This window comes from Lysinibacillus fusiformis, from assembly GCF_002845985.1.
GTDB classification, from domain to species: Bacteria; Bacillota; Bacilli; order Bacillales_A; family Planococcaceae; genus Lysinibacillus; species Lysinibacillus fusiformis_D.
Map to the genome: position 1 here is coordinate 57,464 of NZ_PDFK01000006.1, position 57,671 is coordinate 115,134.

The 57,671-nt window shown below is 37.9% G+C and carries 54 protein-coding genes, 1 pseudogene, 1 riboswitch and 1 other annotated feature (2 of these 57 running past the window's edge); of the genes and pseudogenes, 45 read left to right on the forward strand and 10 right to left on the reverse strand.

The features are described 5' to 3' along the window. Window positions 1-564 carry the 5' end (the start) of a 2-isopropylmalate synthase gene (locus CRI88_RS17430; RefSeq protein ID WP_101966891.1) on the reverse strand. It extends 1,008 nt beyond the left edge of the window, so only the first 564 of its 1,572 coding nucleotides appear in the window; its start codon is at window positions 562-564; the stop codon falls past the left edge of the window. 91 nt (window positions 565-655) lie between these two features. After that, window positions 656-894, reverse strand: a binding site (T-box leader). A 198-nt stretch (window positions 895-1,092) separates the two neighbouring features. On the opposite strand from CRI88_RS17430, the gene CRI88_RS17435 reads away from it, so the two are divergent. Then, window positions 1,093-1,845: an HAD-IIB family hydrolase gene (locus CRI88_RS17435; RefSeq protein ID WP_101966892.1), complete on the forward strand. Its 753-nt coding sequence runs from the start codon at window positions 1,093-1,095 to the stop codon at window positions 1,843-1,845. A gap of 68 nt (window positions 1,846-1,913) precedes the next feature. Here CRI88_RS17435 and CRI88_RS17440 read toward each other — a convergent pair whose 3' ends face one another. After that, window positions 1,914-3,608: a methyl-accepting chemotaxis protein gene (locus CRI88_RS17440; RefSeq protein WP_036128588.1), complete on the reverse strand. Its 1,695-nt coding sequence runs from the start codon at window positions 3,606-3,608 to the stop codon at window positions 1,914-1,916. A gap of 311 nt (window positions 3,609-3,919) precedes the next feature. Between CRI88_RS17440 and CRI88_RS17445 the strand changes: the two are divergent. From CRI88_RS17445 to CRI88_RS17460, 4 genes and pseudogenes are all read left to right on the forward strand, one after another. Continuing rightward, a pseudogene (locus tag CRI88_RS17445) lies at window positions 3,920-4,412 on the forward strand (DUF1648 domain-containing protein). 374 nt (window positions 4,413-4,786) lie between these two features. Continuing rightward, on the forward strand, window positions 4,787-5,221 hold the full coding sequence (locus CRI88_RS17450; protein WP_170829872.1) for a DUF1801 domain-containing protein: 435 nt from the start codon (window positions 4,787-4,789) through the stop codon (window positions 5,219-5,221). Then, window positions 5,222-5,599 carry a VOC family protein gene (locus CRI88_RS17455; RefSeq protein ID WP_089933750.1) on the forward strand — a complete coding sequence of 126 codons (378 nt, stop codon included), beginning with the start codon at window positions 5,222-5,224 and terminating at the stop codon, window positions 5,597-5,599. It abuts the gene before it with no gap. A gap of 61 nt (window positions 5,600-5,660) precedes the next feature. Next, entirely contained in the window at window positions 5,661-6,641 is a 981-nt protein-coding gene (locus CRI88_RS17460; protein WP_058843905.1) for a GNAT family N-acetyltransferase, read from the forward strand. A gap of 48 nt (window positions 6,642-6,689) precedes the next feature. On the opposite strand, the gene CRI88_RS17465 is transcribed toward CRI88_RS17460, so the two are convergent. Then, window positions 6,690-7,127 carry an Rrf2 family transcriptional regulator gene (locus CRI88_RS17465; protein WP_036128579.1) on the reverse strand — a complete coding sequence of 146 codons (438 nt, stop codon included), beginning with the start codon at window positions 7,125-7,127 and terminating at the stop codon, window positions 6,690-6,692. A gap of 190 nt (window positions 7,128-7,317) precedes the next feature. On the opposite strand from CRI88_RS17465, the gene hmpA reads away from it, so the two are divergent. From hmpA to CRI88_RS17520, 11 genes are all read left to right on the forward strand, one after another. Continuing rightward, window positions 7,318-8,484, forward strand: a complete 1,167-nt coding sequence (gene hmpA, locus CRI88_RS17470) for an NO-inducible flavohemoprotein (RefSeq protein WP_036128577.1) — start codon at window positions 7,318-7,320, stop codon at window positions 8,482-8,484. Window positions 8,485-8,712: 228 nt separating this feature from the next. Then, entirely contained in the window at window positions 8,713-8,973 is a 261-nt protein-coding gene (locus tag CRI88_RS17475) for a metal-sensitive transcriptional regulator (protein ID WP_101966893.1), read from the forward strand. Between the two features lie 42 nt (window positions 8,974-9,015). Next, entirely contained in the window at window positions 9,016-9,357 is a 342-nt protein-coding gene (locus CRI88_RS17480) for a rhodanese-like domain-containing protein (RefSeq protein WP_058843907.1), read from the forward strand. Window positions 9,358-9,368: 11 nt separating this feature from the next. Continuing rightward, complete coding sequence (locus CRI88_RS17485) at window positions 9,369-9,668, forward strand: rhodanese-like domain-containing protein (protein ID WP_036128571.1); 300 nt, start codon at window positions 9,369-9,371, stop codon at window positions 9,666-9,668. A gap of 63 nt (window positions 9,669-9,731) precedes the next feature. Next, complete coding sequence (locus CRI88_RS17490) at window positions 9,732-10,280, forward strand: sulfurtransferase TusA family protein (RefSeq protein WP_058843908.1); 549 nt, start codon at window positions 9,732-9,734, stop codon at window positions 10,278-10,280. Between the two features lie 16 nt (window positions 10,281-10,296). Next, window positions 10,297-10,692: a DsrE/DsrF/DrsH-like family protein gene (locus tag CRI88_RS17495; protein ID WP_036128567.1), complete on the forward strand. Its 396-nt coding sequence runs from the start codon at window positions 10,297-10,299 to the stop codon at window positions 10,690-10,692. Between the two features lie 81 nt (window positions 10,693-10,773). Then, window positions 10,774-11,901: an MBL fold metallo-hydrolase gene (locus CRI88_RS17500; RefSeq protein WP_036128565.1), complete on the forward strand. Its 1,128-nt coding sequence runs from the start codon at window positions 10,774-10,776 to the stop codon at window positions 11,899-11,901. A 141-nt stretch (window positions 11,902-12,042) separates the two neighbouring features. Beyond that, the gene (locus CRI88_RS17505) at window positions 12,043-12,270 is read left to right on the forward strand and encodes a sulfurtransferase TusA family protein (protein WP_036128590.1); all 228 of its coding nucleotides are present in this window, start codon (window positions 12,043-12,045) and stop codon (window positions 12,268-12,270) included. Window positions 12,271-12,355: 85 nt separating this feature from the next. Continuing rightward, window positions 12,356-13,141, forward strand: coding sequence for a sulfite exporter TauE/SafE family protein (locus CRI88_RS17510; protein WP_036128563.1), 786 nt, complete (start codon window positions 12,356-12,358; stop codon window positions 13,139-13,141). A gap of 2 nt (window positions 13,142-13,143) precedes the next feature. After that, a complete protein-coding gene (locus CRI88_RS17515; protein ID WP_058843909.1) occupies window positions 13,144-13,848 on the forward strand; it encodes a DsbA family oxidoreductase in 705 nt (234 codons plus the stop codon). A gap of 227 nt (window positions 13,849-14,075) precedes the next feature. Next, window positions 14,076-15,026: a c-type cytochrome gene (locus CRI88_RS17520; protein ID WP_101966894.1), complete on the forward strand. Its 951-nt coding sequence runs from the start codon at window positions 14,076-14,078 to the stop codon at window positions 15,024-15,026. Between the two features lie 552 nt (window positions 15,027-15,578). On the opposite strand, the gene CRI88_RS17525 is transcribed toward CRI88_RS17520, so the two are convergent. Next, window positions 15,579-17,273, reverse strand: a complete 1,695-nt coding sequence (locus CRI88_RS17525) for an FAD-dependent oxidoreductase (protein WP_101966895.1) — start codon at window positions 17,271-17,273, stop codon at window positions 15,579-15,581. A 245-nt stretch (window positions 17,274-17,518) separates the two neighbouring features. Between CRI88_RS17525 and CRI88_RS17530 the strand changes: the two genes are divergently transcribed. Beyond that, a complete protein-coding gene (locus CRI88_RS17530) occupies window positions 17,519-19,507 on the forward strand; it encodes an ABC1 kinase family protein (protein WP_101966896.1) in 1,989 nt (662 codons plus the stop codon). Window positions 19,508-19,851: 344 nt separating this feature from the next. Next, window positions 19,852-20,985 (forward strand): C40 family peptidase, encoded by a 1,134-nt coding sequence (locus tag CRI88_RS17535; RefSeq protein WP_036128519.1) that lies wholly within the window; start codon window positions 19,852-19,854, stop codon window positions 20,983-20,985. A gap of 194 nt (window positions 20,986-21,179) precedes the next feature. Here CRI88_RS17535 and ytvI read toward each other — a convergent pair whose 3' ends face one another. Next, complete coding sequence (gene ytvI / locus CRI88_RS17540; RefSeq protein WP_036128518.1) at window positions 21,180-22,238, reverse strand: sporulation integral membrane protein YtvI; 1,059 nt, start codon at window positions 22,236-22,238, stop codon at window positions 21,180-21,182. 90 nt (window positions 22,239-22,328) lie between these two features. On the opposite strand from ytvI, the gene CRI88_RS17545 reads away from it, so the two are divergent. The 20 genes from CRI88_RS17545 to CRI88_RS17645 all read left to right on the forward strand — a co-directional run bounded on the left by CRI88_RS17545 (window position 22,329) and on the right by CRI88_RS17645 (window position 42,395). After that, window positions 22,329-22,877 (forward strand): hypothetical protein, encoded by a 549-nt coding sequence (locus tag CRI88_RS17545; RefSeq protein ID WP_036128516.1) that lies wholly within the window; start codon window positions 22,329-22,331, stop codon window positions 22,875-22,877. Between the two features lie 84 nt (window positions 22,878-22,961). Continuing rightward, window positions 22,962-23,507, forward strand: a complete 546-nt coding sequence (locus tag CRI88_RS17550) for a glutathione peroxidase (protein ID WP_036128514.1) — start codon at window positions 22,962-22,964, stop codon at window positions 23,505-23,507. A gap of 99 nt (window positions 23,508-23,606) precedes the next feature. Continuing rightward, window positions 23,607-23,806, forward strand: a riboswitch (cobalamin riboswitch). Between the two features lie 153 nt (window positions 23,807-23,959). Beyond that, window positions 23,960-24,517 (forward strand): hypothetical protein, encoded by a 558-nt coding sequence (locus CRI88_RS17555; RefSeq protein WP_058843810.1) that lies wholly within the window; start codon window positions 23,960-23,962, stop codon window positions 24,515-24,517. After that, entirely contained in the window at window positions 24,501-25,451 is a 951-nt protein-coding gene (locus tag CRI88_RS17560; RefSeq protein ID WP_036128510.1) for an ABC transporter substrate-binding protein, read from the forward strand. Before CRI88_RS17555 ends, CRI88_RS17560 begins: the two co-directional genes overlap by 17 nt. A 142-nt stretch (window positions 25,452-25,593) precedes the next feature. Further along, the gene (locus CRI88_RS17565) at window positions 25,594-26,361 is read left to right on the forward strand and encodes a tyrosine-protein phosphatase (protein WP_036128509.1); all 768 of its coding nucleotides are present in this window, start codon (window positions 25,594-25,596) and stop codon (window positions 26,359-26,361) included. Window positions 26,362-26,511: 150 nt separating this feature from the next. Continuing rightward, window positions 26,512-27,867 (forward strand): MATE family efflux transporter, encoded by a 1,356-nt coding sequence (locus tag CRI88_RS17570; protein ID WP_101966905.1) that lies wholly within the window; start codon window positions 26,512-26,514, stop codon window positions 27,865-27,867. Between the two features lie 2 nt (window positions 27,868-27,869). Continuing rightward, entirely contained in the window at window positions 27,870-28,703 is an 834-nt protein-coding gene (locus CRI88_RS17575) for a putative RNA methyltransferase (protein ID WP_036128503.1), read from the forward strand. A 79-nt stretch (window positions 28,704-28,782) separates the two neighbouring features. Beyond that, the gene (locus CRI88_RS17580; RefSeq protein ID WP_036128502.1) at window positions 28,783-29,385 is read left to right on the forward strand and encodes a lysophospholipid acyltransferase family protein; all 603 of its coding nucleotides are present in this window, start codon (window positions 28,783-28,785) and stop codon (window positions 29,383-29,385) included. 58 nt (window positions 29,386-29,443) lie between these two features. Then, window positions 29,444-29,905 (forward strand): low molecular weight protein-tyrosine-phosphatase, encoded by a 462-nt coding sequence (locus CRI88_RS17585; RefSeq protein ID WP_036128500.1) that lies wholly within the window; start codon window positions 29,444-29,446, stop codon window positions 29,903-29,905. 200 nt (window positions 29,906-30,105) lie between these two features. After that, the gene (locus tag CRI88_RS17590) at window positions 30,106-30,825 is read left to right on the forward strand and encodes a YebC/PmpR family DNA-binding transcriptional regulator (RefSeq protein WP_036128496.1); all 720 of its coding nucleotides are present in this window, start codon (window positions 30,106-30,108) and stop codon (window positions 30,823-30,825) included. Window positions 30,826-30,891: 66 nt separating this feature from the next. Continuing rightward, entirely contained in the window at window positions 30,892-32,187 is a 1,296-nt protein-coding gene (locus CRI88_RS17595; RefSeq protein WP_058843811.1) for an arsenic transporter, read from the forward strand. A gap of 82 nt (window positions 32,188-32,269) precedes the next feature. Then, window positions 32,270-34,018: a methyl-accepting chemotaxis protein gene (locus CRI88_RS17600; RefSeq protein ID WP_036128492.1), complete on the forward strand. Its 1,749-nt coding sequence runs from the start codon at window positions 32,270-32,272 to the stop codon at window positions 34,016-34,018. A gap of 199 nt (window positions 34,019-34,217) precedes the next feature. Beyond that, window positions 34,218-35,960, forward strand: coding sequence for a methyl-accepting chemotaxis protein (locus CRI88_RS17605; protein ID WP_058843812.1), 1,743 nt, complete (start codon window positions 34,218-34,220; stop codon window positions 35,958-35,960). Between the two features lie 658 nt (window positions 35,961-36,618). Then, the gene (locus CRI88_RS17615; protein ID WP_051891773.1) at window positions 36,619-37,146 is read left to right on the forward strand and encodes a YdcF family protein; all 528 of its coding nucleotides are present in this window, start codon (window positions 36,619-36,621) and stop codon (window positions 37,144-37,146) included. A 142-nt stretch (window positions 37,147-37,288) separates the two neighbouring features. Further along, window positions 37,289-38,986 (forward strand): M3 family oligoendopeptidase, encoded by a 1,698-nt coding sequence (locus tag CRI88_RS17620; protein WP_036128477.1) that lies wholly within the window; start codon window positions 37,289-37,291, stop codon window positions 38,984-38,986. A gap of 242 nt (window positions 38,987-39,228) precedes the next feature. Continuing rightward, window positions 39,229-40,320 carry an AI-2E family transporter gene (locus CRI88_RS17625; RefSeq protein WP_036128475.1) on the forward strand — a complete coding sequence of 364 codons (1,092 nt, stop codon included), beginning with the start codon at window positions 39,229-39,231 and terminating at the stop codon, window positions 40,318-40,320. Between the two features lie 11 nt (window positions 40,321-40,331). Further along, complete coding sequence (locus CRI88_RS17630; protein WP_036128472.1) at window positions 40,332-40,955, forward strand: NUDIX hydrolase; 624 nt, start codon at window positions 40,332-40,334, stop codon at window positions 40,953-40,955. A 136-nt stretch (window positions 40,956-41,091) separates the two neighbouring features. Next, window positions 41,092-41,556, forward strand: a complete 465-nt coding sequence (locus tag CRI88_RS17635) for a hypothetical protein (RefSeq protein WP_036128470.1) — start codon at window positions 41,092-41,094, stop codon at window positions 41,554-41,556. 21 nt (window positions 41,557-41,577) lie between these two features. After that, a complete protein-coding gene (locus tag CRI88_RS17640) occupies window positions 41,578-41,769 on the forward strand; it encodes a hypothetical protein (RefSeq protein WP_036128468.1) in 192 nt (63 codons plus the stop codon). 17 nt (window positions 41,770-41,786) lie between these two features. Next, complete coding sequence (locus CRI88_RS17645) at window positions 41,787-42,395, forward strand: alpha/beta hydrolase (RefSeq protein WP_036128466.1); 609 nt, start codon at window positions 41,787-41,789, stop codon at window positions 42,393-42,395. Window positions 42,396-42,441: 46 nt separating this feature from the next. On the opposite strand, the gene CRI88_RS17650 is transcribed toward CRI88_RS17645, so the two are convergent. From CRI88_RS17650 to CRI88_RS17670, 4 genes are all read right to left on the reverse strand, one after another. Continuing rightward, window positions 42,442-44,553 carry an MMPL family transporter gene (locus CRI88_RS17650; RefSeq protein WP_036128463.1) on the reverse strand — a complete coding sequence of 704 codons (2,112 nt, stop codon included), beginning with the start codon at window positions 44,551-44,553 and terminating at the stop codon, window positions 42,442-42,444. A gap of 123 nt (window positions 44,554-44,676) precedes the next feature. Continuing rightward, window positions 44,677-44,826 (reverse strand): hypothetical protein, encoded by a 150-nt coding sequence (locus CRI88_RS22550; RefSeq protein ID WP_157492955.1) that lies wholly within the window; start codon window positions 44,824-44,826, stop codon window positions 44,677-44,679. Between the two features lie 351 nt (window positions 44,827-45,177). Next, on the reverse strand, window positions 45,178-46,194 hold the full coding sequence (locus tag CRI88_RS17665) for an inorganic phosphate transporter (protein WP_058844748.1): 1,017 nt from the start codon (window positions 46,192-46,194) through the stop codon (window positions 45,178-45,180). A gap of 21 nt (window positions 46,195-46,215) precedes the next feature. Next, window positions 46,216-46,836: a DUF47 domain-containing protein gene (locus CRI88_RS17670; RefSeq protein WP_036128422.1), complete on the reverse strand. Its 621-nt coding sequence runs from the start codon at window positions 46,834-46,836 to the stop codon at window positions 46,216-46,218. A gap of 423 nt (window positions 46,837-47,259) precedes the next feature. Here CRI88_RS17670 and CRI88_RS17675 point away from each other — a divergent pair, with 423 nt between their 5' ends. Then, window positions 47,260-47,946 carry an ABC transporter ATP-binding protein gene (locus tag CRI88_RS17675; RefSeq protein WP_036128420.1) on the forward strand — a complete coding sequence of 229 codons (687 nt, stop codon included), beginning with the start codon at window positions 47,260-47,262 and terminating at the stop codon, window positions 47,944-47,946. 1 nt (window position 47,947) lies between these two features. Then, a complete protein-coding gene (locus tag CRI88_RS17680) occupies window positions 47,948-49,267 on the forward strand; it encodes an ABC transporter permease (RefSeq protein WP_036128417.1) in 1,320 nt (439 codons plus the stop codon). A 61-nt stretch (window positions 49,268-49,328) separates the two neighbouring features. Here CRI88_RS17680 and CRI88_RS17685 read toward each other — a convergent pair whose 3' ends face one another. Next, window positions 49,329-50,489: a class I SAM-dependent methyltransferase gene (locus CRI88_RS17685; protein WP_058844747.1), complete on the reverse strand. Its 1,161-nt coding sequence runs from the start codon at window positions 50,487-50,489 to the stop codon at window positions 49,329-49,331. Between the two features lie 199 nt (window positions 50,490-50,688). Between CRI88_RS17685 and putP the strand changes: the two genes are divergently transcribed. The 5 genes from putP to CRI88_RS17710 form a co-directional block, all read left to right on the forward strand. Beyond that, a complete protein-coding gene (gene putP / locus CRI88_RS17690) occupies window positions 50,689-52,176 on the forward strand; it encodes a sodium/proline symporter PutP (RefSeq protein ID WP_058844746.1) in 1,488 nt (495 codons plus the stop codon). 135 nt (window positions 52,177-52,311) lie between these two features. Continuing rightward, window positions 52,312-53,598, forward strand: a complete 1,287-nt coding sequence (gene hflX, locus CRI88_RS17695; RefSeq protein WP_058844745.1) for a GTPase HflX — start codon at window positions 52,312-52,314, stop codon at window positions 53,596-53,598. 413 nt (window positions 53,599-54,011) lie between these two features. Beyond that, complete coding sequence (locus tag CRI88_RS17700; RefSeq protein WP_036128411.1) at window positions 54,012-55,499, forward strand: peptide MFS transporter; 1,488 nt, start codon at window positions 54,012-54,014, stop codon at window positions 55,497-55,499. 205 nt (window positions 55,500-55,704) lie between these two features. Beyond that, window positions 55,705-56,850: a M20 peptidase aminoacylase family protein gene (locus CRI88_RS17705; RefSeq protein WP_036128409.1), complete on the forward strand. Its 1,146-nt coding sequence runs from the start codon at window positions 55,705-55,707 to the stop codon at window positions 56,848-56,850. Continuing rightward, window positions 56,850-57,671 carry the 5' portion of a GNAT family N-acetyltransferase gene (locus CRI88_RS17710; protein WP_058844744.1) on the forward strand. Its footprint extends 3 nt past the window's final position, so the window shows 822 of its 825 coding nt (coding positions 1-822); its start codon is at window positions 56,850-56,852; its stop codon lies off the right edge, out of view. The genes CRI88_RS17705 and CRI88_RS17710 overlap by 1 nt, the downstream gene beginning before the upstream one ends.

The following is a 57,671-nucleotide window of genomic DNA, read 5'->3' on the forward strand; positions in this document are numbered from 1 at the left end:
AAAAATCATCTCTCCAAATTCTTCTGGTTCTGCAAAGCCAACCGTATCAGGAACATTAATCATAGTTGCGCCAGCTTTCATAACAGCTTCGATTGTTTTCCAAAGATATTCAAAATCTGAACGAGACGCATCCTCTGTGGAATATTGAACTTGCGGCAATAATGATTTAGCGTACTTCACAGCATCTACACCAATTTGTAGAATTTGATCCTTTGATTTGCTGAATTTTTTCTCCACATGAATGTCGGATGTTCCAAGTACCATGTGAATCATTGGATTTTCTGCATATTTTACAGCGTTATAGACGGCATCAATATCTGCCTTCACTGCACGTGCTAATGCTGTAATCATGATGTCGTTCGTGTTGCCGACCTTTTCAGCTACGGCCCTGACAGCATCAAAATCACCTTGTGATGAAGCGGGGAATCCAGCTTCGATAATATCGACCCCTAGTTTTTTCAGTTGCTGTGCAATCTCTACTTTTTCATATAGATTTAGCTTTGCACCAGGCACTTGCTCGCCATCACGTAAAGTTGTATCAAACACCCAAATTTTTCTTCCCATTCTCAAACACTCCTTTTGTCGTAATTAGTATCTAAAATCTACACGTAGGCCAAAGTCATTAAAAAAATAAAAAAACCCATCTCTATATAAAAATAGAGACGAGTTTATGCTCGCGGTACCACTCTAATTGACCTTCTCATTACAGAAAAAGTCCACTTATCGACAGCTATCACTGTCTATCCTGTTAACGGGGGAAACCGACATCCCTTACTACTATGTTCAGGGAGTAGCTCATGGACGAGTTCAAAATGTGTGTCTACCGATTTACACCAACCATCGGCTCTCTACAAGTACACAATCACTTTTACTATTTCCAATCTTGGCCTGCAATGTGTTGTTGAAAGCAATAATACTTGGATATTAACTTCCTGTCAATAATATTCTAAAAATTTTTTTAATTCTGTCTTAAACGATGTGTATCTTATTAATCATTTGATATTTAGTGAAATGTATAGGAAACCACTAAAAATAGTAATTTCTGTGAGATAATAATGGAGTAATTGAACACCATGAAAGGAAGGAAACACCATGAAATTTGTCTTTGATTTAGATGGGACTATTTGTTTTAAAGGGAAACCGTTAAGTGAAGGAATCATCAATGCTTTAGAAGCATGTAGACGGCATGGACATGAAGTGATGTTTGCCTCTGCAAGACCAATACGTGATCTATTACCGGTATTACCAGAATCAATGAGAGTATATCCAATGGTAGGTGGTAACGGGGCATTTGTTGCTCGTGATGGAGAAACAATTGAGGTGACAGCTTTTGCTTCAAAAATAGTGGAGGGTATTCGGCAGATTATTACCGCTTTTCAATTACCATATCTAGTAGATAGTCATTGGGATTATGCTTATACAGGAAGTGAGGATCATCCAATTTATCGAAATCTAGATCCTTTAAAAGCGGCAAAAAAAGTAGCATTGCAGGATATTCATGACATTGTAAAGGTAGTGTTATTTCCAGGGGAACAGCGAGAAGCTGTATTGTCTGAACTACAAAAGCTTCCGGTGAGTCTGTATGAGCATGCTTCAGAAAATATTGTGGATATAAGTCCTAATGGTATTGATAAATGGAACGGCTTATCTAAATTGGGTGTTGCTGCAGGAGAGTTTATTGCATTTGGAAATGATGCAAATGATGCTTCTATGTTTTTGAAGGCGAAGGAAAGTATCTGTGTAGGAGAGCACCAGGTACGTGAAATGGCTACATTACAAGTTCCTAGCGAGGAAGCTGCCGTCATTGAAATGCTTCTTATGCTAAGTGTAAAGTACAGTACATAGAAATATATAACTAAAAAACTGCTCATTTTCTAGAGGCAATAAACCTTCAGAAAATGAGCAGTTTTTATTTAATCTAATTTAAAACGAGAAACTTGCGTGTGAAGCTCTTCTGCCATATTTGAAAGGGTAGCTGCTGAAGCTGCCACTTCTTCAATAGTAGCCAATTGTTCTTCTGAGGCAGAAGCGACATTTTGTAAATTAGATGAGGACATTTGTGCAATCGTTGCTATTTCATCAAAGGAAGCATAAATTTGCTCTGCACTAGATGACATCTCCTCCGACACGGTTGTAGCTTCTTGGATTTGCATGGAAACTTGTTCAATAAGCTCGACAATTTTAGAGAAGCCTTCTTCTGCTACTTTTACAACTTTCATACCAATTTGAACCTCTTGCGTACCGGTATCCATCACGGTCACAGCACGATTTGTATCTTGCTGAATTTCAGAAATTAAAGTAGCAATTTGCTCCGCGGATTTTTTCGATTGCTCTGCTAACTTTTTCACTTCATCAGCAACAACGGCAAAACCACGCCCATGATCGCCTGCACGAGCCGCTTCAATTGCAGCATTAAGTGCTAATAAATTTGTTTGTTCAGCAATATCCGTAATAATCCCAATAATATTGCCAATTTCAATAGAATGTTCATCTAAATTTTTCACAACACTTGCCGACTCTAAGACGGCTGTATTAATTGTTGTCATCTGAGAAATGACACGATGTAATGAATCATTGCCTTTCTTAGCTTCTGAATTCGTTTCGATTGCCAGTTCAGAAACCGCAGCCGTCGTAGAAGCTAATTGCTGTATGCCCTTTGTCATATTTTTCATCGCTTCAGAGCTTTCTGAGGCATTTTTTCCTTGGGCTTCAGAGCCACTAGCAACCTCTTGAATAGAAGAAGTGATTTGTTCTGTAGCCTGTATAGTTTGGTCTGCACTTGCTGTTAACTCAGCAGCAGAGCCACTAACTTGCACTGTGTTTTGACGGACATTTGTAATTAAATCCTTTAAATTTGCAGCCATTTGATTAAAGGCAAGGGCTAAGTCACCCACCTCATCACGGTTTTTAATACGAATTTGTTCGGCTGTTAAGTCGCCTTCCGCTATTTTTTTAGCAGCTTTAGCCATGCCATTAATAGGGCGGGACATTAGGCTTCCTACAACCATTGCAATTATCAGACTTATGACAACAGCAAAGACCCCAAGTAGAAGCATTTGGAGTTTAATATCTTGAATTTGTTTTGATGTAGCAGCCATTTTTTTATCAATATAGTCACTTTGATAATTTGAAAGGTTTTCAACGCGTTCATCAAACTGTTTAATGATTAGGCGTCCTTGAGTACTATCAAGTTTTTCATACTTTTCAGTTTCTCCTTCAGCCTTTAACGCAAACATACGGTCAGCGAATTGTTGGACACTTTGCTCACTTTTGTTAATAGCCTCTAAGAATTTTATTGATTCATCAGAATCTAAAGTAGCCATCAACTCTTCAGATTTTTGCTTAAATTCCTCGCGAGAGTCCTGATTGCTTTGATAATTTTGCTTGTCTCCAAGCAGTAAATAGCCACGCATACTAACAATTTCTTGTTTTGCAATAACTCGTAATTCCTGAATACTGATTGATTTAGTTGTTTGTTCCTCCAGTAATGTACGATAGGTCTTATTTACAGAATCTAGCTGTTTTATATTTAAACCAATTGTCGTAACAAGCACTAAAATCACTATAAAAAAACCGAGTAATAATTTCTTGTAGATAGTAAATCGCATAGTTGAAATGTCCTTTCTCAGTAATTAGTAGAAATGTTACAAAATAATGAAATATGTATATATATCATTTATATCAGATTATACGGATTTTACAAAGTATTATGAGTATTTTTACTGTAATTAATAGTTTGAAGATAATATCAATTTATATGTGATGTGATAAAAAAAGGAGATTTTATAGATAAAATATTAATAATAATAGAGATGGTTAATGATATCTATTGAATATTAAGCCAATTTTCATAAATTTTGAAACTTTATTTATAGTAGTTACGTAGAAGGAGTAATGGAAATGAATAGGGGTGAAGGAAATGTATAGACCAATTTTAAAATTACCCAAAACAAAATCAGAGAAAATATGGAATTATTGGCGGAGGTATATTTGTTGTATCCATCATCTATATTATATTTGCATGGTTCGAATTACCTAATGAAATTCCTGCGCACTTTAATGGTGTAGGCGAGGTAGATCGATGGGGCTCAAAGGTAGAGTTATTTATTCTTCCATTCATTGGTTTATTTTTATGGATTGTCATGGGACTACTAGAAAGGGCCCCACATATGCATAACTATCCAGCACGCTTGAATGAAAACAATGTAGAAGCATTCTATTTAAATAGCAGAAAAATACTAAATGAAGTGAAAAACCTCTGTCTTATTTTCTTCGCATTTATATCATTCCAAATGGTTCGTATTGGTCTTGGTGAAACAAATTCGTTAGGTTGGTGGGTCTTACCTGTCATCCTATTAGGAACTGCTATTCCGATTATTAAAGGGATAATTGCGACTGCCAAAATAAAATAATAGGTAATAACGTAAACGCTTGAAATTTTTCAGGCGTTTATTTTTTATACCCAAGTTTTCAATAATTCAGTATACTAACAAAACTAAGATGAAAATGTATCAGTACATTATTAGCTGCCAAAAAGGAGATAAAGGTACAGTAAAATGGTGTTAAAGCTAGGCAAAAGGAATTTAAACTGAAGGCTGAATTAGCAGTTGTTATAATCAATAAACCTCGTGATTTGTTAGTTAGAAGTTCTGGTAAAGCACCATTTAATCGAATTATTTCATTTGTGTTCTCTAGTGATGAGATGGTAAATTATTTACAAAAAGTGTTAAAGAGGACTACGCTAGGAGTGAAGGTAGTAAACTACATGATAAAAGTGAGGCAAAATATGAAAAATGTATATATGGAGCAAGTCGAAGAAAAATGGCGTGATGCTTTTAGTGAGCTTGTTGCTGCCGTAGAAACGAATGTACCAGATGGATTTGAACAAACAATGCAATATGGAATGGTCAGTTATGTGGTACCATTAACATCCTATCCTGAGGGTTACCATGTGACACCGAATACGCCATTACCTTTTATTAGCCTAGCTGTACAGAAGCGTCATATTGCACTCTACCACATGGGTATTTATGCAGATCCAGCATTGCTTTCTTGGTTCCAAGAGGAGTATGCAAAGCGAGTGCCCACAAAATTAAATATGGGGAAAAGCTGTATTCGATTTACAAATGCCAAAAATATTCCATTTGATTTAATCGGTGAGCTTGTGTCAAAAATAACCCCTGCGCAATGGATTTCACATTATGAAGGAGTGAAAAAATAGATGAAAAGCGCGACTCCATTTTTAATGTTTCAAGGGCAGGCCAATGAGGCGATTGAACAATATAAGAAGTGGTTTCCAGATTTAGAAGTTGTTAGCTTAGCGTATATGGATAATTCACAACAGGTAGCAATGGCAGTCCTCCATTTAAAGGGATTAAAATTGCTGGTGAATGATAGTGCCATTCAACACGAGTTTACGTTTACTCCATCAACATCAGTCTTTATAGAGTGTGATTCGGAGGAGGAAATAAACCGTTTTGTTGCCCAAATGCTAGAAGGCGGCCAAGCATTAATGCCACTTAATCATTATGGTTTTTCTAAACAGTTTGCATGGATTCAAGATCGTTTTGGCATGTCCTGGCAATTATCGTATGATTGATGAATTAGGAATATAAATAATGAAAAGAAAACAAAAAATAGTAGTAAAAGGGGAATTGAGGATGGCGGTAACTTTAGTGAAGCATGATATTAAATATGCTGAGGCGATGCATGAGTTATCTTCTATGCCGCAGGTGCGAGATGCCCTCGGGTTACCTGCTGGTAAGGTAGAAGATACCATTAATTTTATCAAACGTGAATGTGTGGACGAGGAAGAGGGGAAGACGGTTCCTCGTGTAGTTTTGAATGAGGAAGGGCAACTGATTGGTGTAACATCCCTAATGTTTATAGATCATGATAAAAAGAGCTGTCATATTGGCTCTTGGCTAGGTCACCAATTTTGGGGGAAAGACTATAATCTTGAAGCCAAAACAGCTATCTTAGACATTGCATTTTTCGAGCTAGGACTAGCACGGGTTTTTGCTGGGGCTCGGAAGGTAAATATCCGATCACAAAAAGCACAAGAAAAACTGCCTTTTATTCGATTAGGTGTGGAAAGTAAATATCCAGAGGAGCATTCATGGTTGGAGGTGAAGGAAAAACAACCGTGTGTGTTAAATGTCTTTGAACGTGAAGATTTTGTCCGTTATCGAATATCCCTACAGAAGGTAGATGGCAATCGTGAAGATTTTTTACCACAATTAATGCTAGCTGATGAAAGTGAAATGGTAGTTCGAGAATACTTAGATAAAGGCACTTTATTTGAAATTAAGTGTGGGGAGCTGCTGGTGGGGGTGGCGTTAGTCATTGCGCAATCTGATACAACGATCGAGTTGAAGAATATTGCTATTGTGCCAAAGTACCAAGGGAAGGGAATGGGCAAAGAGGTATTACGACAACTCACTGAAATATGCCAGAAGGAAGGCTATCAAACAGTGCTTGTTGGAACAGCCAACTCAAGTATTGATAATATTGCCTTTTATCAAAAAGCAGGCTTTCGCATGGAGGCTATTGAAAAAGATTTCTTCCGCCATTATCCAGAGCCTATTTATGAAAACGGCATTCGCGCATTAGATATGATTTTCTTTTCAAAGGCATTATAAGTATCTTCATAAAGAAATACCCGTTCAACAAAGGTTGAGCGGGTATTTTTATTTCCCAAGCAGAAGAGCCATTAACTTTTCTTTGGAATGTAAGAAATCGTCTAATGTATAGCGATCTAATACGTTCAAATAGGCTTGTAAAGCTTCATACAGAACACCTTTCAGCTGACATTCTGGGGCTATTTTACATAGATTATTTTCTTTATCGAAACATTCTACAAGATGAAAATCTTCTTCTGTATGACGAACAATTTCACCGATAGTAATGGTTTTTGGATCGATGGCTAAGCGAATGCCACCACCACGTCCACGAATCGTTTCGATATACCCTAATAATCCAAGCTGATGTGTCACCTTCATTAAATGGTTTTTCGATATATTATAAGCATCTGAAATCTCTTGAATAGTTGATAATTGACCATCTTCCTTCGCACCTAGATAAATAAGAGTACGCAGAGAGTAGTCTGTGTATAAAGTTAAGCGCATCAGAACACCCTACTTTCTATAATTCAAAATAATTATAGCATTTTTACATTGAAGTATAATATTTTCAAACCATTTTTAAAGATGTATTTAAAATACATTAATTATGTCCATTTTGTTAAAGATGTATTTAAAATATTGCTTTAAGAAAATGAAAGGGTTATATTGTAATCACGAAAGGATGGTAAGCGATATGTTAAAACAAGAAACAATTCAAATTATTAAAGCAACAGTACCTGTATTAGAAGTTCACGGTGTTGAGATCACGAAGACGTTTTACAAAAATATGTTTCAAGCTCATCCAGAATTATTAAATATTTTTAATCACACGAACCAAGAACAAGGTCGTCAGCAAACAGCATTAGCTAACACTGTTTATGCTGCTGCAGTTCATATTGAAAATTTAGAAGCAATTTTACCAGCAGTAATGCTTATAGCACATAAACACCGTAGTTTAGGTATTTTACCTGAACATTACCCAATCGTTGGGGAAAACTTATTAAAAGCTATTAAGGAAGTACTTGGTGACGCAGCAACCGATGACATTATTAATGCATGGGCTGAGGCATATGGCGTTATAGCAGATATTTTCATTCAAGTAGAAGAAGAGTTATACCAGAAAACTGAGAATAACGGTGGATGGCGTTTATTTAAACCATTAAAAGTGGCGAAGAAAGTAGTTGAAAGTGACTTAGTTACATCCGTTTACTTTGTGAATGAAGATGGCTCACCACTGCCAGCTTATGAACCAGGTCAATATATTAGCATCCGTGTGAAAGTGCCAGGCGAAGAGTATTTGATGAACCGTCAATACACACTTTCACAAGCGAATGCAGAAGACGGCTATCGTATTTCTGTAAAACGAGAAAGCGATCATACGCCAAATGGTAAAGTTTCAAACTATATTCATGATGACTTACAAGTAGGAGATTTAGTTGATGTAAGTGCTCCAGCTGGGTTATTTGTTTTAGAAGAAACGGCTGCACCAATTACATTTGTAAGTGGTGGTATCGGTGTAACACCTTTAAACAGTATGTTGCAATCTTTACATGATGATGCAGTGAATGAAGTAAACTTTATCCAATGTGCTCGTAATGAGAAAGTTGTAGCGTTCAGCGATGACATTCAGGAGAAAGTAAAGGTACTACCGAATGCATCCTATACAGCTTTATTCTCTGAAGAAGATAAGCTTATTACAAAAGAGTTATTAGCAGAAAAAGTTGCTAATAATGCAGATGTTTATGTATGTGGGCCTGTAGGCTTTATGGAAGCTGTTATTAAAAACTTACAGGAAATTGGCGTGAAAGATGAAAAAATTCACTATGAATTCTTCGGACCAGCCATGCAATTAGCTAAATAATATAATGTGTAGGTCCCTGTTATGAGTTACAACTCGTAACAGGGATTTTTTGCGGACAATCCTGAGAGATGGATTAAATCTGAAACGAGATGAGTGAAGCGGTATGACGGAAAGAGCGAAACTATGAAAAAAAGTAGGGACTTTCCCGTTGACAATATACCTTATGGGGTATATTATAAATCACGTAAGCAAGTTCAATCAATCGTTATGGAGGGGGGCGCAAACAGCATGGCTTATGGTTCTAACACAGCAAATCGTGTGAAACGTATGGAAGGCCAATTACGGGGTATTTTACGTATGATGGAAGACGGTCAAAACTGTAAGGATGTGATAACGCAGCTATCTGCCGTACGTTCCGCGGTTGATAAGACGATAGGTGTTATTGTTAGTGAAAATTTATTGGAATGTGTATCAACAGCTAAAGGTGATACAGAAAAAATGAATTTCGCTATTCAAGAGGCAATGGATTTAGTTGTGAAAAGTCGATAGTTTTGATATACCCCAAAATGTATAAAGAAGGAGAGTGATCACATGGAAACATGGATTGTTATTGCGCTTATCGCAGCGTTTTTCATTTGGCGAATGAAGCCTACTAAAGGTGTTCATTCAATTTCTGCTGCACAATTAAAAAATATGCTTAATGATAAAGATAAGGTATTTATTGATGTGCGTACACCAGCTGAGTATAAGGGACGTAACATTCCGCAATTTAAAAATGTTCCGCTTGGATCAAGCTTTGACAAACTACCAAAGGACAAAGAAATTATTGTCATTTGTCAAAGTGGAATGCGAAGTAGCCAGGCTTGTAAGAAACTAAAAAAACAAGGCTTTAAGCATGTTACCAATGTTCGTGGCGGAATGAGTGCATACTAGGAGGAGGAAAAATGAAGGAAATTACAGCAAAAGAAGTTCAACAAGCTATGGAGCAGGGAAGCAAGTTGAATCTTATTGATGTACGAGAGGTAGATGAGGTAGAGACTGGTCATATTCCAGGTGTTATTCATATCCCGCTCGGATTATTAGAGTTTCGACTACATGAATTAAATAAGAATGAGCCGTATATTATGGTTTGTCGATCAGGTGGACGTAGTGGTCGTGCTACTCAAATACTAGAAAGTAATGGCTTTATTGTATCCAACATGGCTGGTGGTATGCTTGCTTGGGAGGGTGCAGTAAAAATATAGAGCATAGATATATTTTTTTAGTAAAAATAATACCCATGTAGGTATATGGAGGTTGTTAGGTGTATGAAGTCTGATTTTCAGCTAGATGCTAAAGGACTATCTTGTCCAATGCCGATAGTGAAAACGAAGAAGATGATGGCTGATTTACTGGATGGTCAAATTTTAGAAGTTTCTGCGACAGATAAAGGATCAAAAGCGGATATTGCTGCATGGGCTGAAACGGTCGGTCATCAATACATTGGTACGTTAGAGGCAGATGGTGTGCTAAAGCATTATATTCGCAAATGTACAAATGAACAAATAGTAGAGATGACATTTGGTCAAATAATTGATCTAGAGCAGATTACCAATCGTGAGGGATTGATTCTTGATGTACGTGAGGAGGCAGAATTCGCTTTTGGACATATTGAGGGAGCAAAATCTATTCCGATGGGTGAACTAATGGCACGACTTACGGAGCTTGATAAAGAGCAGGAGATTTATGTCATCTGTCGTACAGGAACACGCAGTGATATGGCTGCACAAAAGCTTGCTTCACATGGTTTTACAAAGGTATTTAATGTCTTGCCGGGGATGACATCCTGGACGGGCAATTTAACAAAAAGCATTTAATTAGGAGGAATTTAAGATGTCAAACAAGGTAGCAATCATTGCAAGTAATGGTGGTTTATTTGATGCATATAAAGTGTTTAATATCGCAACGGCTGCGGCAGCTTCTGAGAAGGAGGTAGCCATCTTCTTTACGTTTGAAGGGCTGAATCTCATTCATAAACAAGGGATGCATGTACTACCGATGCCTGCTGGCGCGGAGCATTATGCAAAAGGTTTTTCAAAAGCAAATGTACCAGCCATCCCACAACTGGTGGAAATGGCACAAGAACTAGGGGTGAAATTTATTGCTTGTCAAATGACTATGGATGTCATGGGTTTATCAACAGATGATTTTATTGACGGTATTGAAGTAGGTGGAGCTGTAACTTTCCTTGAGTTTGCCAAAGATGCAGCGCCATCACTAACTTTCTAGTAATTTGTTCTTGAGAGTGGGGAGTGACTATAGCTCTCCGCTATAAAAAACATTGAAATCATACCTATGGGGGTAAAATGTATGTCTATTCAAAAGTGGAGTGCATCACAAGTTGCTAAAAAGGTCATTAATAATGAAGCGCTGTTTATTTTAGATGTTCGTAATGCAGAGGCATTTGAAGATTGGAAAATGGAGGGACATCGATTTGAGTACCTAAATATCCCGTACTTTGAGTTGTTAGATGGGATTGAAGATATTTTACCTAAAATTCCGGCTGAACAAACAGTATTAGTTGTCTGTGCCAAAGAAGGCTCATCATTGATGGTCGCTGAAATGTTGTCTGAGGCAGGTCGTGATGTTGCCTATTTAGCAGGAGGCATGAAATCTTGGAGTGAATATTTAGAGCCGATTAAAGTTGGTGATTTAACAGGTGGTGGAGAGCTGTATCAATTCGTCCGTTTAGGAAAGGGCTGCCTTTCATATATGGTCATTTCTGAAGGTGAGGCAGCGATTATTGATGCTGTGAGATTTACAGATGTATTTACAAGCTTCGCTGAACAGAAGAACGTTACAATTAAATATGTTTTTGATACACATTTACATGCCGACCATATTTCAGGTGGACGCCATATAGCAGAAGAAACTGGTGCAGCTTACTACTTACCACCAAAAGATGCTGAAGAGGTTGTCTTTCCTTATACACCTCTAGTTGATGGAGCCACTGTTCAAATCGGTGCTTCTAAAATAGATGTAGGTGCTATCTATTCACCTGGTCATACAATTGGCTCTACATCTTTTGTCATCGACGGCAGCTATTTATTAACGGGTGATATTTTATTTATTGATTCAATTGGTCGACCTGATTTAGCTGGACTTGCTGAAGATTGGGTTGGAGATTTACGAGAAACACTTTATAAGCGTTATCGCAAATTGTCTGAAGAATTAATAGTGCTACCAGCACATTTCATGATTATTGATGAGCTTAATGCAGATGGAACGGTTGCGAAACGATTAGGAGAGTTATTGGCGCAGAACCATGGTTTAAATATTCAAAGTGACGAGGAATTTAGACGTGTTGTCACGGATCAATTACCTCCACAGCCAAATGCATATCAAGAGATTCGTCAGGTAAATATGGGGAAAATAACACCTGCACCAGATGAACAGACAGAAATGGAAATTGGACCAAATCGCTGTGCTGTCCGATAGCGTATGCTAAAGTGCAATGAGTACGCATGCATGCTTGTAGCGTGTAAATTCCGTGAATGGAAGGCACTCTTCCTTCCTGAAGTTAATAAAGTGGAACCGGCAAAATCGCTTACACCCTTTGTCGGATCAAAGGAGATTACTATGATGTCAAATTTACAACTAGATGCAAAAGGCTTGTCATGTCCCATGCCTATTGTGAAAACAAAGAAGGCAATGGATACATTAGTTACGGGGGAAATCTTAGAAGTTCAAGTAACAGATAAAGGAGCTTTAGCGGATATTCCTGCTTGGGCTAAAGCGGGAGGGCATGTGATTTTAGATCAATCCGAGGTTGCTGGTGTCATTACATTTTTAATTCAGAAAGCATAGAGCTTATTGAGGGTTGTCTATTAACGTAGCACAACCTTCTTTCTCTTTATCTTGATAGATGGGAGCTAGAAAGAAGGAAAAATAAATGGATATTGCATGGATTTTCACCATATTTTTGATTGGTTTTGTCGGTTCGTTTGTTTCGGGGATGCTCGGCATTGGTGGTGCTATTATTAATTTCCCGATGCTACTGTATGTTCCGTCATTATTAGGCTTTGTGGCTTTTTCAGCGCATGCAGTTTCAGGAATTAGCGCAATTCAAGTGCTTTTTGCTTCCTTTGCTGGTGTATGGGTATATCGGAAAGGTGGGTATTTAAATAAATCACTTATTATCTACATGGGTAGTGCTATTTTAATCGGTAGCTTTGTAGGGAGCTTCGGTTCAAAGTTCTTATCAGAATCAGGCATTAACATTGTCTATGGTATCCTGGCATTGATTGCAGCTGTCATGATGTTTATCCCGAAAAAGCAAATTGATGATAAGCCGATGGAGGAAGTGACATTTCGTAAACCACTGGCGATCATTTTGGCCTGGATTGTTGGTATTGGTTCAGGAATTGTGGGGGCAGCAGGTGGCTTTTTATTAGTACCGATTATGCTAGTTGTCTTAGGAATTCCAACACGTATGACCATAGCGACAAGCCTTGCCATTACTTTTCTCTCTTCAATAGGAGGCACCATTGGGAAATTAATAACGGGACAAGTTGAATATTATCCAGCTTTCATCTTAATTGTAGCTAGTCTGCTAGCGGCTCCTCTTGGTGCAAGAGCGGGGAAAAAATTGAATACAAAAGTGTTACAAGCCATTTTAGCGGTGCTGATCGTTGCAACGGCTATTAAAATTTGGGCGGATATAATAGGGGGAGTGTAGCGATGAAAATTGAAGTTTTTTCTGATTTCACATGTCCATTTTGTTATATTGGTAAGCGTGAATTGGAGCGAGCTATTGATGTTGCGGGCTATACAGAGCAAGTAGAAATAGAATATAAAGCATACCAAATAGGGCCAGATACGCCGAAAGTGAATGCCCCCTCTTTTTACGAGGGGATGGCTAAAAAATATGATATCTCGCTAGAAGCTGCGAAAGACATGACGAAGGGCATCGCCGTGAGAGCAGCAGAGATTGGATTGCATTATGATTTTGATAAGATGACAACAGCCCATACAGAAAAGGCTCATCGTTTAGCGAAGTGGACTCAGCAGTTTGGCAAGGCGGCGGCTTATACTGAAGCTCTCATGGCAGGGTATTTTACAGCTGGAGAAGATGTCAACGAAGATGCTTTTTTATTAAAAGTGATAGCACAATTAGATTTAGATATAGAAGAGGCAAAGGTTATTTTAGCAACGAATGATTTTAGCGAGGCCTTAGATCGAGATCGTTATGATGCACAGCAACTTGGTGTGCAAAGTGTCCCGTTCTTCGTGTTTGAAAACCGTTATGGCATTAAAGGGGCAGAGCCAAATGAAGTGTTTGTGCGAACTTTACATCAGGCGGCAGCATTAGCAGGAAATCAACCGACGATAAAGTTGGTGGGAAATGATGGAGCTGCCTGTAATGATGACGTATGTAAACTATAAAAAAGTGTCGAGTACTTGGGTGCTCGACATTTTTTTATTCAGAATGAGCAATATACTACAAGAGGTATTAAGTCTAGTTTTTTGTGTTATAGAACAAAAATAAATGTATAATATATCCATTTTTATCATCTTAACGGTGCTATTTTAAAGAGATGTGAGAAAAATCACATCCAATTAATTGCTATGTTGCTAAAATATAAGAGAGGATACAAAGGGGGGTATTATAGATGAAACCTATAGTAGCAGGAGTAGCAGGGACAGTACTGTTAGCAGGCGCAATTTTTGTTGGAACAATTGTCAGCGATAAAATATCAGTTGATTCGAATGTTGGCGAGCAAGAAGCGACAGTGCAGACGCAATTACCAACAACAGCAGCTGCTCAGTCAGTGGTCTATGCTCCGCCAAGTATTGAAGAAGTACCAGATGGACCTATGAAAGAGGCAATCTTATACGGTTATGAGCTTGTCAATAACACGCATGTAGCGGCAGATGAATATGTAGGAAACCAATTATCTTGCACAAGTTGCCACGCAGGTGCAGGCTATGATGAGCAAACATCGTCGTTAGTGGGAGTAATGGCAAATTATCCACAATATATCGGGCGCTCAGGTAGTATAGTTACGATTGAAGAACGTATTAATGGTTGTATGGTTCGTAGTATGAATGGTAAAAAATTTGAAATGAATAGTGATGAGCTAGAGGCTATGGTGGCGTATTTTGCTTATATTTCTGAAGGTGTACCTATCGGTGCAAAACGTGAATGGGCAGGCACTAGTGATATGAAGAATGTTCCGATTCCAAATGTTGCTGATGGCGAGGAGCTTTATGCACAGTCTTGTATTGCTTGTCATGCTGCTGACGGATCTGGTACTGATGCCAATACTGGTCCAGCGTTATGGGGGGGAAATTCCTTTAATGATGGAGCTGGCATGGCGCGTATGTCGAAGATGGCAGGTTATATTCAAAATAATATGCCGATAGGTGCGGCGGGTACTTTAACTGACCAGGAAGCTTCTGATTTAGCTGCCTTTATTTTGTCGCAAGATCGTCCAGAATGGGCAAACCATGATAAAGACTGGCCAAAAGGCGGACGTCCAAATGACATTATGGATAAAGAAAAACGTGAACAAATTAAAAACGGTACGATTGATTGGGAAAAAGTACTGTCAACAAATTAACAATAAGGGATGCTGTTAAACAGCATCCCTTATTGTGTTGTAAAACAAAACCATCCATAGAATTTTTGCGAAAGGTGAAAATGGATTTCCGTTGCAGGCTACTTGCTTTCCTGTGGGCGAGCGCCGAGCCGCTTCCTCTTTTAGAGGCTCGCCTGTCTCGCTATCCCACGGGAGTCAAGTAGCCTTCCACTCCAACCCATAAATTTAGTAAAGGTTTTCCAATAAAGTGAAGGGTATTCACTACTCTTTATGGAGAGGTGTTGTCACTCATCACTTCTCTATATTGAAAATAGGAGTCTTTCCTTTCTCTAATCAGACAAATAATGGGTTAATTTGTTCACTACGGCTCGTATGAAAGATAAGGAAAAGACACTTTTGCACATGGTTGATTGGAGTGGAGCCAGCGTCACAGATGAGACCTTGGAGCGAATGCAGTGAGTGAAGCGGCTCATCGGACGCCCCCCTTGGAAAGGACACTGACGGAACGGAAATCAACCCCTTACCTTTCAAAATAGCTGCTTCTCCCATTGACATCACCGCATCCCTTTTAGATTAGTTAAAGTTATAGGTAGTTACAATTTTTTCCCTGTTAGTTGTTATATCTGTAAAGTATTCATATAAGCAAATACCAAGGAATGATCCACTGACATTCATGACATTAGAATAGCCATTATTTTGTAGAGTCATAACCGCGTTATAACTTCGTTGACCAGATCGGCAATGTACATAAACAGGCTGATCCTTTGGTATCTCATTCATTCGTTCTCGAAGTTCGCTTAAAGGTATATGGTGGGCGCCAATGAGATGACCAGATTCGAATTCGTTCTTTTCACGTACATCTAAGAAAAAGGCTTGCTTTTCAATGAGTGGCCTAACTTCATCCACTTTTATTTGTTTGAAGTTCCCGTGTAATTGGTTTTGTGCTACAAGTGCTGCCAAATTTACAATATCACGTGCAGTGCTAAACATTGGAGAATAGGATAATTCTAGTTCCTTCAAATCTTCTAAAGTACCGCCCATTGTGATAAGAGTGGCTATAACGTCTATTCGTTTATCTGCATTCCCTTTACCAACCGCCTGTGCACCAAGAACCTTTCCAGTTGGTGTTTCGTAAATGAGTTTAAAGTGAAGCGGATTACTATTTGGCATTAATCCTACTTTGTCTGGTGCAATTAAATAAACACTTTTTGCTTGAAAGCCATTTGCTAGAGCTGTTTTTTCGTTCAAACCTGTTGCAGCACATACAAGGTCGAAGATTTGTACGCTCGAAGAACCAATAACCCCTTTGTTATGCTGTGGGATACTATACATATGGTTAGCTGCGGCGCGTGCTTGTCGTTGAGCAGGACCAGCTAAAGCTAGACGCGTTTGTTTATGAGTAAGCTGATGGAATACTTCAATAGCATCTCCTACAGCATAGATGGAAGGGTCAGATGTCACATAATTAGCGTCCACTCGGATACCCCCTAGTTCACCAATAGCTAGCCCAGCTTCTTTAGCTAATTTGGTTTCAGGGCGAACACCAATGGCTAATACAACTGCTTGTGCTTTTAATTGCTTGCCTGAATTTAATACCACATAATCGGGTGCAACTTGTGCGAGGCCGTCGTTCACAATGACTTGAACCCCTTTGTCAGCCATTTCCTTGTGTAATATTTGAGCCATGTCATAATCGAACGGTGCCATAATTTGTTGACCGAATTCGACTAGTGATACATTAAAGCCTGCAAGCTTTAGATTTTCTGCTACCTCTACACCAATGAAGCCTCCGCCAATTACAGCAATATCTTGCACATTATCCGTTTGTAGATAACGGTTTAAACGGTCAATATCCACCACATTTCGAATAGTAAAGACATGTTCAGAATGAATACCTTCTAAGTTTGGAACGATAGGACTTGCACCAGGCGACAGAACTAACGTATCGTAACTTTCCTCATAATCAGCACCAGTTTTCAAATCCGTAATCGTGACGGTTTTTTGCATGCGGTTAATACGTATAACTTCTTGTTGAACACGAGCTTCAATATTGTATTTTGTTTGAAAGGCTTGAGGTGTCATTAAGATTAATTTATCGCTATTGTCAACAATCCCGCTCAAATGGAACGGTAGGGAACAATTAGAGAAAGAAACATTCGGACCTTTCTCAAACATAATAATTTCTGCTTTTTCATCAAGACGACGTATACGTGCCGCTGTTGATGCACCACCTGCAACGCCACCAACTACTATAAATTTTTTACTCAAAGTAAACACTCCTTTTCAAAATACATATTAGGGTATTTGGATACTATTAAATAAGGGTTTAATTTCTAATGATTGATAATTTATATAGGATGAATACTATAAATCAATAATATACCTATAAGGGTATATTATCAAGCAGTACATATTATAAAATTTCAGAGATATTCCTTGTAAAAGAAAGTTAGGGCATAAATTTGCTATACTAGCGGTAGTAGGAATTGGAAATGACACAGGGGGTGACACTGTTGATTTTTTTGAAATTTTTAATTCAAATCCTCATTGTATCGGGTTTGATTTATATTGTGAGCGGACGATTAATTGGTTCAAATATTAATTTTGTTCGCAGAGTGCTATCGGTCGTCATTAGTGTGACACTAACCTCTTTTGTTTACTGGTATTCTTATTTACGCCATACAGATTTTTTGTCTGAAACGATGATGCAGACAGTGACAGAGGTTAGCACACTTATTTGGATTGGTAGTATGCTACTTATCTCGATGTTGCTTTATTTGGTTTTTGAGTTATTTGATCCAAGCGGTATTACGGCTGGAGATCGTCGTAACGGTCAAAAGTCCTTGCTATTGCGTCTGCGAAGCTATTGGCGACAGCAGAAACGTTTGCGACAGGTGTTAAAAATTGCTGTTACAAACGGTGTTGTGCAAACAATTAAATATGCAAGGCAGCGGGAAAATGAAAAAGAGCTTGCGATTGCACTACGAGCAACTTTAGAGCAGTGTGGTGGGATTTTTATTAAATTTGGACAGGTCCTCTCTACACGTAAAGAATTATTTTCACCTATTTTTATTGATGAGTTAGAAAGATTGCAACATAGTGTGAAGCCTTTACCAGCAGAGCAAGTTACACAAATTTTAGAGAGTTCACTTCCACAACCTATGGATGAAATCTTTAGTCATTTTCAAATGGAGCCCATTGCAGCAGCGTCAATTGGCCAAGTGCATAAGGCACGACTCAAAAATTATGAAGAGGTTGTCGTCAAGCTATTGCGCCCAGAAGTAAAAGGGATTATGCGTGATGATCTTGAAATTTTAGAGGAATTTGCTAATTGGCTTTCAACAAAATCGACTTGGGCAGAGTCATTAGGCTTTCGGGAGTTAGCGGGTGGGTTTGCCGATGGACTACGTGAGGAAATTCATTTAGATATTGAAGTGCGTAACACATTACAGGTAAAGAATGCGCTAGCCAAAAGTGATTATAAGGTGCGAATTCCTAAAATTTATACAGCGTATAGTAATGAGAATATCATTGTGATGGAATATATTCGTGGACAAAGTGTGGCGGATGGGGCATCAGAATTCAAACGTTTATCTATTGATCGTAGGCACTTTGCCAAAACGGTATTATATTCTTTCTTTGAGCAAATGCTATTCTCAGGTATTTTTCATGCAGACCCACATCCAGGTAATATTCATATCGATGAATCGGATGGCACACCCGTTTTGCTCGATTTTGGAGCCGTTGGACGATTAGGAGCTACACAGCAAGAAGGCTTAAAGCTATTTTTGATGGGCATTCAGCTTAATGATTCAAGCGTGTTATATGATGGCCTAACATTATTAGTGGAAAATGCTGATCATGCAGAACGCGCAAGAATGGAGCAGGCCATCGATCAAATTTTATTAAAAATCTCCTATGTTGATCGAATACCAACTGAAGAATTGATCCATGCGCTCTTTACAGTGGTAAGAGATTTTGGACTTGCATTTTATCCTGCTGTAGGATTGGCTCTCCGGTCCTTGGTGACGCTAGATGGCACATTACGGGTCATTGATCAACGTTTCGATATATTTACAGAGGCAAAGGATTTTTCTGCTACATATATGCGTGCGTCTTTCCTAAAGCCATTTAAAGAACCGATGGCAACAAAAGAGCGACTGCAGGAGGAACTATCCATGCTGATTCCCACTTTGCGAAAAATGCCAAGAAGGGTAGATCAACTCATTCAACGGGTTGAAAGTGGGAAAATCATTTTACATCATGATATATTCTCGGATGAACATAATGCACGTTTTATCACACATCTGTTTTCTCGATTTGTTCTGCTTCTAGTAGGGATAACATTTGGCATTATATCTGTCGCTCTTTTAGCCATCTCACAATTTATTCATGATTCGTATGCGGTATATTTAAACACAGCCGCTTATTTAGGTTTATTTTTATGTGCAATTTTGTTAGTGAGATTATCTATACAAGCACTGAGATCGATGAAGCAGTAGGTAGGGATTGATTCCCTACCTTTTTCATTGAAATATTTGAATAAAATATTACAAAAACATTACAAAGTGATGTGTAGGTCTAATGTCGAATCAGCTAATAGTAGCGATAGGCAGAATAAAGTGGCGTTTTGTAGAATAAAGTAGTTTTCTTGCAAATATTACAGAAATATTTCGAGTTTTACTAATGTATTAAATAGACATGAAATAGTATAAAAGTTATGCTGAAAATGCTAAACTTTAAAAGGCTAAAATAAATATAAGAACATTTGATTAAAATAGAATCGTTCAAGTGATTACATAGAATATCTAGAGCGAAATTGACAGATGAAGGGGAATGAAGATCAGTGGGTAAGCGCAATAAATGGCGTAAGTCGATGGTGCTAGCATTAGCACTAGCTGGCGGCTTATTATTTAATACAATTCAACCAACAGAAGTACATGCCGAAGAAACTTCTCAACAAATGATTGAGAAAAAGGCTGAAATTGATGCACAAGTTAAAAAATTACAAGAAGAATTAACAAAGTTACAACAAGAGATCGACGCAAAGGTGAAAATATTTAAACAGGTGCAAGCTGATATTAAAGAAGTGGATGCTAGTATTGTTGAAACACAAAAACGTATCGAGCAACGTTCTAAAATTTTAAGTGAGCGTATGGCTGCATACCAAGCACAAGATAATACTGTAGGCGTTTATTTAAATGTCGTTCTTGAAGCAAAAAGCTTTGCCGATTTAATGGATCGTGTCGTAGCGGTCAAAACATTAATGGATGCTGACCAAGAATTGGTAGATCAACAGGAAGCAGATAAAGCAAGCTTAGAGCAACAAAAAGCTATACTAGATGAAAAACAAAAAGAGCTTCAAAAGCAGTTCCAAGAGCTTCAACAAAAGGAAAGCGAAATGGAAGTGAAAAAGGCTGAAAATGAAGCGAAATCACTTGCATTAAAAGCTCAAATTGCAACGAAACAAGAAGAAGAACGTTTAGAGGCAGAGCGTAAAGCAGCTGAAGAAGAAGCAGCCCGTTTACGTGCACTACAAGCAGCAACTCCAGTTGTACAAGCAACTCAAAATAATGATGGCGGCGTGCCACAAAAAATTGTTATGGGCTCAGGAGCTGGTACGGCTTCTTCAGGAGATGCTATTTCAACAGCTAAACAATTCCTAGGACGTCCATATGTCTGGGGTGGTAGTAACCCATCGACAGGCTTTGACTGTTCAGGTCTTGTACAGTGGTCATACAAACAAGCAGGTGTTTCTTTACCACGTACAGCATCACAGCAGTATTTAGCAACTCAACGTATCTCAGCAAGTGAAGCGCGTGTTGGAGACTTAGTATTCTTCAGCTATGGTTCTGGTGTAGCTCACGTAGGTATTTACTTAGGGAACAACACAATGATCGATGCTCAAAACAATGGTATCGTAATTGAATCACTTGATTGGTGGAATCAATACTTAGTAGGCTTTGGTCGTATTCAATAAGCCTCTATATTTAATAGACGATTGACATGATGAAAAGGTCATCTTTGTAGAGAAAAAATATACAAAGATGACCTTTTTTATTTTGCTTTAGTGTTCATCTACCTCCTTTGTCGAGGAGAGATGAACACTTATTTTGCATTTCCAGTGGTTTAAGAGGAGCATTAGAGGTAAGCTCGAAGCGTAATGACTTTGCATTAAATTTTAAAATTTAGCTTAATGACACCTGTCTCTTTTAAGGCAATAAAGAAAATGATAACAAATGGGCCAACGAGTAAACCGATGATACCAAATAACTGTAGACCAATGAACATGGCAATTAATGTTGGCAAAGTGGATAAGCCAATGTGGTCGCCCATTAGTTTAGGCTCGACGACACGACGAATAATAAGTAAAATAGCAGCTAAGATGAATAATTTTACAGCGATAGCTGTGTTTCCCATTAATAGATGGTATAGTCCCCATGGGGCTAATATAATAATGGACCCTAGGAAAGGAACGATATCTATTAACCAAATAATAATGGTCATCGTAACTGCATATTTCGGTTGGATTAATAGTAATCCAATAAGTGTGACGCCACCTATGATAAAGCTTACAAATAAGTGTGCCTTCATATAACCGAATGTTGCATCTTTTAAACGATTTAAGATGATTTTTATTTTCTTTGCTGTGTTAGGCTTTAAATATTTATAAGTGATTTCCTTTAATTTGGGCAAATCAAGCATAAATAGGAATAAAGCAATCATATAAACGAGAAGACTGATAAATAGGCTTGGAATCTCTGAAAAGAATGCTGAAACTTTGTTATAATTAAAGAAGCTTAAAAAGGATTCTTCAACTTTCTTTATGAAATCCATAGTGGTTTTTTGAAGCGAAGCACTTACTTCAGGTGGAAAGTCCTCTGTGTATTTAGAAATATTTTCTTGCATATGAAGCCACATATCTGATAGCTTGGAAATATAATAGGGAGCTTGCTTTGATAATATAATTATTTGCGACATAATTTGTGTAATGGATATATAGCAAATAATAGAGATAACAATAACACTCACTATGTATATAAAAGCAACTACAATTTTCCTTGACATTTTCCATCGCCTTTTAAAGAACATAACAATGGGTTCTAAGAAAAATGCACTGACACCAGCAAGTATTATAGGCATGGATACAGGGATTACAAAATAGGCAGCTACAAGTAGAGAAAGAATCACAATCAATCGGAAAATCATTTTCCTAGCATTAAATTTATTCATAAACTCACCTTCTTTGAGAAAAAAATTAAGTTAAGTGTACCATAAATCAAATTTTATTACGTTCTGAAACAATAAAGGTAGGGATAAATTATGGAGAAAGAGATTTTGCAACTTTTTAATAATCTAACAGAGCATGACCGCGATATTGAATCTTACGAGGAACTAATAAAAATTCTGCAGGAACCCGTAGATTGGACATATGCAGTCTGGGAACAGCTTGTACAAGCACTTACATACAAAGATGGTCATGCACGTGCACGTGCTGCACAAATTTTATGCGCCTTAGCCGCAAAAAGTGACCCAGAAGAAAGGGTATTGGAGGATTTTTTAAAGATTTGGGCTGTGACTTATGATGAACGATCCGTTACAGCTCGAAATGCATTACAAGCTATTTGGAAAATTGGGCTAGCAGGTCAAGTACAAAGTGACTTAGTGGTGTCTTATTTAGCAAAGAGATTTCAAACTTGTTTAGATGAGAAGCATCCGACTCACATTCGCCATGATATTATTGTATCTTTTAAAAAGCTATATGACGAGACAAGTGACATAAAGTTATTAGACATTGCCCATCGTTTAATTAATGAAGAGCAGGACGTTAAATCTAAACAGAAGTATAAGTCAGCCATCCGTTCAACGTAACGAGATGGTGTTTTTTGTGCAAATTATTTGGTAAATTATTGAATAGTCAACTATAATAAATGAAAAAATAAAAGGGGTTAAGACATGAGCATTTATAATTATTTAGTACGAAAACCTAATGGTGAAATTTTATCGATGGAAACATATCGTGGAAAAACGATGCTAATTGTCAATACGGCGAATCAATGCCGATTTACATATCAATTTGATGACTTACAAAAAATGTATGATAAATATGGGAAAGATAATTTTGTCGTTCTAGGATTTCCTTGCGATCAATTTGGTCATCAAAATCCTGAAGATGGCGAGGAGACTACGCATCTTTGTAAAGTGAATTATGGCGTTACCTTCCCAATTTTTGAGCTTGTACAAGTAAATGGAGAGACTACCCACCCATTATTCAATTATTTAAAACATGAAGTGGATTTTCGAGAGTTTGGCAAGGCGAGCATGCAGGAAAAAATGCTTGCTGAGGCAATTGTTCAACTTGCCCCTAACTTTTTAGATGGTCGTAATATTCGCTGGAACTTTACAAAGTTTTTAGTAGATGCTAACGGCAAGACCGTTGCACGCTTTGAACCAACAGATTCACAACTTGATATTGAACAGGCAATTGAAACTATACTATAAAACAGTTTTGTTTATCTTATTCTTTAGAAATGGTGACGATCCATTCAAAGCACAGCTATTTTTTCCTATTAATATATGATAAACTGCTTTACAAGTGAATTATTCTTGCAGAATAAAGGTGCTAACAAGCATAATCGGGAATTCGGTGAAAAACCGAAGCTGTTTCCGCAACTGTAAGTACAGCTAGTATAAAGGTTTACCACTGTCTTAACAGAGATGGGAAGGTACTTTATCACACATTCGTTTTTTATGTAATGAACTGTACAAGCCAGGAGACCGACCTTTGTTTGAACGTATAAAAACTTCTCGGAAGCTAGGAGGATATACGGCAAATACATAGGCTATGTCATGTTAATTTGGCCATTATTATGTTATTTTCGTCGTTCCTTTGCGTAAAGGAGCGGCGTTTTTTTATGCAAGAATTTTCATAATGAAAAGTGGGGGGATCGCAAGTGAAAAAAGATGCACGTTATTCTTGTTATCCATTTATGCGTGAAAAAGCTTCGACGGTTGATTTTGAGATTCGAACAGACAGTCTGACTACGCATTTGGGAGTTGCTTTAGCTGCAGTTAAGAAAGAGGATGTACAAGCTGTTGTAGAAGATTTAATGATTATTTTACCTATGGCCTACCATGTCAATGGCTCGGTTCGTGGAAAACTAGCGGTAACAGAAGAGGATCTTGCTTGGCTAAGTGAGCGCTATGATTTTTATGTTCGTCATGTGAAGGAAGAGATACAAAACTTTGTCTTACCTCAAGGTACAGAGGCTGCCGCTGCTCTACATCTTTGCCGTAGTGAAGCAAAAAAATCATATCGTACATTACACAAAGTATCGGATGAACGAGAGGTTCCAGCTATTCTTTTTGATTATTTAGGCCTATTAGCCAATGTGTGCTTCGTTATGGCTGTCTTTATGAATCAACAAGCAGGGATAGCTGAAATACCATTTATTAGTAAATCATATCCGATGAAAAAGAAAAAGGAGAATAATAATGAAGAAATTATTTAATGTTCAATGGCTAACAGTACTCTTCCTTGCAATGATTTTAGCAGGTTGTGGTACTTCGGTAGATACTAAAAATAAAGACGCTTCACAGGATACACAACAAACAGAGCAAACAAACTACAAAGTGACAGATGATCGCGGTGTAGAAATAGAGTTTAAAGAAGTACCAAAAACAGTTGTATCATTGCAACCAAGTAATACAGAAATTTTATTTGCTCTAGGTGTTGGTGATAAAATCGTAGGAGCAACTGAGTATGATACTTACCCAGAGGAAGCACAGAAAATTGAACGGGTTTCTGATTCTGTGAATTTTAACAGTGAACGAATCATAGCGTTGAAGCCAGATGTTGTTATAGCTTATACGATTGGTGATAAGGAAGCAATGAAACCACTTGAAGATGCTGGGATCAAAGTGTTTGTTATTCAATCAGCAGCTACATTCGATGATGTTTATGGTGACATCGAACAGATCGCAGCTGTAATGGGTGTTGCAGATAAAGGAAATGAAGTAAACGAAGAGATTAAAGCGAAATTAGCTGACGTTAAAGCAAAGGTGAAGGAAGTAAAAGCACCGAAAAATGTTTATTTAGAAATTAGTCCTAAGCCCGATATTTATACAGCAGGCTCTGGTACTTTCCAGCAAGAAATACTAGATGCAGCCAATGTTAAGAATGTTTTTTCTGACTTGAGCAGCTGGGCACAAGTTTCTGAGGAAGATGTCATAGTGAAAAACCCAGATGTTATTTTAACGACAGTAAACTACACAGAGGATCCAATAGGTGAAATACTTGCACGTGATGGATGGAATACAGTGACAGCAGTTCAAAATAAAGCAGTACAGACTCTTGATACAGATATCTCTAATCGACCTGGCCCACGTATTGGGGAAGCCGTAGAACTAGTAGCAAAGGCTGTCTATCCAGAGTTATTTAAATAAGAAACCATTCAAGGCTAGCTGTATACTGACAGCTAGCCATTTTTATGTGGGTTGTTATTTCCTAGTGTGAAAATTGGAATTAATTGAGTTAGTTCTATAAAATAAAAGTAAGAGTGCTCGATAATTTTAGGAGGTGTAGTAATTGGAACAGTTAGAGACAAAGATAATTCCATTTGAGGCAGTTTATAATTTTCGAGATATGGGGGGATATAGGACAAGGGATGGGCGCATTGTCAAGAACGGTTTATTTTACCGCTCAGCGGCTCTTGGGAAAATGACGTTGGCGGATAAAGAGCTATTTGAAACATTAGGGATTAAAACCATTTTTGATTATCGTGATAATAATGAGGCACACCATAATCCTAACCCTATGTTCTCACACGCTCAATATATTCAAATACCAGCGAAGGGCAATCATACATTTGAAATGCCTACAAATGCTGGTGGTAGAGATTTTTATAAAGCAGTAAGCCCCGAAATGTTCCGAGATTTTTATGCACAGATGCCGTTTAATAATCCTTCTTTTAAAGAGTTAATGAAAACCATACAAAATCCTGACAATTTGGGTCTTGTCCACCATTGTGCAGTTGGTAAGGATCGCACAGGTATAGGGGGAGCTCTTATTTTGCTAGCCTTAGATGTACCAGAGGAGACGATTATGGAAGACTATTTAAACACGAATATCCATTTACGTCCAATGGTAGACAGAATGGCACAGGCTATTCAACATCAATATAATGAGCAAGAATTACAGCAATTCTATGCATTAATGTCTGCTCGAGAAGACTATTTACAAGCAGCATTGGATGCTATGGATTACCATTATGGCTCAAAGACTAAGTTTTTAGAGCAGGAGTTTGGCCTAACTATTGCTAGACGAGAGCAATTGCAAGCTTATTGCTTAACATAACAATGACCCCTTTCACATATCTGTGTGAGAGGGATTTTTTATGTGGAAGCGCTGTCTTCCTATAAACCTCTTTACAGTCTGAAAATTTATGATAAGATACAATAGATTTTTAAGAAAAATATAGGAGAAGTGAAAGTATTGGCAGAGACAATGAAAGAGACAAATAAGTTAAGTCTATTCCATTTAACATGGCCTATTTTCTTAGAAGTATTTCTATTTATGTTAATGGGATTAGCCGATACTTTTATGCTCAGTGCTTTATCAGATAATGCTGTATCCGGAGTAGGTGCAGCCAATCAATATATCCATATTGCGATCTTGATTCTTGAAGTGGTAGGGAATGGTGCATCCATTGTCGTTTCACAGTATTTAGGTTCAAGACGTTTTTTTGAAGCAGCGAAAATATCGGCTTTAGCTGTCACAATGAATTTGGTTGTTGGACTGTTAATGAGTATTCTATTTTTCTTCTTTGCAAAACATTTAATGACTATGATGAACTTGCAGGGAGAAGTACTTCACTATGCACAAAGTTATTTAGTTATCATCGGGAGTTTTATTTTTCTACAGGCTATTATTAATGCACTTGCTGCAATTATTCGTGTACATGGTTGGACGAAGCAAACGATGTATGTATCACTTGGCATGAATATCTTGCATGTTGTGCTAAACTATGGTCTGATTTTTGGGAATTTAGGTTTACCAGAGCTTGGTGTAAAAGGAGCGGCTATTTCTTCGGTCATTAGTCGAGGATTAGCTGTACTAGTGTTTTTCTGGTTGCTCTATCAAGTGATGGAAGTACGCGTGAAGCTACACTATTATTTTGATTATTCTAAGGAATATGTAAGGAAAATATTAAACATTGGTTTACCTTCTGCCTTTGAACAGGTACTTTATCAGTTTTGTCAGATTGTCTTTTTATATTATGCGACATATTTAGGAGCAGAAACACTGGCAGCACGACAATATGCTATGAATATTTCGATGTTTACGTATTTATTTGCGATTGCCATTGGTACAGGAACAGCTATTATTATCGGACGTCATGTGGGGGCAGGGAAGAAGGATGAGGCATACCATCAACTATGGATAAGTGTCCGTGCGGCATTTGTTTTTACGATTATTATGGTTGCAGTCGTTACGATTTTCCGCAAACCACTCATGCATGTTTTTACCGATAATCCAGATGTCATCACTATTGGAGCATCCGTGTTAGCCCTCAGTATTTTGCTAGAGACTGGCCGTACAATGAATATCGTTGTCATTAACTCTTTACGTGCTTCTGGAGATGCCAGATTTCCTGTGAAGATTGGTTTTCTATCGATGGTTTGTATGAGTCTTCCGCTTGGTTATTTATTTGTATTTATATTGGATTGGGGCTTGGTTGGAATATGGCTAGCTATTTCAGCAGATGAATGGGTACGTGCAATTATCGTATACTTTAGATGGAAAAGCCGTAAATGGGAGCGATTTGCCCTCGTTTCACCGAATGAACAGAAGGAGGCATAGAAATGGGAGCATTATCTAAACGTGCGATAGCGGCAGCATTAATGGAGCAATCTATCACACTTTTTGCTTGTCCTGTATGTCAGCAATCGATGCATGTCTATGAGCAGGGAAGATTGGTTTGTCCTGCTAACCATTCTTTTGATATAGCTAAGCAGGGCTATGTCAACATGCTGACACATAGCGCTGCTTCTAAATATAGCAAAAGTCTTTTTGAATCTCGTAAGGCAGTGATTGATAGTGGGATTTATGATGCTGTAGAAGAAAAAATTAGTAAGCTTATAGCCTCTGCAAAAACAGTGCTTGATACTGGCTGTGGAGAAGGATCACATTTAGCTCGTATTATGACAGACATAGACAATGGCATCGGTGTTGGTATCGATATAGCAAAAGAGGGCATATTGGCAGCAACACGTCATTATCCACAACAAATTTGGTGTGTAGGTGATTTAGCCAAAAGTCCATTTGCGCAAGAAAGCTTTGATGCAATATTAAATATTTTATCGCCCGCAAATTATGAGGAATTTAAGCGTCTTCTTGCCCCAGATGGCTGTCTTGTAAAGGTTGTACCACAAAGCGGCTATTTACAGGAACTGCGTGCCCAATTATATGCAGATTCGAGCAAGGAAACATACTCTAATGAACAAATTGTTGCCCGTTTTAAAGATAGCTTTAGTGAAGTTATAGTAGAACGTGTAACCTATACTTTACCGCTTGCAGAAGAGCTTGTGCCGGCGTTATTAGAGATGACACCGATGGGCTGGCATAAAAAAGAGGAAACGGCCATTGTATTAAATGAAATTACGATTGATGTAGATCTATTAGTAGGGAAAGTTTAAGAGGGCCACCTGCAATTGCAGTATACTGGTCTTTTCGATTACAATGGGAATAACTATTGAATAAGGTAGGAATGTAACAGTGTATAAATTAGCAGCTAATGTTGTCAAAGTAATATTAAAATTAATGGGTTCAAAGGCTCGTGTATATGGAGAAGAAAACTTGCCAAAAGATGGTGGGTATATTATAGCTTGTACACATACAGGCTACGTCGATATTTTAAACCTTGGTGTAGCCATGTACCCTCGTGAAATTCACTTTATGGCGAAGAAGCAATTATTTGAAATGAAAGGGCTTGGCTGGCTTATTGAGCGTTTAAATGCCTTTCCGGTGGATCGTGATAATCCTGGACCAAGCGTGATTAAAATTCCTTCACAGTTATTGAAAGAAGGTAAAATTGTAGGGATTTTTCCCTCTGGTACTCGTAGCTCAGAAGGAACGGATTTGAAGCAAGGAGCGATTACGATTGCACAGCTAGCAAAGGCGCAAATTGTTCCAGCTGCATATGTTGGCGCGCGTAATGCTGGCGATGTAATGAAGCGTGGCAAAGGCTACTTAATCTATGGTGAGCCATTTTATGTAACAGGGAAAGGGAAAGAAGGTCGTGAGCAATTTACACAACATCTTGAACATGAGCTAATTTCTTTAACGGAAGAATTACAAAAACGTATTGCAGTCAAATAAAGAGAAGCGGCACTCAGAGTCACATAGATTTTGAGTGCTTTGTTGTAGGAGGAGAAACATGATTCGAGTACTTTTCGTTTGCTTAGGTAATATTTGTCGCTCTCCCATGGCAGAAGCCGTCATGCGAGAGTTAGTAGAAAAAGAGCATTTAGGAGATAAAATTGAAGTGGATTCTGCTGCCACAAGTTCATGGCATATTGGTGAACCTCCACATCAAGGTACATTGGATAAGCTTAGAGAAAATGGTATTTCCACAACAGGCATGCAAGGTCGACAATTACAACGGGCTGATTTTGAAAAATTCGCTTATATTATCGGTATGGATGAAAGCAATATTCGCAATATCCGAACGATGCTAGGCGATCCGCGCTCACCAAAGATTTTTCGTTTTCTAGATTTAACGGAACATCGCAAAGACGTCCCTGATCCATATTATACGGGTGATTTTCAAGAAACCTATGATTTAGTGCAAGAAGGCTGTCAGGCATTACTAGCAAAAATAAAACAAGAGCTGTTGTAAAGTGACACTAAAAAACGAAAATTTTAACAGCTATTTCTTCAGAAAATATTAGCTTAAACATTGGTATATATAGCTTTGTAAGCATCATTGTGTTATTATTTGCAGAGTAAAGATACGATAAGTATTTAATTACCATTTACAGATGTGCAACTGCGTATCTATCATTTTTATAAACTTATATTTGAAAGAGAGTGGAAACAATGGGTCGTAAGTGGAACAACATTAAAGAAAAGAAAGCGTCTAAAGATCAAAGCACAAGCCGTATTAATGCAAAATTCGGGCGAGAAATTTATGTGGCAGCTAAATCAGGCGAACCAGATCCAGAGTCAAACCGTGCACTTAAAGTAGTGCTCGAACGCGCGAAAACATACAGTGTTCCAAAACATATTATAGAAAAAGCCATCGATAAAGCAAAAGGTGGCGGCGATGAAAACTTTGATGAATTACGTTATGAAGGCTTTGGACCAGCCGGCACAATGATTATTGTGGATGCTTTAACAAACAATGTGAATCGTACAGCATCAGATGTTCGTGCGGCATTTGGTAAAAATAACGGGAACATGGGTGTCAGTGGATCTGTCGCTTATATGTTCGATTCAACTGCAGTTATTGGCTTAGAAGGTAAAACGGCTGATGAAGTACTTGAAATTTTAATGGAAGCAGATCTTGATGCTCGCGATATTTTAGAAGAGGATGACGCGGTTATTATTTATGCGGAGCCAGATCAATTCTTTGCGACACAAGAAGCGTTAAAGGCTGCAGGGGTTGCAGAATTTACAGTAGCAGAGCTTTCTATGCTACCTCAAACAGAAGTTGCCTTAACTGGCGATGATGTAGCTAAGTTTGAAAAACTAATCGATGCATTAGAAGATTTAGAGGATGTACAAAATGTCTTCCACAATGCAGATTTGGGCGAATAAATCGATAAATGAAGTGAGTAAACCAGTAGCAAATTAGCTACTGGTTTTTAATTAGGGAGGAAAACGATGCAGAGTATTTTAGCCATTAGTTTATTTTTAGTCACATTATTTTTTGTCATAGTACAACCACGTAAACTATCTATCGGCTGGTCAGCCTGTATAGGGGCGGCGATTGCCTTACTAATGGGTGTAGTTACCTGGCATGATGTGTTAGCAGTAACTGGAATTGTTTGGAATGCGACGTTATCATTTATTGGCATTATTTTAATTTCGCTAATCTTAGATGAAATTGGTTTTTTCGAATGGGCAGCTCTGCACATGGCACGACTTGCGAAGGGAAGCGGAATTCGGTTATTTGTTTATATTGCTTGCCTAGGGGCAGTTGTGTCGGCCCTATTTGCTAATGATGGAGCGGCTTTAATACTCACTCCCATTGTGTTAGCAATGGTAAGAAAACTGAATTTAACTGAAAAAATGATTTTTCCGTTTATCATGGCAAGTGGTTTTATAGCAGATACAACTTCCTTACCATTTGTAATAAGTAATTTAACTAATATTGTATCAGCTGATTTTTTTGAAATCGGCTTTATAGAGTATGCAATTCATATGGTTGTACCGAATTTCTTTTCTTTAGTGGCCAGTATTGTTGTACTGTATATTGTTTTTCGACGGTCCATTCCACAGCATTATTCTCTTGAGGCGGTTGAGCATCCAAAGCAGGCAATTCGAGATCCTCGCTTATTTTCGATAGCTTGGTATGTGATTGCCATCCTATTAGTAGGGTTCGTGGTCGGTGAAGTTCTACACATTCCTGTATCCTTCGTTTTATGCGGTGTTACTTCTATTTTCTTATCGCTTGCACAGCGTAGTAAGGTTGTAGATACGAAGAGGGTCATAAAAGGAGCGCCGTGGAATATAGTGTTCTTTTCCATTGGTATGTATGTGGTGGTCTATGGATTAAAAAATGTAGGGATGACAGGATTGCTAGCCAGTTTACTAGAGCAAGCGGTACAGCATGGTTTTGTAGTGGCAACCATGACGATGGGATTTGTTGCGGCAATTTTGTCTGCAGTGATGAATAATTTACCTACTGTTATGATTGATGCCTTAGCCATTTCTGAAACAAGTGCAACTGGTATGATGAAGGAAGGGCTCATTTATGCAAATGTTATTGGCACAAATTTAGGTCCGAAAATGACACCGATTGGCTCACTTGCGACATTATTATGGCTTCATATATTGGCTCAAAAGGGCATTAAAATTAGCTGGGGACAGTATTTTAGAATCGGCATCATTCTTACAATTCCAACACTGCTCGCTACTTTACTAGCATTAGTTTTTTGGATAAGTATAATAGCATAGTTATATTGTCGAAATAGTGAAATAAATAGTACAATAAGTAATAGTAAGATATTAATATATCAGCGTATTAAAGGAGGAAAGTATGCGAGCGACAGGTAAATTAAGTAATAAAATTGTGCTAATGTCATTTGTTATGCTATTAGCTTTGTTAGCCTTTTTCATTGTAACAACGATATATACAGCGAAATCATCTGTTAATAAAACAATGGGAACACAGGCAGTTGCAGTTGCTGAGAATATTGCAAAACGTTTGAACGCAGATGAATATGAACAACTCTCACAGGACCCAAAGGAATCTGAATTATATTGGCAGCTAAGGCAAGAACTCAATGAATTGCGTGAAATAAATGGGGTTCTGTATGCCTATACTTTCGCAGTCCCAAAGGAAGATAAAAAGGTTCGATTTTTAGTGGATGGTATGCCAGTAGATGATCAAGAAAATGCTGGCGTTATAGGAGATGAATCTGCTTCCACCTATTATAAAGATTTAAAAAAGGTAATGGATACGGGGAACTACTACTCCGATATTTTACATAGCGATTTTGGCGATTATTTATCAGGTACTGTGCCATTGAAAGATGCCTCAGGAAATATTGTTGCCTTTGTAGGGGTAGATATAGAGGCAACAGAGGTAAGTGGTGTGACAAATGCTGTGCTAACAGCCATTTTACCTGCTTTAATTGTCGTTATATTAGCTTTAATAGGACTTGTTATGTTTATTATGTATCGTTATATCAATCGAGCGTTGAAGCCTTTAACAAATTTAGGTGTTGCCGCACAAAACTTTGCACAAGGAGATATTGCTAAGGCATCTATGGCAGTAGAGGAAATTCAATTGACAGGAGAAAATGAGATTACTATTTTTGCTCAATCCTTTAAGGAGTCTCTACAAAGATTAAAAGAAACATTCCACACGATTCAACAACGAACATTAGCTTTACAAAGTGTCGTTCAAAAGATTGATGAGACAACTCATCATGTGGAAACATCAAACGCTCAAATTGCGGATCGTATTATCGAAATTGCTGCGGGGAGTGAGCAGCAGCAGCAAAACAATCAAGAGGTTGTCTTAACGATGAACGAAATGTCGATTGGTATTCAACGTCTAGCTGATACTACGTCTGAAATTGCCGAGTCATCTTCAGCTATGACGGGTCTAGTTGAAACAAGTGTTGGTCATTCACAAGAAGTTGTATCACAAATTCAAAATGTAGAAGCCTCCGTTTTACGTACAGCTAATCATGTCGAGGAGATGGGCGAGAAGTTCCGTTCTATTGAAGAGATGGTGACGATCATTACGAGTATTGCCGATCAAACAAACTTACTTGCTTTGAATGCGGCGATTGAAGCAGCGAGGGCTGGGGAAGCAGGTAAAGGATTTGCGGTTGTGGCGGACGAAGTACGTAAACTTGCAGAGATGTCTAAATCATCAGCTGACGAAATACACATGCATTTAGAAAGCTTTAAGAAAATAACAGATCGAGCATTGCAAGAGATGTCGAGCAGTACAGTAGACGTACAAGCAGGCAATAAAGCGGTGCAATATATTGGTGTAAGCTTAGAGCAAATATTGCAATCAGTCATTGAGGTAAATAACAAAATTCAAGATGATTCAGCTGTGATCGAGGAAATGTCAGCTGGCTCTGAGGAAATATTAGCTACTATAGAGCAAATGAATGATATTGCGAAGCATAGTGTGCTAGGAACAAAGGAAGTTGCAACTTCCTCTGACTTACAAGTAGCAATGGTTTCGGAATTAAATGAAGTTGTAACCATTTTAGATCAGACATCTAAAGAAGTTATCGATACGATTAATACATTCAAATTATGATGACCTTGAAACTATTTTTCTATAAGCATAGGTCTTGTAGAAAAATAGTTTTTTAATAGGAGATAGTAGTGTGTAAATGTCTAAATAAACCATATTAAGGGAAATTAGAAAATAATTTGTGTTTTACCCATTGTGAAAACTTTCAAACCATAACATAATATAAAGTAATATTTGTTGAACGAAATAGGGGGGCTAAAGTATGAGGTTTTTACGTTCAATACAGGGGAAATTGATTATTATTTCATTAGCAATACTGATTATTCCAAGTTTAATAATTGGTATAGTTAGCTACGGTAAGGCTAAGAATGGCATGGAGGAAATTGGTGAGCAAGTACTTTACAATAGCGTAGAATCAGCTTTGCAAATAATTGAGCTTGCCAATGAGAGTGTTGAAAAAGGTGACATTCCTTTAGAAGTTGCACAGGAGCGAGTACGTGAGGCGTTTCTTGGACCTAAAGATAGCGAAGGGAAACGCCCTATTAATTATCCTGGTGATTTAGGAGAATATGGCTATATTTATGTATTGGATGATAAGGGGACATTAACAACACATCCAACGCGAGAAGGGGATAATCTTTGGAATGACCAGGATAGTAGCGGAAATTATTTTATTCGGGAAGTGACTGAAAAAGCTCTTGCTGGTGGTGGTTTTACAGTATATGAATTTGAGCTACCAGGTCAGGATGTCTTAGCAGATAAAATTATTTATTCGGAGAAAGATCCACATTGGGGATGGGTAATCGCATCAGGTACATATATGCAAGATTTTAACGAAGGGGCAAATTCTTTATTGTTAGTGATTGGTGTGACATTAGTGGGTGCGATTATTATCGGGACAATCGTAGTCATTTTAGTATCTAGACATCTGGCATTACCAGTTAAAAAATTATCGATGCGTGTGCGAGAAGTAGCGCAAGGGAATTTAACTGTAGAGATTGAGCATTTACAGCGTTCAGATGAAATTGGACAATTAAATGAGGGCTTTAATGAAATGGTAAATCAACTCAAAACGCTTATTTCAGATGTGGAGGAAGCGATTGTAGAAATACAATCGACATCAGCGAACCTAACAGCAGTGGCTGAAGAGACGGATGCCTATGGTGACGAAATCGTCAAAGCCATCAATGAAGTATCTAAAGGTGCAGTCAAGCAAGCATCAGATGCGGAGGATACAAATCGAACAGCTATTGAGTTTGCTCAGCAAATTGAAGGATTGCACGATAAAAATGATTTAATGTTGGATGCATCACAGCATATGAAAAAATCAAATGAAGAAGGTCTCGTTAATCTAGATAGTTTAAAAGAGACATCACAGGAATCTTTCTATATTATTCAGAACATTCAATCTGTTTTTGGCAGTTTAATAGTCAAAGTGCATGAAATTGAAGGTATTGTAGAGACAATTACGCAAATTTCCGACCAAACAAACCTACTGGCTCTTAATGCCTCTATTGAAGCCGCAAGAGCGGGAGAACATGGTAAAGGATTTGCAGTTGTTGCAGAAGAAGTACGTAAGCTTGCGGATCAAACATCAGTCGCGACAGAGCTCGTCCGCACCACTATAAAGGGGATTGAAAGTGAAACGAAGTTAGTCAATGATGAGATGCAGAAAACGCATGCTATTGTGCATCAGCAAAATGATTCGGTTCAGGTGACAGCGTTATCTTTTAAAGAAATTAAATTGGCTGTTGAAAAAATAATAGCCATTATAGGAGATATGGCAGAGGGTGTAGAATATTTAAATAGCTCCAAGAATGTTATTATGCAGTCGATTGAAAGCATTGCAATGATTAGTGAAAAGAATGCTGCTGCATCTGAAGAGGTAACAGCGTCTGTAGATGAGCAGCAACGAGCAATCCAGCTTGTTAGTGAGTCTTCCAATGATCTAACTGATGAAATATCAGCCTTACAGGAGTCTATTAAACGCTTTATATTGAGATAATTATGCAGGATGCTTGGTCAACAAGCATCCCATGTTGTTGAAAAAAGGTAATGTCAACGGCATAATAAGCAATTTTGTAAGGCGAGGGGGTGATTTCCGTTCCGCCAGCGTCCTTTCCAGGGGGCGTCTGATGAGCCGCTTCACTCACTGCGTTCGCTCCAGGGTCTCCTCTGTGACGCTAAATCCCCTAGGAGTGACGCTGGCTCCACTCCAATCAGCCATTCTGCAAAAGTGTCTTTTCCTGAACAAAATAGCCCATTATTTATATTATAAGAGAGGATAGCCTCTTACTTTCAATGTGGAGAAGTGATGTGTGACAACACCCCTCCATAAAAGAGTAGTGAATACCTTCACTTTTTTATGGATTGGAGTGGAAGGCTACTTGACTCCCGTGGGATAGCGAGACAGGCGAGCCTCTAAACGGAGTGGTAGCGGAGGAAGCGGCTCGGCGCTCGCCCACAGGAAAGCAAGTAGCCTGCAACGGAGATCCTTTTTCACCTTTCACATAAATTCTATGGATGGTTTTGTTTTTCAACACTATGGGATGCTTGGTCAACAAGCATCCTTTTTTCTTTAGCTGCGTTAATAAAAGGTAAAGGAGGGGTGATTTGTGAAAAAATGGGTAATTGGAGGAAGTGTACTTCTAGTAAGCATTGGAATGGTTCTTTATATTTGGTTGGGAAAACAAATAGAGCAGGGTGTTGAACCAAGTGCAAAAGGCTCTGCTGACTATATGATTATACTAGGGGCAAAAGTAAAGGCGGGTGGTGTACCATCACTTTCATTAAAGAGTAGATTAGAGGTGGCAGTTCCATACTTAACAAAATACCCTCATGTTAAGGTCATTGTGTCAGGGGGGCAAGGACCTGATGAAGATCAAACAGAGGCATCTGTTATGCAAGAATATTTAGAACAGAACGGTATCAAGGCTACAAGGATTATCGTCGAGGACAAGTCTACGTCCACTTATGAAAATTTAGTATTTTCCAAAGAACTATTACCGAAAGATACAAAGAAAATCACCATCGTTTCAAATGACTTTCATTTGAAACGCGCCAAGTATTTAGCAGAAACTTTAGATTTCGAAGTGGATGTCGTCGCAGCCGAAACACCAAAGTCAGTAGAAGCTAAACTAAGATTGAGAGAAAGAGCCGCTTTATTAAAAACGTATATTGTTGGCTATTAAAGTACTTTCATTGAGGCGTAATCATTTCTAGTGCTTTCTCGTAAAAAACACCACTACAAAAATAGATAATTGTTTCTTAATAGGTTCCATTTGGCATATAATAGAAATATCACGGGGTATAGGACAGAAAGAGGGGACTTCAATGACAACGTTTAAAGATTATCAGTATAGCCGTCCAAATGTGGCAGCGATGAAAGAACAGCAATTAGCACTTATCGAGCAATTTAAACATGCACAATCAATAGATGAGCAAAGTGGTGTAATTGAGAAGCTAAATGCCATCAGTAATGACTTTGCGACAATGGCTAACTTAGTATACATTCGCGCTTCAATCGATACGAATGATGAATTTTATCAAGCAGAACGCGATTATTTCGATGAAGTAGGCCCAGAGCTAGAAGAAGTAACGACTGAATATTATAAAGCATTAATTGATTCACCATTCCGTGAGCAATTAGAAGAGAAGTGGGGTCAACAATTATTTGACCTTGCAAGCTATCAAATTAAGGGTTTTTCACCAGCAGTTATTGATTTAATGCAAAAAGAAAACAAGCTTGTTTCTGAGTATAATAAGCTTGTAGCTTCTGCACAAATTGACTTTAATGGGGAGACATTAACACTTGCTCAGCTTGGTCCGTTTGCAGAATCAACTGATCGAGAAACACGTAAGGCAGCAACTGATGCCCGTTTCGGTTTCTTTGCGAAGCATGAAGATGATTTCGATCGTTTATATGATGAGCTTGTAAAAGTACGTCATGAAATTGCGATTAAACTAGGCTATAACAACTATGTTGAGCTAGGATATGTTCGTATGAATCGTATTGATTATAATGCGGAAATGGTTCAAAAATTCCGTGATCAGGTTCGTGATTTAATTGTACCTGTGGCAACGAAGCTATATGAGCGTCAGGCAAAGCGTATTGGAATTGAAGATTTTAAATTCTATGATGAAGCATTCAACTTCTTATCAGGTAATGCTGCTCCAAAAGGAGATCCAGAGTGGATCGTGGCGAATGGTAAGAAAATGTATGAGGAATTATCACCTGAAACAGGAGAATTCTTCAATTTCATGATTGACCATGACTTAATGGACCTAGTAGCGAAGAAAGGGAAAGAGAGTGGTGGTTATTGTACATTTATTGAAAACTATCATTCTCCATTTATTTTCTCGAATTTTAACGGTACGTCAGGTGATATCGATGTATTAACACATGAAGCAGGACATGCCTTCCAAGTTTATTCAAGCCGTAACATTGGCATTCCTGAGTATCTATGGCCGACCTATGAATCTTGTGAAATTCATTCGATGAGTATGGAATTCTTCACATGGCCTTGGATGGAGTTGTTCTTTAAAGAGGATACAGAGAAATATAAATTTACGCATTTAAGTAGTGGTCTTTTATTCTTACCATATGGTGTTGCAGTAGATGAGTTCCAACATGTTATTTATGAAAATCCAACAATGACGCCGGCTGAACGTAAAGCAGCATGGAAAAAAATTGAGGAAACATATTTACCACACCGCGACTATGATCATAACAGCTACCTAGAGGCTGGAGGCATATGGCAACGTCAGGGCCATATTTATGCAAGTCCATTTTATTATATTGATTACACGTTAGCCCAAATTTGTGCATTCCAGTTCTGGAAACGCTCACGTGAAGAATTTGAATCGGCTTGGAAAGACTATATTCATCTATGTGGCTTAGGTGGTTCTATGTCCTTTACAAAGCTGGTAAAAGAGGCAGGTTTAATTTCACCATTTGAAGATGGCTGTGTTGAATCGGTTATCGGGGAAATTGAGGAATACTTAAATTCAGTAGACGATTCTTCACTATAATTGATTACGTAAATTCGCTACACTTCCATGCTAAGCGTTGTGGAAGTGAGCGAATTTTTTAGTTTGTCAAAGTTGATTTTTCAAGCAAATTCGAAAAATCTGGACGCATTGCTTAGCTGTGCGCATGTAGCAATGTCGTCCAGTAGTATCATTGATTTTGTTTAAAAATACTAGGATACTTGCGAAATGGGTAATATATCAGTAGTATTTTCAGTAACTGTGAAAAAAGGAAGTGAATAAAAGTGACGAGGAAAGTTTGGTTTCAAGTAGGTGTAGGGATATTAATTACACTACTAATCATTAAATATTTTATAGAGATTCATTGGATTTTTTCACCATTAGTCATCATATTAAAAGCTATTTTTGTCCCTTTACTACTTGGCGGTGTCCTCTATTATGTGACAGAACCGATCCAGAGATTTTTAGAAAAACGTAGATTTCCTAGATGGGGAAGTATTTTGACGATTGTATTTGGGCTAATAGCCATTGTAGGGATTTTTGGTTGGATTATTGGTAATCCGATTGCTGAGCAGATCAATAAATTAGTGAAGAATGCCCCTATGATTAGTACAAGCATTAGCACAAGCATTCAGCAACTAACAGACTATGTAACGCAAAATAAAGATAACTTCCCACAGCAATTAAATGATGTTATTGAAAAAATGGCGAATTCAGTACAAGATGTTGCAGTAGTGGCGAGTAAAGGATTTATGTCTTTTTTACAATCCATAGTGTCCGTATCGTTATTAGCTATATTAATTCCGTTTTTCTTTATTTTTATGCTGAAGGATCATGAGAAATTTGCACCATCCATCTATAAGTATTTCAGTGGTGAACGTCAGCAATGGGTAAAGAAAACGTTAAGTGAAATTGATGATGTATTACGTACTTATATTCAGGGCCAACTGCAAATTAGTTTTTTATTAGCACTTATTATGTATGTCGGCTATTTAATTATTGGATTAGACTATTCGTTGCTGCTAGTAATCTTCGCGTTCTTTATGAACATGATTCCATTTATCGGACCTTGGATCGCCTTTGCGCCAGCGCTGATCGTAGCAGTTATTCAGGATCCTATTTTAGTTGTGTGGGTATCCGTTGTGACGCTTGTTGCTCAGCAAATTGATAGCAACTTTATCACACCTAATGTTATGGGGAAATCCCTTGATATCCATCCACTAACCGTGATTACAATTATTCTAGCAGCAGGTAATATAGCAGGTTTTATTGGAATTATTATCGCTGTACCATTTTATGCAGTATTAAAGGTTATCGTATCCAATATTTATGATCAACGTAATGCGATTAAGAAAAAAGCGACGAAGTCAGTATAGGAGTCGAAACAATGGAACAAGAAATTGTAAAGGTATTTAATGAGCAGCATGAGCAAATAGGGACAGCTACGAGAGCAGAAGTACATGAAAAAGGGCTTTGGCATGAGACTTTTCATTGCTGGCTTGTCAATGAAGACTATATTTATTTTCAAATACGTAGCTCACAGAAAAAGGATTATCCAGGCTTACTCGATATTACAGCAGCAGGACATCTTTTAGCGATTGAGACTGTGGAGTCAGGTATCAGAGAAGTAAAAGAAGAATTAGGCCTCCAGATAGATGTCCATGAAGTTGTCAAAATGGGCATGACCTCTTGTAGTATCGTTTCCGAAAATATGATTGACAATGAATTTTGCCATGTCTACATATACCCTTTCGAGCACGATTGGGATTCCTTTGATTTACAGTACGAGGAAGTATCAGGTGTAGTGAGAGCAAGGCTAAATGAGGCTGAGGCTTTCTTCTTGGGAGAAACAACAACACTTAATATTGAAGGGTACGAGTATTTCCCTGATGGTCAACGAGTGAAAATTGTCAGACCAGTTGGCACCACGCAATTTGTTCCTTATCGAGAATTGTATGTAGCACAAGTGATAAAATTTACACGCGAAAAGATATTTAATCAAACATCATAAGAGGGAAAGTAGGACAAGCTATCAATGTAAGCTTGTCCTACTTTTTGGGCAAAAATGATTTAGAAACTACACGATATAACAGTAAAAAATACGTTATACTGTAAGATAGATTGTAAAGAAAAGGAGCATTTTTAATATGCTAACATTTGAACAAAAACAAGCGATTATTGAATCGTTTTCTGGACTAACAAAAAAGGAGATTTCATTAAAACGCTTAAATTATCACTATATGGATAGTCTTTATGAAAAGACAATTGTAGTGGAAAAGCTTCACCCAAATGGCAATGGCTTTGTCTTTGTTGGGGATTTATTACGCTATGAGCAAGAGGCTACTGATAAAGGATTAGTGAATATCCGTGATTACGATGAGCAACAGCTACGTGAGATTATTGAGGATTCTATTCAGTATTTATCAGAAGAAGTAGAAGAGCAGGAGCCGATTGTAGAGATTTGGCATAGCCGAGATGGTGTGAAATTACAGCTAGCGTTTGAGCAACGTTCTTGGAATGTGTATCATGGAGAAAATCTTGAAGAGGCATTTGGTACGTATGACGCGGCAAAGGAATATTTACTAGAAGAAGGCTTTCGTACAAAGAAATAAACATACGGGGGATCATCATAAATGAACGGAAAAAAATTAGTGGGAATTGTAATTGTTGTTTTAATCGTGGCATGTTTATTTTCAGTTTTTACCATTACTAATTTTTATAAAAACCATGAGGAACAGCCGAATCGAGAAAATCGAGAAATTAATAAGTCAAAGAGCTTGAATTTAATTTTGCCACAGGCTACAATTATCTCGAATTCAAGATAATCGAGAGGTGATTGTTAGTGCAACACATTTTTTATAAAGGTACAGATGAAACAAAACCGACGTTGCTATTGTTACATGGCACGGGTGGTAATGAAGAAAGTTTAATTGGGTTGGCAAAAGAAATAGATGAAACAGCCAATATTTTAAGTGTACGTGGAAATGTTCTTGAGCATGGGATGCCGCGATTTTTCCGTCGATTAGCAGAAGGTGTCTTTGATATAGAGGATTTAATCTTTCGAACTAAAGAGCTTCATGACTTTTTACAGGAGGCGGCACAGCAATATGGCTTTGATCGCCAACGAATTGTAGCGATTGGCTATTCAAATGGCGCTAATATTGCAGCAAGCTTATTATTCCACTATGCTGATGCATTAGCAGGAGCTATTTTACATCATCCAATGGTACCAAGACGTGGAATAGAATTACCTCAACTTTCTTCTACGCCTGTTTTTATCGGTGCTGGAACGAATGATCCGATGTGTACAGCACAGGAGTCTGAGGATTTAGAAGCGCTTTTAACGTCTTCAGGTGCAATGGTCACGACAGCTTGGTTTAATTTTGGTCATCAGCTAACAATGCCGGAAGTACAAGCAGCAAAAGAATGGTATAACAGTATCTATGTTTAATTGAAAAATCCGCCTCTTTTCCTAAAGGAGGCGGATTTTAATGATTTTATTTACTTTTCTTTGAAAAAGGTAGCCACCAGTTCCAATCACCAAATAATTTCATGAGACTTGGCACAAGCATAAGACGAATAATCGTCGCATCAATAGCAACGGCAATGGCTATACCAACACCAATTTGTTTTACAGGCATCACGTCTGTGAAGGCAAATGCCCCTGTAATAACAATCATAATAAGCGCTGCCGATGTAATAATACGGCTAGTGGATGTTAACCCATCAATTGTTGCGTGTGTATTATCTGCCCCTTTTAAATATTCTTCTTGGATACGAGAGATTAAGAAGACTTCGTAGTCCATACTTAAGCCGAACACCAGACAGAAAACAATGACTGGAATAATTAGTACAATCGGACCTGCTTCAATACCAAAATGTCCATATTGGAAAATATAAACGAGTATACCGAACGCAGATGAAAGCCCAATAATGTTCATAATAATCGCTTTTAACGGTATTAAAATCGAACGGAATGCCAGCATTAAAATAAAGAATGTGGAAACGATGATAATGGCTATAGCCAAAACTATTTTATTCGCAATTTCATCAAAAATCTCTTGGTTGAATTTAGCGGGTCCTCCAAGCGCGAAATCTACACCTAAATCTTGATCCATCCAAGATCGGGCAAATTTTTGAGCAGTAGTGGAAGAGCCCGCTGCATCGATGGTAATAGGGATAAATAATTGAGTATCTTTTGAAAAAGTATTCATTACAGACTTTAACTGTTCCGCAATCTGTGGAATTGCTAAAGAAGTGGAAAGCTCCTCAGGTGTTTGAATGTTAGCAGCTGTATAGACTGTTGAAACATTTGTTACTAGGGAGTCCTTTAATAGCTTTTCTTGAATAGCATAAATGAGCTCTCTTCCTTCAGCATCCTCCCAGCCTTCTTTTCGTTCAGCTAATAAATATAACGTAGATGATTCACCCAGTCCAAACGTTTCATCTAATTTATCATATGCTGCACGTGCATCATATTTAGTTGGCAAGGAGTCAACCTGTGGAATCGTTAGTTGTATGTCCTTTAATGGGAGCATACCAATGCCAAGTAATAATAAAGCAGAGATTACAATGGCTATTGGATGTTTCATGACAAAGCCTGCAAAGCCACGCCAACGATTGGCACCACCTGGTTTAATGCGTATTAGACGCCATTTATTGAGTTTATCTCCTAATAGCATCATAGTGGCAGGGAGTAGTGTCAAGCCAGAAAGAACGGCTAACAGGACGACTATGGTACCTCCTAGAGCGATATTGTGAAAAATCTCTACATCAATAACGATCATAGCGCCTAAGCCTATCATGACACAAACAGCAGAGAAAATGATGGAACGCCCTGCTGTTTGTATAGCAGTTTGAATAGCTTGGACTATAGAGGTGTGCGCACGCTCTTCTCGGTAACGATTAATAAACAACAATGCAAAATCAATGCTTAAAGCAAGCCCGAGCATTGGGACAATATTTAAGACGAAAATGGATAGATTCACACTACCACTAAGGAGCGTCATTATACCGAACGCAGTAACAACTGTTACAACACCAATGATGATTGGCAAAATAGAAGCAATCACTGTACCAAAAGCCAATAAGAGAACAACGATGGCAATGGGTAACCCAATGGCTTCAGCGGAAGCTAAATCTTTTTGACTGGCTGTATTAATGTCAGCAGAAATAACGGGTCCTCCCGTAATGCTAACGCCGTCTTCTTCAATTAATGATCGAACATTTTCTACAATGTCAGAAAGATTCTCCACATCATTTTTTAAATGAACCATTGCATAGGCAATGTCATCTTTACGTAAAGAGGAGTCTTCTAAAGGTGATTGGATTGAATGTATGTCTTTTATGCTATCTAGTTTTTTTAAAGTGTCTTTCATTTGTTGATCTTCAGCTGGATCAAAGACAATTAAAATCGTATCAGATGGTAGATCAAAGTTTTCTGCTAGCTCATTTGTCACATAGGTATGGTCGGCTTCAACAAAAAAGCCATCACCCTGAAGTTTACCTGGAAGCTGTAGAGCAAAATAAGCCATTGCTAGAAAAATAATAAGCCATATCGCTACGATTGCTTTTGCATGTGCTGTAATAAATGCCGAAAAAGTTTTCATAGTTGTTAATGCATCCCCCTTCTCAAATAGTGTAAAGGATGTGTCACATTTTGTCGTGTGACAAAGTAAAGATATTGGACAGGAGTCTTTCATAGTGTTGAAAAACAAAACCATCCATAGAATTTATGTGAAAGGTGAAAAAGGATTTCCGTTGCAGGCTACTTGCTTTCCTGTGGGCGAGCGCCGAGCCGCTTCCTCTGCTACCGCTCCGTTTAGAGGCTCGCCTGTCTCGCTATTCCCACGGGAGTCAAGTAGCCTTCCACTCCAATCCATAAAAAAGTGAAGGTATTCACTACTCTTTTATGGAGGGGTGTTGTCACATCAAGCTATCCACAGAGTAAGAATATCTCTTATATTATAAATAAGCCATTTCTTTTGGCTGGGAGACCTTTTGCAGGAATGGTTGGTGGAGTGGGGCCGGGCATCCTCCTAGAGGATCTAAGCATCTGGGTAGGACCTGGGGCTGAGAGCCATGATGAGTGAAGCAGCTCATCGGACGCCCCCCTAGAGACCTTCTTGGAGGCGAAATCAGCCTGTATAAAAAAGGTACTTAAACCTTACGTGTATTACCTTTTTTCAACAACATGAAAGACTCCTGTCCATCTATTGGACAGGAGCCTTTTATTAAAAGAATAATGATAAGAGGAAATAAATAACAGATGCCATAACGGCTGAAATTGGCATTGTAATAATCCAAGTAGTGACAATCTTGCGGGCCATACCCCAGTTTACACCACGTACACGCTGTGCAGAACCAACACCCATTATAGATGAAGAAATAACATGTGTGGTTGATACTGGTAAGTGGACTAACGTAGCCCCAAAAATGACAGTAGCGGAAGCTAAATCTGCTGCTACACCGTTAACAGGGCGGATTTTCATAATTTTACCGCCAACGGTTTTGATGATTTTATAACCACCTATCGATGTACCTAGACCCATTGCTGCTGCTGCTGCTGCACGCACCCAGAACGGTATTTCATCTCCTGTATGCAAACCACCAGCAATTAACGCCATTGTCATAATCCCCATTGCTTTTTGTGCATCGTTTGTCCCGTGGGTAAATGATTGAATGGCCGCAGTGAAAATTTGCATAGTACGGAAACCTTTATTTGTTCGATATAAGTTTAAATTTTTAAACCATATTTTAAATAGCGTCATCATAATAAAACCTGCGCAAATAGCAAGTATTGGAGAAAAAACTAACGCCATAATAATTTTAGTAAAGCCACCATAGTTTAGTACATTAAAGCCAGCAGAAGCGATAGCAGCGCCGGCAATAGAGCCAATCAATGTGTGAGAAGAACTAGATGGAATACCAAAATACCATGTCAATAAATTCCAAATTATAGCTGAAATTAATGCAGCTAAAATAACGACTGAACCGGTTGTGTCACCTTCAAAAGCATTTAAAGAGAAAGGGTCTACAATATCTTTTGTTAGAGCTTTTGCAACCCCTACAAAGGTAATAGCACCGATAAAGTTCATGGTTGCTGCCATGATGATTGCTACTCGAGGTGGCAATGCTCTAGTGGAAACCGAAGTTGCGATAGCATTTGCTGTATCATGGAAGCCATTGATAAAGTCAAATGTAAGGGCAAAGATGACGACCAGTACGGTTAGTATAATGATTGTGTTCATTGTAAAGTGCCCATCTCCTAATTATGCGTTGCGCATGATAATTGTTTCCATAGTATTTGCTACGTTTTGACAATGATCAGCGATATCTTCAAGTTGTTCATATATATCTTTAAATTTAATGAGGCGAATTGGATCTTTTTCATTTAAAAATAATTTCTTAATGGAAGAACGCTGTACCTCATCACATTCACGTTCATAGTCTTTAATAAGAATTGCGTGTGGACGCATGCCAATTAGATTCTTTTTCTTTAACTCTTCAGTCGCTTTAACAATTTCATCAGCACTTTTAGAAATAAACCCTAAGAACGTACGCATGGATTCATCGATTTCTGTCAGGGAAAACATTTCAAAGTGTGCAATACAGTGTTCTGTTCCATCTAAAATATCATCCATACGAATGGCAAACTCTAAAATATCCTCACGTTCAATAGGTGTCATAAATGATTTGTTTAGCATTACGATCAGTTCATGAATGAGCTTATCGCCAGCAGTTTCGTAATTTTTCATTGTAATGCTAATCTCTTTTAGGTCAGCTACACTGTTAATACGAAAATCATTTGCGTAATGTACAGCCTCTCTCATATTTTCAGCAATTTTATGCAATGCAATAAAGAAAGGGTCTTGTTTTTTTGAGTTAAGCATGTAAATCGAATCCTCCTGGATGTAAATAAAATTAATCGACCTCTAAACTTTATTATCATAACAAAATCTTTAATTTATCTACATAAAAACTTTATATTCGACATGAAAATTTACATTCCTGTAATATTTATTTCGTTCACAAAATGAAAGGGGAACAAACTGTATTTATTTTTATAGATACAGGAAAAGTCTTTATTTAATAAGGAATTATCTTATAGTTTTTTCTGTTTGGTACAGATTTCGACGGAAAATAGGATGAATAACAAGAGAAATAGCATGATGAATTGTAAAGCTAATGTAAATACGTTTGTACTATGAGGAAGTCTTCTTATTCTTAAGAATTTCTTCATTTTTATCCTTCCTCTTTATTAAGAATTGTTTTCTACAATGGGAAATGAATGAGAAAGGAGCGTTTATAAACAAATGATTCAAGTTGAAAACTTACAACATACATTTTTAATTGGTAAAAGAGGGAAGGAAAAACAGGTTCCAGTATTGAAAGGTGTGAACTTTGAAGTTAATAAAGGAGAGATTGTGGCCATTGTAGGAAAAAGTGGCTCTGGCAAATCGACCTTATTACAAGTTCTTGCTGGTTTTATGAAAGCTGAACAGGGGTCTATTAAAGTAAATGGTAAGGAAACAGCCCATCTGACTGAAACAGAAAGTGCTGCTTTTCGCTTACGTCAATTTGGCTTTATTTTTCAAAACTTTCAGTTGATGCCGGGTTTAACGGCTTTCGAAAATATTGAATTACCTTTAAAACTACAGGGCTTACGTAAGGCTGTACGGAAAGAAAGGGTAAAGAAATTAATGGACAAAGTTGGTCTGACAGAAGTGGCAGATCATTATCCTAATGAATTATCTGGTGGACAACAACAGCGTGTCAGTATTGCGCGTGCCCTTATCACAAATCCTCCGATATTGCTTGCTGATGAGCCTACAGGAAGTCTTGATTCAGAAACCGAGCAAGATATTTTATTGCTTATCCAGAGCCTAAACCGTGAGCTAGGGCTAACCTTTGTCATTATTACGCATGATGAAGAAGTGGCCACGATAGCACATAGACGTTTTCGCATGTATGATGGCGAACTTGTAAAGGAGGAGGCTTAACATGTTATTTAAAGATCAACTAGATTTTGTAACACAACATATTAAGAAAAATAAGCTGCGCGTGTTTATGACGATATTAGCTGCAACGATGGGCTGTGCTTTTCTGATTGTGCTAGCATCCGTTGGTTTTGGATTACAGGAATCTTTACGCAATGAAATTCTTTCGAATGAAACAGTTACGAAAATTCAAGTATATGGCGATAAGCAATTGACAGAAGAGCAAGTACAAGAAATTAAAAATTTGAACCATGTAGAAACGGTGCTTGAAACGATAAGTGTGAATGCTTCTGCACATTCCTTTTTAGGTGATCGTGATACAACCTCTAATTTAATTTTGTCGGATATGCAGGACTTTGAGCAGGTGAACGGCAAGCTTGCAAAAGGACACTATCCAACAAAGCCAAATGAAATTGTTGTAGGCTATCATTTTGGTCAAACATTATTGAATGCGGCAGAACGCAATATTATTGAAGAAAAGAGTAAAAAGGCTGAAGCAGAAGGAACATACTATGATGGTAGTGAAGAAGGCTATAAAGAATCATTAATTGGAAAAAATATAGAGCTTTCCTTAGTGCCTCATACTGGCACAAATGATGAAACGCAAAAAATGGCCTATACAATTGTTGGTGTGATGGAGAAGCCTTCTTATGATTGGATGGTTGATAACGCCATTCACATGGATAAAGCACAAAAGTCAGTGTTAGCTGAAAATATACCTGCCAATAGTGATATCAAAGAAGATGAGCTATTTTACTCAGAATTTAATATTTATGCGGATACTTTAGAAAATGTAAAGCCGATTTTGGAGAAGTTAAAGGGTAAAGGCTATAGTGTCTATTCAGTGACCGAACAATTAGATCAAATGAATGTATTTTTCCTTGTACTAAAAATTGGCTTAATCTTTGTAGGGACGATTGCGGTGCTGATTGCTTCTATTGGTATTTTTAATACAATGACAATGGCTGTCACAGAGCGTACACGTGAAATCGGTGTGTTAAAGGCGATTGGTGCAAGTCCGAAGCTTATTCAACGATTATTCTTAATGGAGAGCACGTTTATTGGTATTTTTGGAACGTTTATTGCGGTTGTTATTTCGTATGCCATCAGCTTTGCGGCTAACGCAGCATTACCATTGATTCTTAAGGCAGCGACAGGAGAGGAGGCTTTTGCAACAAATGATATAATATTCTCTCTTATACCATGGCAATTAGTCATTATTGCAGCCGCCATTAGTATCGGAGTAGCGATGATTTCAGGCTATCGTCCAGCACGCAAAGCGACTAAAATAGATGTGATTCAAGCTTTACGACAAGAGCTATAATAAAAGGCGGTCCATTTCAAAGATGGATCGCCTTTCTATTAGGGAAGGAGTACCCCGTAGATTATAAATAATCTTTTAACTCTTTAGCTAAAAATGGTGTGGCATTGAGCAATTTTAAGAAGGCATCATAGCTGGCGCGTTGCTCTTCACTAGGTTTTTTACCTGTTTGATATGCTCGGATTAAAATGTTTTTAGGGGTATTTTCCATATCAATAAACTCTAAAAGCTGTGCCTCATAGCCAACCAAGGATAATATTTCAGCACGAATAGCATCTGTGGCTAGTGCTGCAAAACGTTCTCGAACAAGACCGTGTTGCAACATAATATCAAGAGCTGGCGTATTTAATTGACGATTTAACTCATGCTGACAACAAGGGACACTTAATATTACACTGGCCCCCCATTTCACAGCACGAGCTAGTGCCATGTCTGTCGCAACATCACATGCATGTAGTGTTACCACCATGTCCACAGCAGATTCATCATTATAATCATTAATATCTCCTACAAGAAATTCGAGCTGGTCATAGCCTAGATCCTGTGCGATTCTTGAACATTCTTCAATAACCTCTTTTTTTAAATCTAAACCAGTAACACGAATGTCTAAGCCCTTTTCGATTTTTAAATAATGATACAAAGCGAAGGTTAAGTAAGATTTACCCGAACCAAAATCTAAAATACGCACTTGTCGATCCTGAGGTAAGTAAGTTAAAGCATCATCAATAAATTCAATGAAACGATTAATTTGCTTAAACTTATCGTATTTTTGTTTCTTTACTTTCCCTTCCTCTGTTTGTACCCCAAGCCGAATTAAAAATGGATAGGGCTGGTCATCAGATAGTAAATAATTTTTTTTTCGATTATGGGCTAAATTGACTTGTTTAGGGGAGGTCGCTTTATCAGATTTCCAAAGGACCTTATTCTTTTTGGATAATTGCACATGTACTTTTTCATCTACAAAATCGATATGTGCTTGACGATAATCCTCAAAAATGGCTTCAAGCTTGTAAGGGAAATCGGCCACTTCAATATTTTCATGTTTTAAAATGCGTTCATATTGGTATTCAATTTGTATATGATAATGATTTTTTAACATTAATGGCTTTAATTTTATACGTTTGATTTCGTTCGATTTCATGCGTGGTTGACTGATTGTAGCAGTCACAAGCTGTTGCTGTAAAATTTGCTCAATGAGCAGAGCTTTCATTTCTTCAAATGTCATACATTTTCGCCTACTTTATTGTGTAATAGATGGCACTAGTTTAACACATTTTATAATAGACAATGGCTACTTTGACATTCGGAAAAATTTTAATAAAAATTCTGAGTATTTATAGGTGGAATTGTATATTCATGGTATCTTAAATATAGTAATTCTTTTTGAATTGGAGATACTAAAGAGGAAAAAAGGAGGAGAAAATATGTCAGATAACATGTATCAATTATTAGCAATTATTATTTACATGGTCGCCATGCTAGCAATAGGTTGGTATGCATTTGTGAAAACATCCAATTTAACAGACTATATGCTTGGCGGTCGTTCCTTAGGTCCAGCGGTTACTGCGCTAAGTGCAGGTGCTGCGGATATGTCTGGCTGGCTCCTTATGGGCTTACCAGGTGCGATATTTTTATCAGGTCTTGTGGAAGCTTGGATTGCGATTGGACTTACAATAGGGGCTTATTTAAACTGGCTGCTTGTTGCACCACGTTTACGGGTTTACACACAGGTTACGAATGATTCCATTACCATTCCAAGTTATTTGGATAATCGATTACGTGATAATACTAAGCTTATTAGGATTGCTTCAGGTATTATCATCCTATTATTTTTCACGTTTTATGTATCGTCAGGAATGGTAGCAGGAGGCAAGTTTTTCGAGAGTTCATTTGGTTATGATTATCACACAGGGTTATTAATCGTTTCAGGCGTAACAGTTGCCTATACCCTATTCGGTGGGTTTTTAGCGGTTAGTTATACAGATTTTTTACAAGGGCTTATTATGTTTTTAGCACTTATTATGGTACCGTTATTCGGGCTATTTGTAACAGGTGGGATAGGAGATACAATTACCTCTATTAAAGCGGTTAGTCCAGATCTTCTAAATTTATTACCAGCCACTGCGACAGCGGCAGGAATTATTTCTTCAGTTGCTTGGGGATTAGGTTATTTTGGACAGCCACATATCATTGTTCGCTTTATGGCAATTAGCTCTGTGAAAGAAACAAAGCAGGCTCGACGTATTGGTATTGGCTGGATGATGTTAAGTTTATTCGGTGCTATTGGGACAGCTTTGGTAGGGGTAGCCTATTATGAGCAAAACGCTGGTGAGCTGAAAGACGCTGAAACAGTATTTATTGTCCTAGGACAAGTTTTATTCCATCCATTTATAGCCGGTATTATGCTGGCGGCTATTTTAGCAGCTGTTATGAGTACCATTTCCTCACAGCTTATTGTAACTTCCTCAGCGCTTGTAGAGGATATTTATAAAGCTTTATTTAATAAAACAGCAGATGATAAACATTATGTTTTTGTTGGACGTATGGCTGTATTAGTTGTTGCAATTATTGCAGCAATCCTAGCGTGGAATCCTGATAGTTCCATTTTAAGCTTAGTTGGCTTTGCTTGGGCAGGATTTGGTGCAGCGTTTGGACCTATTATTTTACTCTCTTTATATTGGAGAAAGCTCACGAATTATGGAGCACTTAGCGGAATGGTAACAGGGGCTGCAACTGCGTTTATTTGGGGTAAAGTAGATGCCTTATCAAGTGCACTATATGAAATAGTTCCTGGCTTCTTTGTTTGTTTAATTGTTGCGGTTGTTGTCAGTATGCTGACATATAGACCAAATAAAGAAATCGAAGAAGAGTTCACTCGCTCAGAAATATTACTAAAAGAAGAAAGAAAATAGTTAAAATGCGCCTTTTCTTAAGAGGCGCATTTTTTAGAAAAATAGCTGAATATCAAGAGATACGAAAAAGAGTTATATATGGTAAAATGAAGAAAATTTGTCGTAGAGACACCAAGCTTTGGTGGGAGGTTTCTAATGGATAGAATTAAGGAAGTCGATGTATTACTTGAAAAGGCCATATTAGTTGGCGTAAATTTACGAAATGATGAGCATTTTGATTATTCTATGGAAGAGCTAAAAAATTTAGCAGAGGCCTTGCATGTGGAAGTAGTAGGCGTTGTCACGCAAAATTTGGAGCGTGTTACACCGTCTCATTATGTGGGGACAGGTAAAATAGAAGAAATCAAAAATTTTTATGAAGAAGCGCAAGCAAATCTTGTTATTTTTAATGATGAATTGTCGCCTTCTCAAATTCGTAATTTAGAGCGTGATTTAGCAACGAAGGTTATTGATCGAACAATGCTTATTTTAGATATTTTTGGAAGACGTGCAAAAACACGAGAAGCACAAATGCAGGTGGAATTAGCTCAGTTACAATACATGCTACCTCGCTTAGTGGGCTTACATGCCTCTCTAAGTCGTCAGGGCGGTGGTACTGGAGGCGGCTTTAAAAACCGTGGTGCTGGTGAAACGAAGCTTGAATTGGATCGACGAAAAATTGAAGATCAAATTGCTAAAATTAAAAAGGATCTTGAGCACGTTAAAGAGCAACGAGAAACACAACGTAAACAGCGTCGAAAAAATGCACTCCCAGTTGTATCAATCGTCGGCTATACAAATGCGGGTAAATCAACCATTATGAATCAGTTGCTTGCCCAAATAGGGCAAGAAGAACATAAACAGGTTTTTGAAAAGGATATGCTTTTTGCTACACTTGAAACTTCAGTTCGTCAAATTGAACTACCCGATAAAAAGACATTTTTACTGACAGATACAGTTGGTTTTGTTAGTAAATTACCCCACCATTTAGTAAAAGCGTTCCGATCCACATTAGAAGAAGCGCGAGATGCTGATCTTTTACTCCATGTTGTTGATGTTTCAAATGCAGAGCATGGATTTATGATGGATGTGACAAATGAAACGCTGAAGGCGGTTGGAGTAAAAGACATTCCAACAATCTATGTTTACAATAAGGCTGATATAGCAGATGTTCCTTACCCTGTAGTCAGCGGTGATAATATGTGGATTTCAGCAAAACAAGGGATCGGTTTAGAGGAATTAATACAATTGATTCGTCAGCATATCTTCTCTCATTATGTGACGTGTGACATGTTAATTCCTTATGACCAAGGAAACGTTGTTTCTTATTTAAATGAATATGCCTCTGTTTTTAATACAGCCTATGAAGAGGGCGGTACATTATTATCGCTTGAAGTAAAGGCAGCAGATTATGCCAAGTACCAACAATATGTTGTCAATTAAAAAAATGTAGATCACCCAAAGCATGCCAAAGGATTTTTGGCATGCTTTTTGCGATTAGTGGGAATAGTAGAATCTAGAACTACATGACAGGACTTCGTAAATTTTATAGACAAAATAGTGTGAATTTGTATAATAAGTAAAAAATCCGAATGTTAAATATTTTAGAATAATTTAAAGTTTTTATGTCAGTTTTCTGAAAACAAAGAATGAGAAAACTTAGATATATCAAAGGATTTAATATTTTGTGCTATAACCAATCAGAATTTATAGAAAAATGACAAATTTTCAACATTTTTTAAAACTCTTGCTAAAGATAATAAAACGCTTTAGTATGATGAAACAAAGTTTTTTTATCCTTAAATTAGGGTAGTAATGTTTTTGGAGAATAATTTTTATTTGGGAGAGGGTATTGTATGTCTAGTAAAGATGAAGTTGTAAAATCTGTCCCTCAAAATGGCTTTGTTGGACACCCTAAAGGGCTCTTTACTTTGTTTTTCACGGAATTTTGGGAACGTTTCTCGTATTATGGAATGCGAGCAATTCTCATCTTCTTTATGTATTATGAATTGAATGAGGGTGGCTTAGGTCTAGACCGCGGAACAGCGAACTCTATTATGGCCATCTATGGCTCACTTGTTTATATGTCTGGTATTATAGGTGGCTGGATTGCCGACCGAGTTTTAGGAACACGTAGAACCATTTTTTATGGTGGCGTGTTAATTATGATCGGTCACTTACTGCTAGCATTGCCTGGCGGAGTGACTATGTTATTTGCTTCAATGGCATTTATCGTCATGGGTACAGGTTTATTAAAGCCAAACGTTTCAAGTATTGTTGGGGACATTTATGCTGAAACAGATAGCCGCCGTGATGCAGGTTTTTCTATTTTCTATATGGGTATTAATATGGGGGCATTCATTGCGCCATTTATTGTCGGAACAATTGGACAAAAATATAGCTTCCATCTAGGCTTTGGTTTAGCTGGTCTTGGAATGTTTGTTGGTTTAATTGTTTACAAATTAACAGAGAAAAAGTATTTAGGCTTAGCAGGATTACAAGTTAATAATCCATTAAAGCCTGAAGAACGTAAAAAAGTCTTTACACAATTCGGAATTGTAGCCTTACTTATCATCATTTTAGGTGCTATTGGTATTAAAACGGGTACATTAACAATGAATGTATTCAGTTTTATTATTACGGCACTAGGTGTATTAATTCCAACTGTGTTCTTCATTTATATGTATCGCAGTGAAAAAACTACGAAAGATGAGAAGTCTCGCCTACTTGCTTATATTCCATTATTTTTATCAGCGGTAATGTTCTGGGCTATACAAGAACAAGGGGCAACAATTTTAGCTACGTATGCAGATGAGCGTACTCAGTTAAGTATTGGAGGCATTCAGCTTCAATCTTCATGGTTCCAGTCGTTGAATCCTTTATTTGTCATAACATTGGCACCATTATTTGCGATGCTATGGCTTAAATGGGGGGACAAGCAACCAACTACACCACGTAAGTTTTCATATGCATTGTTTTTTGCAGGTCTCTCATTCTTAGTAATGATGATTCCAGCATACTTATCTGGTGGGGAAACGTTAGTAAGCCCTTTATGGCTAGTCCTGTCATTCTTCCTAGTAGTGGTTGGTGAGTTATTATTATCACCAGTTGGTCTATCTGCTACAACAAAGTTGGCACCGCAAGCCTTTGCAGCACAAACTATGTCATTATGGTTTTTAACAAGTGCCGCAGCACAAGCAATTAATGCGCAATTAGTAAAGGTTTATGAAGTTGTAAGCGAATTCACATACTTCGGCTTCTTAGGTTCATTATCTATTGTGGTCGGAATTATTATATTAGTACTTTCACCGATTATTTCAAAAGCGATGAAGGGTATTAATTAAAAGAAAGATGCAAGTACAGTTTGATTAGTAACTGTACTTGCATCTTTTTTTGCTATCTAAATAAAAGTCTATCTAAGAAATTTAGAGTGAAATATATTATCGTAAGTAGTTAATTTATTGAATGTGGGTATAAGTTTCTATGTAGATAATAATCATTTTCGTTATAATAGTCTTAATAATATGAAAATTTAAGGGGTTGGAAGCCATGAAAGAAGAGTTAGATTATTTGAGGCCAAGGTTAATGGAGATTTTTACGTATTTACATGCAAATCCTGAAATTAGCTGGCATGAAGTAGAAACCACCAATTATATAGTTGAGCTATTAACACAGGAAGGATTTTCTCCTATACGGTTTAAAAATTCCACAGGTCTATACGTCGATGTTGGCCATGGATATCCAAAAGTGGGGTTAAGAACAGATATAGATGCCTTATGGCAGGAGGTCGATGGTCATTTCCGTGCAAATCATTCCTGCGGTCATGACGGACATATGACGATGGCCATTGGTACGCTATTACTTTTAAAAGACTTACAGCAATCATTTAATGGTACAATTCGTGTTATTTTCCAACCGGCAGAAGAAAAGGGAACTGGAGCGTTATCTGTTTTAGAGGAAGGTGTTATTGATGACTTAGATTATTTATTTGGTGTTCATGTACGACCTGTCCATGAGCTAGAGGATGGTACGTATTGTGCTGCGCTCTATCACGGTGCCTCTCGCTTGCTTGAGGGGGAGATTATAGGGGAGGATGCCCATGCTGCAAGACCTCACCTAGGCATTAATGCCATTGAAGTAGGCGCAACGATCATTGAAGATTTAAGAACTATTCATACTGATCCTATGGTGCCAGTGTCTGTTAAGATGACGAAATTTCATGCTGGTGGAGATTCAGGCAATATTATTCCTGGTAATGCATCGTTTACGATTGATATTCGTGCCCAGCAAAATAATGTAATGGATGATTTAGCACAAGGGGTAAAGCGCGTTATAGATTCCTCTAAAATCTTGCATAAGGTGCAGATTGAATTACGCACTGTTGCGAATATTGTAGCTGCTGAAGTCGACACAAGTGCACAATACATGATGGAGCAGGCCATTATACAGGCTGTGGGATTATCGAATTTAAGAAAGCCAGTTCATACACCTGGTGGAGAAGATTTTCATCACTATGCTGTGCAACGACCACATTTAAAAACAACGATGCTTGGCTTGGGCTGTGGTCTTACACCGGGGTTGCATCATCCAAAAATGAAATTTAAACAAGCAAGACTTGTCACGGGAGTTGAAATTCTAACGAGGGCAGTACTGCTAGCATTGGATTCAGGGCAGACAAAGGAGGCGTCAGCATAATGTTAGAGCAAGTGCGTATACAGAAAGTAATGACACCGGTAGAAATTGCAGAGGTCCAAAAATTGAATGCAGAAATATGGGGTAGCCAAGCAATTCCCTCCCATCAATTACTAGCAGCTGTACAAAATGGTGGGTTAATAGTAGGGGCATATTTAGGAGAAAAGCTAATTGGCTTTAACTATTGCTTCGTGGGTTATCAAGATGGCGAAATGTACTTACATTCGCACATGATTGGTGTAGAAAAAGCATATCGTGAACAAGGTGTAGCTGAATTATTGAAGCACGCGCAACAAGAATATGCAAAAGAACATGGTTTTCAGCTTGTCCGTTGGTTAATTGAACCGTTAGAAGTACGTTTAGCTAATCTAGCGTTTCTAAAACTAAATGCCACTAGCTATCAATATGAAAATGATTACTATGGCCCGCTCCAGGATGATTTTAATGAAGGACTACCTTCAGATAGGTTAGTCGTTGAATGGTGGATCGAGCGTGACCAAATGACAGATAGCCTTGATGAATTAGAAGAAATAGCGGGGGAGATTGTACCGTGGACATTAACCGTCGATGGCTTACCTGCGCTTGATGTGGAAAATGCATTTCAGATGGAGCAGTCCTTTTACAAGGATGCCTATCTCTTACCAATTCCACAATCTTTACAGAAAATGAAAGTAGAGAGTCCAAAACTTGCAGAGGATTGGCGTTATAAAATACGCACAATCTTAACTACATTATTTAATCAAGATTATGCCATTGTACGTATGAAGAAGCACCCAGAATATGTTCATAGCTATCTGTTAGTCAGACGCTCCTTATTAGCCTTA

Excerpts from the sequence above, each read along its gene's own strand:
- CRI88_RS17435 (WP_101966892.1), top strand. The coding sequence starts at position 1,093 with ATGAAATTTGTCTTTGATTTAGATGGGACTATTTGTTTTAAAGGGAAA.
- CRI88_RS17440 (WP_036128588.1), bottom strand. The coding sequence starts at position 3,608 with ATGCGATTTACTATCTACAAGAAATTATTACTCGGTTTTTTTATAGTG.
- CRI88_RS17450 (WP_170829872.1), top strand. The coding sequence starts at position 4,787 with ATGAAAAATGTATATATGGAGCAAGTCGAAGAAAAATGGCGTGATGCT.
- CRI88_RS17455 (WP_089933750.1), top strand. The coding sequence starts at position 5,222 with ATGAAAAGCGCGACTCCATTTTTAATGTTTCAAGGGCAGGCCAATGAG.
- CRI88_RS17460 (WP_058843905.1), top strand. The coding sequence starts at position 5,661 with ATGGCGGTAACTTTAGTGAAGCATGATATTAAATATGCTGAGGCGATG.
- CRI88_RS17465 (WP_036128579.1), bottom strand. The coding sequence starts at position 7,127 with ATGCGCTTAACTTTATACACAGACTACTCTCTGCGTACTCTTATTTAT.
- hmpA (WP_036128577.1), top strand. The coding sequence starts at position 7,318 with ATGTTAAAACAAGAAACAATTCAAATTATTAAAGCAACAGTACCTGTA.
- CRI88_RS17475 (WP_101966893.1), top strand. The coding sequence starts at position 8,713 with ATGGCTTATGGTTCTAACACAGCAAATCGTGTGAAACGTATGGAAGGC.
- CRI88_RS17480 (WP_058843907.1), top strand. The coding sequence starts at position 9,016 with ATGGAAACATGGATTGTTATTGCGCTTATCGCAGCGTTTTTCATTTGG.
- CRI88_RS17485 (WP_036128571.1), top strand. The coding sequence starts at position 9,369 with ATGAAGGAAATTACAGCAAAAGAAGTTCAACAAGCTATGGAGCAGGGA.
- CRI88_RS17490 (WP_058843908.1), top strand. The coding sequence starts at position 9,732 with ATGAAGTCTGATTTTCAGCTAGATGCTAAAGGACTATCTTGTCCAATG.
- CRI88_RS17495 (WP_036128567.1), top strand. The coding sequence starts at position 10,297 with ATGTCAAACAAGGTAGCAATCATTGCAAGTAATGGTGGTTTATTTGAT.
- CRI88_RS17500 (WP_036128565.1), top strand. The coding sequence starts at position 10,774 with ATGTCTATTCAAAAGTGGAGTGCATCACAAGTTGCTAAAAAGGTCATT.
- CRI88_RS17505 (WP_036128590.1), top strand. The coding sequence starts at position 12,043 with ATGATGTCAAATTTACAACTAGATGCAAAAGGCTTGTCATGTCCCATG.
- CRI88_RS17510 (WP_036128563.1), top strand. The coding sequence starts at position 12,356 with ATGGATATTGCATGGATTTTCACCATATTTTTGATTGGTTTTGTCGGT.
- CRI88_RS17515 (WP_058843909.1), top strand. The coding sequence starts at position 13,144 with ATGAAAATTGAAGTTTTTTCTGATTTCACATGTCCATTTTGTTATATT.
- CRI88_RS17520 (WP_101966894.1), top strand. The coding sequence starts at position 14,076 with ATGAAACCTATAGTAGCAGGAGTAGCAGGGACAGTACTGTTAGCAGGC.
- ytvI (WP_036128518.1), bottom strand. The coding sequence starts at position 22,238 with ATGAATAAATTTAATGCTAGGAAAATGATTTTCCGATTGATTGTGATT.
- CRI88_RS17545 (WP_036128516.1), top strand. The coding sequence starts at position 22,329 with ATGGAGAAAGAGATTTTGCAACTTTTTAATAATCTAACAGAGCATGAC.
- CRI88_RS17550 (WP_036128514.1), top strand. The coding sequence starts at position 22,962 with ATGAGCATTTATAATTATTTAGTACGAAAACCTAATGGTGAAATTTTA.
- CRI88_RS17560 (WP_036128510.1), top strand. The coding sequence starts at position 24,501 with ATGAAGAAATTATTTAATGTTCAATGGCTAACAGTACTCTTCCTTGCA.
- CRI88_RS17570 (WP_101966905.1), top strand. The coding sequence starts at position 26,512 with ATGAAAGAGACAAATAAGTTAAGTCTATTCCATTTAACATGGCCTATT.
- CRI88_RS17575 (WP_036128503.1), top strand. The coding sequence starts at position 27,870 with ATGGGAGCATTATCTAAACGTGCGATAGCGGCAGCATTAATGGAGCAA.
- CRI88_RS17585 (WP_036128500.1), top strand. The coding sequence starts at position 29,444 with ATGATTCGAGTACTTTTCGTTTGCTTAGGTAATATTTGTCGCTCTCCC.
- CRI88_RS17590 (WP_036128496.1), top strand. The coding sequence starts at position 30,106 with ATGGGTCGTAAGTGGAACAACATTAAAGAAAAGAAAGCGTCTAAAGAT.
- CRI88_RS17595 (WP_058843811.1), top strand. The coding sequence starts at position 30,892 with ATGCAGAGTATTTTAGCCATTAGTTTATTTTTAGTCACATTATTTTTT.
- CRI88_RS17600 (WP_036128492.1), top strand. The coding sequence starts at position 32,270 with ATGCGAGCGACAGGTAAATTAAGTAATAAAATTGTGCTAATGTCATTT.
- CRI88_RS17605 (WP_058843812.1), top strand. The coding sequence starts at position 34,218 with ATGAGGTTTTTACGTTCAATACAGGGGAAATTGATTATTATTTCATTA.
- CRI88_RS17615 (WP_051891773.1), top strand. The coding sequence starts at position 36,619 with ATGGTTCTTTATATTTGGTTGGGAAAACAAATAGAGCAGGGTGTTGAA.
- CRI88_RS17620 (WP_036128477.1), top strand. The coding sequence starts at position 37,289 with ATGACAACGTTTAAAGATTATCAGTATAGCCGTCCAAATGTGGCAGCG.
- CRI88_RS17630 (WP_036128472.1), top strand. The coding sequence starts at position 40,332 with ATGGAACAAGAAATTGTAAAGGTATTTAATGAGCAGCATGAGCAAATA.
- CRI88_RS17635 (WP_036128470.1), top strand. The coding sequence starts at position 41,092 with ATGCTAACATTTGAACAAAAACAAGCGATTATTGAATCGTTTTCTGGA.
- CRI88_RS17640 (WP_036128468.1), top strand. The coding sequence starts at position 41,578 with ATGAACGGAAAAAAATTAGTGGGAATTGTAATTGTTGTTTTAATCGTG.
- CRI88_RS17650 (WP_036128463.1), bottom strand. The coding sequence starts at position 44,553 with ATGAAAACTTTTTCGGCATTTATTACAGCACATGCAAAAGCAATCGTA.
- CRI88_RS22550 (WP_157492955.1), bottom strand. The coding sequence starts at position 44,826 with ATGGATTGGAGTGGAAGGCTACTTGACTCCCGTGGGAATAGCGAGACA.
- CRI88_RS17665 (WP_058844748.1), bottom strand. The coding sequence starts at position 46,194 with ATGAACACAATCATTATACTAACCGTACTGGTCGTCATCTTTGCCCTT.
- CRI88_RS17670 (WP_036128422.1), bottom strand. The coding sequence starts at position 46,836 with ATGCTTAACTCAAAAAAACAAGACCCTTTCTTTATTGCATTGCATAAA.
- CRI88_RS17675 (WP_036128420.1), top strand. The coding sequence starts at position 47,260 with ATGATTCAAGTTGAAAACTTACAACATACATTTTTAATTGGTAAAAGA.
- CRI88_RS17680 (WP_036128417.1), top strand. The coding sequence starts at position 47,948 with ATGTTATTTAAAGATCAACTAGATTTTGTAACACAACATATTAAGAAA.
- CRI88_RS17685 (WP_058844747.1), bottom strand. The coding sequence starts at position 50,489 with ATGACATTTGAAGAAATGAAAGCTCTGCTCATTGAGCAAATTTTACAG.
- putP (WP_058844746.1), top strand. The coding sequence starts at position 50,689 with ATGTCAGATAACATGTATCAATTATTAGCAATTATTATTTACATGGTC.
- hflX (WP_058844745.1), top strand. The coding sequence starts at position 52,312 with ATGGATAGAATTAAGGAAGTCGATGTATTACTTGAAAAGGCCATATTA.
- CRI88_RS17700 (WP_036128411.1), top strand. The coding sequence starts at position 54,012 with ATGTCTAGTAAAGATGAAGTTGTAAAATCTGTCCCTCAAAATGGCTTT.
- CRI88_RS17705 (WP_036128409.1), top strand. The coding sequence starts at position 55,705 with ATGAAAGAAGAGTTAGATTATTTGAGGCCAAGGTTAATGGAGATTTTT.